Genomic DNA, 57,671 nt, shown 5'->3' with positions numbered 1-57,671 from the left:
CCTACAGCTCGTCGTCGAGGAGGTCTGGATCCAGATCTTCGTAGTCGTCGAAATCGGATCCAAAGTCGTAATCCTTATCTCCGTCGTCACTGCCCGGTACGACAAGCACATTCAGCTTGGTCTCGGCCACAAGCTCTACGGCGAACTCGCGCTCCACGCGAATCGCAACCCGGCCGTCCCCGGTCACATTCGCTTCAACCGTGCTCGGCTCCTGCGTTGCCTCCGCAGTCACTTCCACGGTTGAAGCACGATGTCTGCTGTCCAGATAGCTGAGCGGCACATGTTCAACGTACGATACGGTTTCTTTGGCAACCTCTGTCTGCGAGTTTCTGTCGTAGGAGTACCAAATGTTGATATCGTAAGTACCAATAACTTCAATTCCGTCACCCGCGGCAACCGCTTCATACTGGTGGTTAATAATCCAGGCCCCCAGAATGCTGGTCGGTTTGTGAGGCGGACTCACGGTATGTGTTACGGTAGAGAACTTACGACCTTTTCCGCAGATCGCTTTCGTGATAATCTCTCTACTTTGATATTTCAATGACATGGTTTTATTCCTCCTCCATACATCATTCATTACATATGTATGCAAGAGCTGGGCTAATGTTCCAAGTTATAAAAGAAAAATACAGATATAGAAGCTATATATGTTGAACTAGTAAGTTTTACGTTCTGAGGGCAACGTGTGAAGCGTGCTTACGATCGCTGTTGTCCATGGATTTCTCTGATTGAACTAAGTCATTATATAAAATTTTTCTCATGCATCACCTGCAGCACGTCATTGTACCGATGCAAAAGCGGTGCCTGAGCTCCGTGCCTTATCCTTCTTGGATATCTCAAGGTAGTGGGCCAACTCGCGGCAAAGCTGGAGAATGGCTGAACGAATCTCAAATTCTTCCCGGGTCGACGGGAGCTCCATCCGCTTGAATTGCTGCTCCAGCTCGGCCAGCATCCGTTCTGTCTCGCCGATGTATTCATAACTGCTCACGTCTCTGCTCAGCGTATCGAAGAGAATGGCCGTAATTTCCCCTTGCGGCATTCGTTGGTAGACGAGGGAGATCAATTCAAGCATGCTCTCAATCCGTACAAGCTGTTCCTTTCTCATGTAGAAATAGATGCTCCAGGATTCGCTTGGCGAAATCAGTTGATTTTCCAGCGCCCGGTTGGCAAGGCTGAGCCCATCCTGAACGGCTCTCTCTGCCTCAATCATTTCCTTGCCGTCCCACACATGGTAGGGATCACGCAGGGATAATGCAAAGTGACCGAAGATGACCGAGAACAATCCGTCTACCTTGCTGCGAATCTGCTGCAGCTTGTCCTCCGCTTTTGGCATATATGCCATATTGACCAGCATAGCCGCGCCAAGACCGATAACGAGCAGCTCAATTTGGGTAAGCAGCACATGCCAGCTTAGCTCTTCGCCCCCAAACACCCGAAAGACCACGACCGAGCTGGTTACGATCCCCTCTTTGAAGTTTGCTTTTGAAATCAGCGGGAAGGCAATCAGAATGTATATAATCAGGCTCCAGATATGGAAGCCCAGCAAATAAAAGATGGCAAAGGCGACAGCCAGTCCCAGCAGAGAGGCAAAGAAGCGCGAGGACACCGTCATAATGCTCCGTTTACGTGTCACATCCACGCCTAATATCGCCAGTAATCCGGCGGACAAATGCCCCTCCACCCCTGTCCAATCTGCAATAATAATGGCAATCAGTGTTGCGACTGCTGTTTTAATGATCCGGAATCCCATGAAACCACCCTTAGTCATAATTTGTTGGCTTTTGCTATAACATCGTACCTTTTTTTACCGAAAGCGACAATACGAAATCGGGGGCTCCACAGAGTTCCTTGCTTGCAGACGGCAAGGAGCGTTCACCGCTCCTTGAGCAGCTTGCGCTCCACGTAGACCACCATCTGATACATAGCCGTTGCCACTACAGCGATTATAACCAGACTCGACAGGACCAGCGTGAAATTAAACACCTGAAACCCATAAACGATCAAATAACCGAGACCGATCTTGGCGACCAAAAACTCGCCGACAATAACGCCGACCCAGGACATGCCGACATTCACTTTGAGTGTAGAGACGATAGCTGGGAACGAGGCGGGCAGAATCGCTTTGACAAATACATCTCTACGGTTCCCGCCAAAGGTCCGAATAACCTTGATCAGATTGGAGTCCACTTCGTTGAAGCTGTTGTAGACAACTAATGTGGTTACAATAACCGTAATCGATAGCGTCGTCACTACAATCGCGGTAAAGCCCGCGCCAAACAGCACGATGAAGATCGGCCCCAGCGCAACCTTGGGCATGCTGTTGAATACAACCATATAGGGGTCAAGCACTTTTGATAGAAAAGGCGACCACCAAATAAGGACTGCAATCAATGTACCAACCAGCGTACCCAGCAGGAAGCCGACAGCCGTCTCTCCCACCGTCATGAACAGATGCGGCCACAACTCCCCGGTCACGATATCCTTGACGATCTGGGCTCCTACTTTCGAGGGATAGCTGAAGATCAGGACATCAATCCATCGCAAGCGTCCTGCAAGCTCCCAAAGTCCAATCAGGGATAAGAGCAACAACAATTGAGTCGCAAGCACCTGCCGTGCCATCCGCTTCTTGCGCTTACGATGCTGCAGCCATTTCTCCTTGATCCACAGTTTCCGATCACTTTCTTCTCCGCTGACAGGCATGGAATTCAATTCCGGTTCCCCCTCTCTTCCTGTGACTCGAGATCCCGCCAGATTTCATGGAATAATTCATTAAATCCGGTCTCTTCCCGGGCGTAAAAGGGCTGAGCCTTCCGGATGTGTTCCGGGATCTGATACATGCTGCGAATTCTTCCGGGGCGCGCCTCAAGCACAATGACCCGGTCACTGACCGCGATCGCTTCCGATAAATCATGGGTAACGAGCACGCCGGTCTTGCCGCGCTGGCGTAATGTGTCCACGACCAGATCCTCCAATTGAAGCTTGATTTGATAATCAAGCGCCGAGAAGGGCTCATCCAGAAGAAGCAGATCCGGATTTGTCGCGAGGGTGCGAACCAGTGCCACACGTTGCCGCATCCCTCCGGATAGCTGATGGGGATACTTATCCGCCGTATTTTCCAGTCCGAGGCCATTCAAGAGCTCAAGGACCCCCTCCCTGCTCCGGTCATCCAATCTCCCCGTCAGCTCCAAACCAAGCAGTGCATTGTCAAGTATGCTCCTCCATGGAAACAAGTAGTCTTGTTGAAGCATATACCCCACCTCAGGCGAGGGGCCGCTAACCGGTTTGCCGTGCAGCAGAACCTGGCCCCGAGACGGGCGGATTAATCCGGCAATGACGGACAGAAGTGTGGTTTTGCCGCAGCCGCTTGGGCCGACCAGGCTGATCAGCTCTCCGGAGTACACTGACAAATCAAGTCCCTCCAAAGCCAATACCGCTTCACGGTCGGTCACATAGATCAGATCCAGATTCCTTAATTCAACGACAGGTACTGCATTCATTGCATACACCCTCCTTTCCGGCCGTTCTGAACTATTCAGCGGATTGCAATGCCTTCTCGCCAAAGGAGTTATCCGCTACCTGGTCAAGCTCTACTCTGCTCTTGAGTTCACCTGCACTGTCCATCACATCCAGGAGGTTATTCCAAGCTGATTCATGAAGCACCGGAGACTCCGCATAAGAGCCTTGCTCCAAATAACGCTTTACAGAGCTGACAAGAATGTCTTCATCCGTGTCCTTGAAATAAGGGGCAATCGTCTTGGCCGTTTCTTCCGGCGAATGATCGCGTACCCATATTTGCGCCTTATGAATAGCGTTCGTAAACTTTTGAACCGTGTCTCCATGTTTTGCAATGTAGCTCTGCTTTGTCATGAATACCGTGTAGGGAAGCCGCCCGCTTTCCGTCCCGAATGAGGCAATAACATGCCCCTTTCCTTCGCGTTCAAATATTGAGGCCTGCGGTTCGAATAGCTGCACATACTGCCCTGTGCCGGAAGCAAAGGCAGCAGCAATATTAGCAAATTCAATATTCTGAATCAGTTCCAGATCCCCTTGCGGATCAATACCATGCTTCTTCAGCGTGAACTCTCCTGCCATTTGCGGCATGCCGCCCTTTCGCTGTCCGAGGAAGGTGCTTCCCTTCAGCTCGTTCCAGTCAAAGTCTCCTGCTTGCTTTCTTGCTACCAGAAAGGTCCCGTCCGTTTGGGTTAACTGCGCAAAATTAATGACCGGGTCCTCCGCACCTTGCTGATACACATAAATCGATGTTTCTGCACCAACTAAGGCTACATCAATCGCCCCCGACAGGAGCGCTGTCATCGTCTTGTCTCCGCCTGCTGTGGTCTGCAGTTCTACTTCAAGCCCTTCTTCCTTGAAAAATCCCTTCTCCAACGCCACATATTCGGGCGCATAGAATACCGATCTCGTCACCTCGCCAATCCGGACCTTCTGTGCCGTGCTTCCGTTGCCGCAGCCGCTGAGCATACCGACAAGCAGAACGACCAGTGCGATGGCAAGCACATCATATCTTTTGAACGACATGCTATTCACCTCTTTCATGCAATATAGGTATTTACCATGGTTCAATGTATGCGGCACAGGAAGGAATGGTTAAGCCATACGAACGCAAAAAAGGCAGGGAGCTGAACTTAAGCTTCCTGCCAAAAACAATCTTATGCTATTGAACAGCCTCTATTAAATACCGTAGATCGCTTTGAATTTTTCCTCCAGATAAGCTGCAAGATAATCCGGATTCAGCGGCTCACCCGTAATATTCATAATAATCTCGGCAGGCTTGAGACTCTTGCCGTGTTTATAAATTTTCTCGGTCAGCCACTCCCTGATCGGTGCGAAGTTGCCATCTTCCACAAAGCCGTCAAATTGCGGAAGCTCCTTGCGTAATGTATTTGTAATCTGTGCCGCATACATATTTCCAAGCGCATAAGATGGGAAATACCCGAAGCTTCCTCCTGACCAATGCACATCCTGCAATACCCCGAGTCCGTCATTTGGCGGTGTGAGTCCCAGATAAGCCTTGTACTTCTCATTCCATACCTTAGGCAGCTCGCTGATAGGCAGGCCTTCGTTGAAGATCATCTTCTCAATCTCATAGCGGATAATAATGTGCAGATTGTATGTCAGCTCGTCCGCTTCGGTCCGGATTAAGGAGTTCTCTACCCGGTTGGCCGCACGGTAGAACTGGTCTGCAGTCACGTCCTTCAGCTGCTCCGGAAAGTGCTGTTGCAGATCTCCGTAATATCTTGTCCAGAATGCCTGGCTTCGGCCGATGATATTCTCCCAGAAACGGGACTGGGATTCATGAATGCCCATCGAGGTTCCCTGGCTCAGCGGTGTGCCTGCCAGCTCAGGAGAGACATTTTGTTCATACAAGGCATGACCGCCTTCATGAAGAGTACTGAACATCGAGCTGGTAGGATCATCCTGCAAATAATGCGTAGTGATCCGAACATCCCCCTGATTCAAAGTAATCTCGAAAGGATGCACCGTCTCATCCAGACGCCCTGCCTCAAAGTCATAACCAATTTGCTCGAGCAGGAAAAGCCCTATCTTTTCTTGCTGTCCTTTATCATACAGCTGATTCAAGAACGGAGCCTCCGGCTTGTTCGGTGAAGATGTGATTGCATCCACCAGTGGGACGACTCGGTCACGGAACTGTCCGAATACCTGATCCAGCTTTTCTACAGTCAAATCGGGCTCATACATATCCAAGAGCGTATCATAACGGGTATCCTTCGGTCCCCAGTAGTCAATAAACTCTTGCGTCAGCTCCACAATTCGGGTCAAGTAGGGCTCAAAACCTGCGAAATCATTGTTTTCCTTGAAATCAGCCCATAGGGTCTCCGCATGCGCAGTAAGCTCAACATACTCCTGGTACTTCTCCGGAGGAATTTTAACGCTGCGGTCGTATTCTTCTTGAACCAACTCCACCAGTCTGCGGCCTATCGCATCCAGCTCGCCGAGCACGGTGTCATGGTTAAGGTAGCTCAAATATTGTCCCATTTCAGGCGAGGTTTGAAGCTTGAATGCTTCAGTCGAGAGAAGTCCGATGGTCTCAGACCGCGCTTCGGCTCCCTTTCTCGGCGCACCTGTACGCAAATCCCAGTGCATCAGGCTAACAGCCTCTTGGTAGCTGCTGATTTTACGCAAGAGATCCAGAAATAATTTCCATTGTTCTGCCGTTTCCTGCTTCATGAATACTACCACCTCGGTTTCATGATTTTTCTATTCTTCTTGATGATACTTTTTACAAACCGTATAATCAAATTTTGAGAACACTTATTTGCTTACCCAATTGCCAAAGGTCGCTAACAATGGACAAAAAAAAAGGAGGAGATTCTTTTGAACCAGCTGCAATCAATACTTGAGCACAACCGGGAGTTTGTCGCCAATAAGGAATATGAGTCGTATATTACCGACAAGTTTCCGGAGAAGAAGATGGCGATCGTCACTTGCATGGATACACGGCTGGTGGAACTTCTTCCGAAAGCAATGAATTTGCGTAATGGAGATGCGAAGATTATCAAGAACGCTGGCGCAGTTATTTCCCAGCCCTTCGGTAGTGTCATGCGTAGTCTTCTCGTAGCGATCTATGAACTGAAAGCCGCGGAGGTATTTATCGTAGGTCATACGGGGTGCGGGATGGCAGCACTTAATGCTGACCGGGTCATTCACTCCATGCAGGATCAGGGAATCTCCGATGAGGTGCTTAGCACACTGGAGAACTCGGGCATTAAACTGCGCAAATGGCTGCGGGGCTTTGATAATGAAAAAGAAGGCATCATTCAGACGGTGAACATCGTCAAGAAACATCCATTGCTCCCTCCGCACATTCCTGTGCATGGCCTGCTGATTGATTCAACAACAGGGGCTCTGGAACTGATCATCGATGGAAACAACGCATAAGAAAGTGAAGGTGAACATTGGCTATGAACTTTAATGAATTGCCGGATCGTCGTGGAACCTTCTCATACAAATGGGATCAACGGGAGAAGTTGTTTGGCGGCGAAGATGTCTTGCCGCTTTGGGTAGCCGATATGGACTTCAAATGTTCTCCCGCGATTGTCGAGGCCGTCGTAGCAAGGGCGTCCCAGGGGATCTACGGATACACAATCAAGAGCCAGGAATATGTGAACGCGATCACAGGATGGTTCCAAGGCAGACACCAATGGATGATCGATCCTTCCTGGCTGACGGATTCTCCGGGCGTCGTTCCTTCCTTGAGCATCGCTGTCCGTACTCTTACCTCTCCCGGCGACCAGGTGATCGTAATGTCACCGGTTTATAATCCTTTTTATGATGTGATTGTAAAAAATGAACGAAGCATTGCGGATAGTCCCTTGATCCTTAAGGATGGGCGCTATGAAATGGATTTTGTCACGCTGGAAGAGCACATGCAAGCCGGTGCAAAGCTGCTTCTGCTCTGCAGTCCCCATAATCCCGGGGGACGCGTATGGACGAAGGAGGAATTGCTTCAGCTCGGAGAACTGTGCATCAAATACGATGTGCAAGTCGTTGCAGACGAAATTCACTGCGACCTCGTCTTTGATGGCAACAAGCATTATCCCTTTTCTTCCTTGTCATCCGCCTTGGCTGAACGGACCGTCACCTGCCTGGCCCCATCGAAGACGTTTAATATTCCCGGATTGCAGACTTCGTTCGTCGCTATCTCCAATCCTAGTCTGAAGCGTCTTTTTGATGGAGAGGTCTCCGCTCTGTCCATCGGCTCGGTCAATTTCTTCGGACCTACCGCAACCATCGCTGCTTATACCCAAGGAGAGCCATGGCTGGAATCGGTATTAACCTATGTCAAGGATAATCATGATTATGCCATTCAATATTTAGGCGAGCATTTACCCGGCCTGATTCCGATTCCTTCGGAGGGAACCTATCTCCTCTGGGTGGACTGCCGTTCTTTAGGACTTGCCCCCGCCGCATTGAAGCGGTTAATGTACCGGGATGCCAAAATAGCCTTCAACGAAGGCTCGATTTACGGCAAGACAGGCGAGGGCTTCCTTCGCATTAACCTGGCTTGTCCTAGAGATGTACTGGCCGAGGCGCTCACGCGCTTTACGCAAGCTGTCGAACGTATCGGATCTTAATGAAATATATAAGCTGAACTATAAAACTGCGTAAAAAGGGCAAAAGTGTGAAGTGTGCTGAAGTGAAAGCTTTCCGCAAGAAAGCTGCTTCGGGATGAACTGAATTCCCTATGCATCGAATGTCCTCCTTCCTCATACATCAATGGTATAGAGGAAGGAGGGATGTCGGTGAGTTACGGTTCTTCGCTGGAACAGCGAGCCCTATTCTTCGCCGCAATTTGCGGACAGACTTATGTCCAATTCAACAATCCGGACGGCGTCTTCGTCGTGCCGTTATCCTATCAATTCCACGATTCAATTCTCGCAAAATCTATATCCGGAACCACGGAACGGTTTGGCTTCATTTTGGAGTCGCCCGAGGAGATCATTATCGCCTTTCGCGGCACAAGCTCGGCCCAAGACTGGATTTCAGATTTCATCGCCTCTCAAAAGCGCTATCCCTACCTCAAGGGGCCAATATACTCACATAAAGGCTTCACTGACATTTACGCTTCGTCCAGAGACAAATTAATCGCCTCGATTCGTAAGCTGCCTGCTTCTAAGAAGCTGTATATTACAGGCCATAGTCTCGGCGGGGCCTTGGCGACCTTATGCGCCTTGGATCTAGCCGCCAATACCTCTTTCACTTCTATCCAACTATTTACCTTCGGTTCTCCCAGAGTTGGGGATCCAGCGTTCAGCAAAGCCTGTGCCAATTATGTCTCTGACAGCTATCGCATTGCTAATCTGTTTGATATTGTGCCGCTTGCTCCTCCCAACGTCTACAAACCGCCCAAGCAGGAAGCGGTCTACTATTTTAGCCATGTAAAATCTCGCTGGATGCTGGAATTCCAGAACGGCTCGGTCAGCCTGAATCATGTGATCAGCAGCTATTATGATGAGCTTGCCAGGCAGAATCCCGAGTATGCTGCTTATTTAAGCCGTCAAAATCCTGGATTTTGCCCCCAATAAGAAAAAGCATAAATACCCGCTGCTGTACCGCACCGGGTATTTATGCTTCATTATACTCGTTATTCAATTGTCTTCTGTCCTCCAACTGTCAACCAATCCATATCCAAGACATGGTGTTCATTGATTTGACTTCCGAATTTTCTCGCACTCCTGTCGGGCGGTAGTTCCATGTCCTGCATACAGGGGTGAGTTCCCGCGTACACGATGTTCACAAGCCGCGCTGTCACGGTCGCGTCTTATCAGGTGAATCCATCGTTATGATTGTACGCTTCGCTTTCCCTTTTCCATCGGAATCGCGCTCCTTCTTAGCAAGTATTCTTGCATGGAATGGAAAACTCTTGATACGCATCATCATCGGAACCCCTTGTGAGCAGGTACTTTTGATGATGTCTTTATTCTACCTCTAAACACTTAAAATTTAAAGGTTTGTAAGCGCTCTTATTTAAGCATTCTGCGCTCTGCATGGACATGAACGAAGCTCAGTGAGATCATCCATACTTTTCCTCATTATTTCTACCAATTTCGAGCATTTTCATATAGGCAAGCAAGGGCTTTTCCGTATGAAAAAGCCCTTTAATCCAATTAAATATTTGAGCTCTCAAGTGGTTTTCCTATCTCCACAAGCTGTTTGTTCCGGGACAATAGCAGAGATATAACGATCATCAACAGCCCGGTTCCTATGAGTAGCCATTCAATGGCAATGACATCCGCAATCGGTCCGAATATCAGCATGCCGATCGGCATCATCGAGGTTGAGATCATGCTGAAAATCCCAAAGATGCGGCCGAGATAGCTCTCATCTACCCTCTCCTGTATCAATACTGTTGTCGGCGTATTAAAGAGTGGCACGGCAATCCCAAAGGTGCCCATGAACAGCAGATACAGCCAAAAGAACGGCGCTAGACCGAGGGCAAATGTGCAGATAGCCATGATCAGGCTGGCGAAGGCCATCGTATGGACTTTATTGCGGAATCCGCCCCAGGAAGCGATAATTGCGCCGCCGGCCATCATGCCGATTGAGAAGGCGATCTCAATCGCTGTGAGCCGCCATACGTCGTCTCCGAAGGTTCTGGTAACCTGAAGCGGGGTCAGGAAAGAGGCTGGAGCCATCAGAACGAAGAAGACAGCAAAGAAAAGGAAAAAGGATTTTAGATAAGGATGCTGCTGAATATAAGTCAGGCCTTGTTTGAAATCTGCCAGATAGCTCGTCGTTTGCTCGGCAGACGCCTTTACATGCACAGGAATTTTAAAGAACAGGAGCAGCGTCAGGATAGCAATCGCTGCTGTAATCACATCAATAAAGAAGATCGCTTCCAGTGTAGCCATAGTAAGCAATGCTGCACTGGCCATAGGGGCAACGAACATCATGATCGCCTGTAAAGTTCCATTTACGCCATTGACTTGAGTCAGCTTGTCAGCAGGGACGATTTGCGGCAATATGGCTCCAACCGCAGGGGTTTGAATACCGGCTCCGACCGCACGAATCGCGGACATGACAAATAACAGCCAGATCTCCTTATATCCCGTCAGGAATACAATAGCAAGAACGAATGTAGAGATGGCAATCATGGCATCTGCTATAATAATCAGCTTTTTTCGGTTATAACGGTCAGCCCATACGCCAGCAACCGGTGACAGAAGGAACGTCGGGATGAACCCGCAAACAATGAACAAGGTCATCATCAGGCCCGACTCGGTTGTCAGTGTGATGTGCCACATGATCGCATACTGCACAAGTGAAGATCCAAACAGCGAAATCGTTTGGCTGCTTAAAAACAGAATGATATTCCTTTTCCAATTCTCCATAAAAAACCCCCGATATATTGTTTACGACGTATACTGTTTATAATGTACACTACTATAATTGTTATGACAATCATTATGATTTAGCCTTGTTCAATAGACTCCTTTATCCTTTTCAATCGGAGCTCGATGCCATCCAGAATCAACTCAAGCCCAAAGTCGAATTCTTGATCCAAATCCTGATAGCTGCTGTCGTCAGAGGTATCGCTGTCGGATAAAAGCAGCGGGTACAAATTAGGAAACTGTTCTGCGCTCACAAGCTCTTTGAGTACCTGGCTATAATCCTCAACGGTGTATTCGCCGAAGCTCTTGCCTGTTTGAAATGTGCGGGACATATCAACGAGCAATTGTCCACACGCTCTGGCATAATTGCTTAAAAGCAGAATCATGCCTGTCTTGAAGTTTGCGCCGAGCCCGAAGCCGCTCAATCCTTGAAGCGCCCAATCCACAATCCGCAGCGTGTTCGGCGTAACAGGAGCTCCGGATATCGGAATGTCGGAAATCCAGGGGTGATCTCTAAAGACTGATATCGTGCCCCAGACAAAATATTTCATGCTATCACGCCAGCCAGCCGAATCAGCGTGTTCAGGCAGCGTTAAATCATATACGGCATCCTGCATGAGCAGCAGGAGATCGTCCTTGCTGGGAATATAACGGTATAAGGACATAGCAGTGTGACCGAGCGAGGCTGCGACCCGGCTCATGGATACCGCCGCAATACCGTCTTCATCGGCGATAGCAATCGCGCTATCTACAATTTTTTTGATGCTGAGTTCCCGTTTCGGTCCGCGCTGCGGTTCCTTGACTAATCCCCAGGCAATAGCAACCCCATAAGGCATCGTTTTTGCCGGTGCGCCCAATTTTGGTTTTTCATCCTTTGACATACCGATTGTCCTACTTTCCATTCAATATACTGTTTATCGCATAAACAGTATATCACAGTATAAAGCCTGCAGATCAAGTATCCAATAGATACCGAGCTGCAGGCTGTTAATAGGGCTGCTTTATTATCAGGGGCCCTTTATTGTTTGACTTCGTTCGCTCCAGTCACTTTTCCGTCAATCTTCGCGGAGGTCTTCATATCTTCACTCGAGAAATAAAGGTTTCCGTCTATGGTTGCCGTGGCATCCAGGTTGAAGCCGGCAGCATCAACAAAGACGTCTCCCTTGACAGTTCCCCCCTGAATCCGAAGGTTTTCACTCTTAACAGTTAACTTAGGCACAGTCAGGGTATAGCTGTCCGTGATGTTATGATCTGCATCCTGAGCATACAGGGCAATCTTACGGTAAATATCTCCGTCTGCGGCCCCTTTGTCATGGAATGTTCCCGCAACCGTGACCTCTTCGTCAATATTTAAATCATTTAATGTAGCAATAATCCAGGTACCTTGCTCACTTACCGCCTTCACGAACGCATCAGGCTCATTCACAATGGAAGGAGTCGTTACGACGTCCGTTTCACCGTTACCTGCAGTATTATTACCTGTATTGGCAGTATCGTTGTTTCCTGTCCCCGTATTTCCGTTATTGGCATTGTTTCCGCAACCGGCCAACAAGGCAAGCGCCATTCCGGCAATCAACAAGCTCTTTGCAATCTTCACAGTTATATCCTCCTCGACATTATTGAATTTGATCTGCAGCCAAATATCTTTTCGGAACTTTGCATCTGCTGCTGCGTTAAGAAAGATATCGGCATTCCGAATGGACATAGTCTTTCCAACGCCCGGTTCGGATATTCTTATTCGGATAATCATTACCCATTTCAGGAAGGAAGAATCGACTCCATGAAAATTAACATACCAAAAGCCCGCAGAATCGGCGGAATTACGGTTATAATCTTGCTGTTCACTGCGGTTCTGGTTTTCCTCGGCTATGCTTACACTCACTACTACTCTGTGCGCGTATTCTATCTGGATCAGGCTAAGTATACCCTTGATCATACCGAGAGCGGCAAGTCTCTATATACATCCCCCTCGGGTCCTAAGGTTCTGGTTCAAGAAGCGGGAGATAACCTTGAACTTTCAATCAACGGAAAGACCTTCTCGATCATTTACGAGAAAGCCTTGAGTGGATTTGAGTATGAGGTACGTTATCCCGAGGGGACGACGTATCGGGTAACCCGTCAAGGAGATATGTTCTTGGCTCTCGATGAACAAGGAGATTTTATTCCCGAGCTCACAATGGAGGTGAACGGCACCAGAGTGCTTTCTCCCGGAGAAGAGCGATATTTCCCCTCTGCTCTGGTTATCGCGGCGCATCCCGAATTCCACGACTCGCAAGGAAGCTTCGGCATTTTGATACTGTCTGTTACTTTGTTTATGTTTGGCTGGTGTACTTTCCGATATGAAAAGTTCCAGCGGATCCTGTTCTGGGCTTCGCTCCGCTGGATTTGGTTCGAACAGCCCGAACCTAGCGACTTTTATTTCTTCACGTCCAAAATCAGCGGGATCGCCATTATGCTTGGCTCTGTCGTGGTCGCCTTTCAATCTTTGTAGCTGCTCAAATGTATAAAGTGTTCTTACAATCGCTGTTGTTCGCGGATTTCTTGGACTGAACTTAGCCATGAAAATGAAGAACTCCGCTCTCAAAGGCGAACCCTTCCGAGTTTATGCTTTCGATGCAGCTTTTTAAGTTCAACTCCCCTAGCCAATACTAACCTTGGGGGCAGATGAGGAAGCGGCAACATCCCCGTACCAGAGCAGCTGCATTTCTTCGTTCTGCTCAAGCAGATCATTCAGCGTCCCTTCCGCTTCAATCCGGCCATCCTTCATCACGATGATATGATCCGCTCTGGTAAGCGCCGCTCTCCGATGTGAAACTGCGATGCAGGTTACGTCTTGTTCACGGAACAAGCCTTCCCATACCAGCTGCTCGGTTTCCACGTCCAAAGCGCTGGACAGATCGTCAAAAATATAGAGATCGGCGCTCGCCATTAACATTCTGGCCGTTGCGGCTCGCTGAATCTGTCCGCCGGACAGCATAACGCCCCTTGGTCCGACATAAGTCTCCAGCCCTTTTTCCAAATCCGTAACATCCTTCTCCATAACGGCAAGCCGCAAGGAACGATTTAATCTCCCCTCGCCTCCCCGGCTTCTGCCTTGCACGATGTTCTCTCTTAACGTATCGCTGAACAGACGCGGGACCTGAGGAGTATATGCCGCCCTCGGCGGAATCATGAAGGAAGCAGGATCGATTTCCCGGCCGTTCCATAGGATCTTCCCCTCCTGCTTCGGCAAAAGTCCCAACAGAGTACGCACCAATGTCGACTTCCCTGATCCGATCCGTCCAGTAATAACCACAAATTGACCCTGCTTCAAGCTGAGGCTGATATCCTCAATCCCATGCCCGCTGTCAGGATAACGATAGGCCAACCGCTGAACCTCCAGGGAACGAAGCTGCTGCTTCGGGTCATCCTGAATCTCGGACAGCTCCGGAGGCTCGGTATTGAGGTAAGTCTCGCGGGAATCCATGATCCGGTCCTCTTCTCCCGGTTGAAACAAGGCTCGCATCCGGTCATATGGAACCTTAAGGCGTTTATGTTGATAGACCATATATCCGAATAAGGAAATACCGTAACCGATGTTAACCAAATACGTATTAAATAACGCAAAATCCCCCACGGTAAAGGCCCCTGCCTTCATCTCGGCCGCGCACATCAGCAAGATTAAGCCGGTGGATATGCTGATAATGTTCTGGCTGATCGACTGCATCCACTGCTTGAACAAATTGTCCTTCAGTGCGGCTTGCCTACGTTCTTCATTCAGCTTGGTAAATCTCTTATGCACGTAGTTCTCCGACTGGCCCAGCTTTAAGGCCTGCACCGCCCCAAAGCTCTCCGCAATGAAGCTCGTGATCCGTCCTGTCGCTTCCCGGTTCTTCTGCCCGTATTTACGAGCCCTATTCCCCGTCAAATTGTTCATCAAGGTTACCACAACAAGCGGAAGTACGGCGACCAGCGTAATTTTCCAATTGATCGAAGCCATGATGGTAATAGACACCAAGGAAAACACAAGTCTTCCCCAGAAATCCACCCAGGATTCCACGTAATCGACAACCTCATTGACATCATCCCGGAAGCGGCTCATGGCCTCGCCAGGCGATGCCGGCAAGTTTCGCCCCGGCCAGCGCATGATTCCTGCCAGCATATTGGTACGCAAAATCGCCTGTATATGATAGATATAAGTCACCCATTGATAAAAAGCAGTAAAGAAGGTGCCTACCCTGAACAATCGGGCAATTGCGATGCAAATCAGCGGCACAGCCAGCCACAGGTAACCGGATTGTTGATCCGCCGCGCGGTCAAAGAACCACTGCATGCCAATTCCGATAACCAGCGGAACCGTATGAAAGATACACCACAATAATCCATTGATAAAAAAGAGAAACGGCGTAAACCGAAACAATCGCCGTATAAAACCCGATACCGTCATGCCAGCTCCTCCTCCCGTCCGGTCATCAGCAGCCTGGCATAATGGGAGCCCGGATCCTCTGCTAGCGCTGTGCGCTCTCCAAATTCCAAAATGCGTCCGTTCCCGAGCACCATGATTTTATCGACCTGCTCCAATGTTGCCAGCCGATGGGCGATAATTATCCCTGTAGAGCGGCTCATCAACTGGTCTACTGCTCCTTGCAGGAGCGATTCTGTTGCCGCATCCAATCTTGAGGACGGTTCATCCAGAATGACAAGGCTGGGCTCTGTCAGAAATACCCGGGTTAAGGCAAACAACTGTGCTTCACCGGCTGACAAAGAAGACCCTCCGGAGCTTAAATGCGTATTGAGCCCGTCGGGCTGTGCGTCGATCCATTGACGCAGCCCAAGCCGCTTCGTCGTCTCCAGAATTTCCGCATCCGTAATTTCTCCATTAAAGAGGGTCAGATTATCGCGAAGCGAGCCATCAAACAGCTGGACATCCTGCGTCACCATGCCTACCCTGCGGTATAGAGCAGGCAGCTTCATGCTCGTAATGTCAATTCCGCCGACCCGAATAACACCGCTGTCGATATTATATAGACGGAGCAGCACCCGGCTGAGACTGGATTTGCCGCTGCCGGTCCGTCCAATGATTCCCAGACGTTCTCCGGGCTCCACCCGGAAAGTAATATTGTGCAGCACAGGCTTCTCTTGCGTGTAGCTGAAATTAACATGATCAAATTCCAGGTCCAGCGCTCCTTCTGGAAGCGCTTCTCCCTTCCCATCGGCAATATCGCTGTACAGCGACAGCAGCTCCCGGGAACGCAGCATGCCTGATTTAGCCTTTTGAAATTCCTGCACCTGATCCCCCAATTGCTCGATCGGATCGTTCAGCATCTGCGTGTACTGATAGATAAGAAACAAGGTGCCAAGGCTGATCTCCCCTGCGAAATAATAACGTACGCCGAACAGCAGCACTGCCGTCACTGCAAGCGCGAACAAGACCACGGTCGTGTTCCACGGAATGACCCGCATCATCCACGCTCTGCGGCCCTTCAGAAATACGGTGCGCATCAGCTTGAAATACCGGTTCATGACATAGCCGACATTACCGTTCCCTTGAACATCCTCGATGCCCGCGATTCGTTCTTCAATCAGCCCGAATAACGATGCGCTCGCCTCGCGTTCCTGCTTGGAGGAATTCACCCCCCAATTGCGGATTACGACCATGAAGAGAATCGACAGCAGCGTAAAGACTGTCATGACCAATGCGATCGGAACATTGACAGTGAACATAAAGCCAAGGATCCCCGTTAAGAGAACAAAGCTGCCGATTACCTGCACGATGAACATCGCAAAGAAATTCGAGACACTCGTCACATCGCCATCGATTCGTTCGATCATCTCTCCCGGCGTTTTTTCATTGTGAAATTTCATGTCCAGCCGCAGGCAATGCAGAAGCAGATCGCCGCGAAGCCGATTCGTTGCCCGCCATGAGACATCATTGCCAAGGTAGCTGACCACTACCGCAATCAACTGATTAGAAAAGGCCACGATCAGAAACAGGCAGGCAAGAAAGAGCAGGCGTTCAAGTGTCCCGCCTTCCGCCGCAGTGTCAATAAAGCGCTGAACCACTTGAGGATTGAATAGCTGCATTCCGGTGGATGCAAGAAGCAGAACAAGCAGCAGCAGCATTCGCCACTTGACCGGCCTTAAGTATTTCATCAGCCATGCCATCGATATTTTTTCTTTTTTGGGCACAGTGCCCACCCCCATCCGCAAGCCAAAGATGCATTTGTATTATTGAATGGCTATCATTACCATTACCATTCTACATGAATATGGGCCGCAGCCAAGTGAAAGAACGATTATAATCATTCCTTATGCTGCTTCAGTTCGCTTGCAATCGCTTCGACAGGCTTGTTCTCCAGCTGTCAGACAATTCTTCTACAGCAAGAATGGTGTGGATGGCTTCCTGATTCTCCTTGTCTATGTACTTGATTCGGTTCGCGAAAGAGACGGTAACCCCCAACGGATGGCGCTGTTCCAGGATCAAACTGTCTGTCCATGAAACCATACCTTCCCTCAGCACGCGAAAATAAAAACCGGTGAAACCGGTCTCCTGCACCTTCAGCGGCATGTCCTGAGCTCCATAACGTGCCGCCAGCTTGTAGCAAGGCTGCCGGGGCTGGCTTATCTGCACCAAGACTTCTCCAAGCATATAAATGTCTCCGATGCACGCATCCTTCTCCAGGAGGCCCTTGGTCGTCAAGTTTTCTCCGAACGCCCCCATTTCTAGCCTCGTTTTGAGCTCGCCTTCCCAATAAGGATAATGCTCGTATGGATATACGCACACCGCCTTGTCCCTGCCGCCGTGATTAACAAGATCCGCTTGCTCATCCCCGTCAAAATTGCAATGGGACAGGAAGATGACATCCGTGACCGGAAGCTTCTTGATTGCCGATGCAACCTCTTTATTCTTGTACATAAGCGGGGCAGGCTTGCCCGTGTTTAACGATAGTATCTCAGCAGATTTCATCACTGCCTTCAACCTCCTTGCCGACATTAAAGATTAAAAAAGCTCGAATAGCCTCCGTAAACCTGTCTTCATACTCCTTCGAAAGCCACTTCTTCGGAATCAGCACGTGCTTGGAAGCATTCCCTTGCAAATAACTGTAGATAATCTGTGCTTCATCAATTTCGTCACGAGTAAGGCTTTCAACGGAATAGGCCACCCGCTCATAAAGATGGGTCATGAGCAGGGATCGGATCTCAGCTTGGGACGTTTGCGTCTCAAGCTCCTGAATAGGATAAATGCCGCTCCATAGCATCTTGTTTCTATGGATCAAGAACAGCTTGTACGCTTCAGCATCCAGAGGCTCCAGACAAAGAATACAATGATCCTCCTTCATGAATTCAATCACTTGATTCTTTCGCTTTAATGGAATAAGCATGTTCAAGCGGTCTCTGACCTTCAAAGCACCTTCGAAATCATATCTTTCTGCAGCTTCTTGCATCATTTGTTCCATATCTAGTATTAATTGCTGATCTTCATCACTAAAAAAAGCATGGATCTTGTCGATAATCCTTTCATACTCCTCCCGGGCTGCGTCATCCGCGCACAACCCGATACATTTTCCAAGGGAATAATTCAGACAGGGCTTGCCGGAGTGCGAGGTCTGATTACAATCAATCCGGAAGCTGTCCAGAATCCCTTGGACCGCTTCCTCTATTCGATGAATGCTTGAGGTATAAGGTCCGAAGCTTACCCCTCCATGCCATTTCTCCGGATGATGCGTCACTCTGATACGTCGCAGCACTTCCTCCGGATGAATAACGATATACGCATAAGCAAGCGTATTTTTCATCTTTTTATTGTAGACCGGTTTATATTTATGAATATAACTGCACTCTAGCAAAAGCGCTTCAAATTCGGTATCTGTCGGGTGGATGTCCAGATCCTTAATCTGGGAGACCATCCGTCTTACTTTGTTGGAATGGGCTTCCGAGAGATGAAAATAGGATTGGACCCGCTGCTTCAAGTTTTTTGATTTCCCGACATAGATAATTCCTCCCGCTGCATCCTTCATAAAATAGACCCCCGGTACAGCAGGAAGCAGAGCCAGCTTGTCCTTTAACATTACGGTTTCCTCCTCTTCATCTCTTTGCAGACCGCAGATATAACAAGACCATACTTCAGTCTAACTAATCTCTGTTGATAAGGATAGAGGCTTTTTACAGGATCAATGCAAAAAAATCCCGGCAGAGCATGAAGGCTCTGCACAGGACCTGAAAATCAAGAATAGAAGCATTATCATCGGGCAAAATGCATCGAATTCGCCATATGAGGCTGGTTGGCCATATGCTGTTGATTGGCCGAGGCCATATGTGCATTTGCAGGGAAGCAATCCAGCGGCGGTCCTAGAATCACTGATTCCTTCAGTGGAGCGACCGCTCTCTCGTACTCCTCCTCATTGATACAATAGGCCTGTTTAAAGACTTCTTTAGGCGTACAGCGCAGAAAGTCCGATGCGTATACAATGTCCGGTGTAGGCTCATCAAAAATCGTCAGGATATGGGCATGCTCGGATTGAGTGATGATCCAGTGGAACCACCCTTTTGGAAAAAGAGCTACCTGTCCCGGCTTAAGGCAATAAGTCATCAAGCGCTGCTGAAAGGGATTAAAGACGGAGGTAATCACTTCTCCGTGGATGACATAGACCATTTCATTCACATTTGTGTGCCAATGCGGATTCACCATTATGCCCTTTGTTAAATGGACATTGAAGAAGCCGGTCCGGATGGCTGGCAGCTGCTCGCCGAACAATTGCGTAATGTAGTTATGCGGATCCCGTTTATAATTTAAGACGACATTGGAATCTCCGGCCAGTTGGAGATTATTCGATTGCATGAGGTAACCTGTCAAAGCTGTATTCCCCCTCCATAGGTATGTGTCTATCCAATGTATGTCAGATAGAGCCCATTTGTTACAGAGAAGGATTCGCCCTACATCATGATCTCTTCCACTACAATGTCACGTTCGGCAGATAAATCCACAAATCGTTCATCTACTTGCACCAGCGGACGGAAATAGTCGGTCGGATTGTTCCATACGATTCGCGCCGTCTCTCCATTGCTGAGCCTTGCCTGCTTCCCTACGAAATGAGGGAGCAATTGTCGGGTCAGTGCCTGAACCGCCCGCTCACTCAATTCTCCGAAGCCCAGATCGTATACTTTCTTAAGCACCGTGAGCAGGCCGGGTTTTCCGTTCACCCGATCCGTAGCCGTCAGGTCAACATATCTGTTTGCAACTGCCACGATTTTGGAATAAGGATGGATATCATCAGCATTCAGCCCTTGCGGGTAGCCGGTTCCGTCCTCCCTTTCATGGTGTTGAAGCGCGACTAGTGCAGGAGCAATATCCGGCATAGAGTCCCTAATAATCTCATAGCCATATCGGGTATGCCGCTGCATCTCGTCTTTCTGGGCGGGGTTCAATTCCTCCGCTTGATTGCGAAGCTCCTGGCCTACTTTGCTCTTGCCGATATCATGAAGACATCCGGCTTTGCCAATCTGGAAGCATTCCTCCCTGCTATAACCGAGCCACGATGCCAGGTAGTAGGACAAAAGACCCACTTGCAAAGAGTGGTTATATATATTTACATCTTCCTCGCTGAACATGATCATCAGAGAGACCACATCCTTACTGCGGTCAAACATTTCGACCATCGGCTTAAGGCGCTCATCCACCATATTCTGGTTAATCTTGCCCGTTGTTAGCGCCTCCAGAAAGATAGCCTGAAATCCCTTTACTGTACGGTCGTAATCTTTCTTGAGTCTCTGTAAGAACTGCTCGCGGTTCAATCCTGTCAAGGAATCCAGTTCCTCTCGCTCAAGAATATCTGCGTACTCTATGCTATGGCGGATTAGAAGCGCAATTTCTTCCTTATGTATGCTTGTGCCGGCCGGGAGGACATGCAATCCCGCACGATTAAAAATATCCGATCTGAGCCTGTCTCCTTCACGAAGGTCCATCACATGTGTCTTCATCATATTCCCTCCTTAATTCAACTAACTTAAATATCGTTCATTTGTCCTCTTTATTGAATAGTTCAAAAGTAGGCTCTTCGACACCAGAATAATTTTTCCATCTAAAGCCATTCTATATAATACTCTGCTCATCTAACCATCAGAAAGGAGTCAAAGCGATGCCATTCCGACGGAAAACACCACTGCCTAAACAAAGAAAAACCGGCAATTCTTCATCTTCTCAGCAGAACCAAGACTATGGTACGGATTTGGAATCCCGTCTGCATTGGCTCGAGAATGAATTTGAGAATTGCGCGGATATTATTATCCGCAGGTTTACAATAAGCACCGGCAATAATTGCGCCATTATTTATATCCGCAATATGATCAATCAACTGACCGTGCAAAATTCGATCATTCGAAGTCTGCAACGGGAAGCCGCAGAACTGAAAGAGTACAATATTTTCGAATTTCTGTTCGACGCAAGAGGCTTGTCCGCCTCCCAGGATGATGTAATTAGTGACTTAAAGCAGGGCATGGAAGCCGTGCTTCAATCCGGGGTATTGCTGTTAATCGACGGTGATGAGCGCATGCTCACATTCAATCTCTCGGATTATCCCACGCGGTCCATTGAGGACGCTCCTAATGAATCGGTAATTCGGGGTCCCAGGGAATCATTTATCGAGGATTTAGAGAAAAATTTAACCTTTCTGCGTAGACGGATTAAGAGTAAGCAATTGAAGATTGAATTCAAAACTCTTGGTAGAATAACGAATACTTCGATTGCAATTGTCTATGTAGAAGGCGTCTGCAAGCCAGAACTAGTGAAAGAAGTCAAGAGACGGATGGCTCATATGGATACAGCCAGTATCGAAGGATCAACCAGCATCGAAGAGATCATCGAGGATAACCCCTATTCGCCTTTTCCTCAAATGCAATATACGGAACGGCCGGATGTGGTGTGCGGCTCCATACTTGAAGGCAGGATTGCGATCATGGTGGACGGGACACCTATGGCACTGCTTGCTCCTGCAACGCTCCCTATGCTGCTGCAATCTGCTGAAGACTATTATCAACGATATATCGCAGCGAACTGGATCCGCTGGATTCGTTTCATGTTTGTTGTCGTGTCCCTGCTTCTGCCGTCCCTTTATATCGCAGTCACCACGTTTCATCCCGAGATGATCCCATCCAAGCTTTTAATCACCATCGCGGCGGCTCGGGAAAATGTGCCCTTTCCGGCTCTAATGGAAGCCTTCATGATGGAGATCGCTTTCGAAGCGCTCCGCGAAGCCTCCGTCCGCATTCCGAAGTCGATCGGACAGGCGGTGTCGATCATCGGTGCATTGATTATCGGGACAGCTGCTGTTGAAGCAGGAATCGTGTCTGCCGCGATGGTCATTATCGTTTCCTTGACAGGCATCGCGTCCTTTATCATTCCGCACTTTGACCTGGGATTATCCTTCAGACTCCTGCGCTTTCCGATCATGTTGCTTGCCTCTGTATTGGGCATGTACGGCATTGCCTGCGGATTGATACTGGTCTTCGTTCATCTCGTCCATCTGAAGTCGTTCGGAGTACCTTACATGTCGCCTGTAGCTCCACTCGTTACCAAGGATCTCAACGACACTCTGGTTCGAGCTCCTTGGTGGAAGATGGATAAACGGCCACTGCAATTAACTCGCAATATTACTAGACAAGGGAGCCATGCACGGGCATGGGCAAAGCAGAAAGGAGAATTAGAATGAGCTTTCTTAACAAACAACGAAGGTTCTTGGCTATAGCCCTGCTTATTCTGCTTCTGTTTACAGGTGTCGGTGGATGCTGGTCCTCCATGGAATTGAATACTCGCGCTTTTATTCAATCCGTATTGATTGACCGGACCGAAGATGGTCAAATTCAGCTCTATGTCGGTGTTCCCTTACCCAATCGTATGGTGCCCGGACAAGCAGGCGGAAGCAGCCCCCAAGCAACCGATCCGTTCACTTTTGTTGGAAAAAAAGCGGAAAACATATCCCAGGCGCTGCGCTTAATTCAGGTCGATATCTCCAGAAGTATCTCATTTGGACAGACTAGAGTCATCGTTGTTGGCAGAAGAATGGCGGAGCATGGCATTGATGAAGTTATTGAATTCGTCAACCGGCAGCCTGCCTTCCGTTTGAGCGCCAACTTGTATGTCACGACGAATGAAGTTGAAGAAATCATGAAAATCCCATTGGTGTTCGAACGATTTCTGTCCGATATCCTCAAGCGCTATGTGAGTACGCATGTTACCCTGGATACCACGGTCAAGGATTTTAAGCTTGCCAAATATAAAGGCGGCGATATCCTGACCCCGCTGCTTGTCTTCGGCAAGGCCTCGGAGATCAGTACGGAAGACCCAAAGAAGAGTATGTGGATGGGCTCCGGCGGTGCCGCGATCTTCAGCGGCGGAAAGATGTCTAAAATTACCATGAACCGGAAGGAGTTGCAGGGAGCTCTCTGGATCAGCTCACAGATGAAATCATCTATTATAACAATCAACTCTCCGAGCGATGGCAGAGAGATCAGTTGTACGACGGAAGGGATAAGCACCAGCATTAAGCCCATCGTCAAGAATGGACAAATCTCATTCAAGATCAAGAGCAAAGCCAAGGCCCATGTCTTGTCCTCAATGTCAGAGATTGATTTGAAAGATCCTGAGATCATTCTTAAGATCGAAAAAATCCTCGATAAATCCACGGAAGAAAGATTGAGACTTGTTATTGATAAAACACGTCAAGCCCAATCCGATTCCTTTCTTATGAGTCAGTATCTGGATTGGAGATATCCCAAAGCATGGCATTCCATCAAGGATCGGTGGAAATCCTATTATGCGACCGAATTGCCGATCGAGATCGATGTCAGCATCCGGTTAAATCGAACAGGCGGCGTTTATCGCTCAGTTAAACAGGAAACCGAAAAGATATTGTGAAAAAGGAGAGATATCATGGTCGGAGTTTTGATTATATTCTTGATTGTAATGTGGACCAATTGGCGGTTACAGCATAAGGATGATTTTAAGCGCAAGGACAAAATGATCATTATTGTCGTATCCGTCGGATTGTTTCTGTTAGCAGAACTGCTCTTCTTCTTTCAGGATCAATGGACCCTTCCCATGTTGCTTAGAAAAGCTTCGAAAATGCTGTAATCTGAATTTTTGTATACGCTACAAGATTGGAGGTTTGGATCATGAATACGAAGGTCACAAATATGTCCGTCTTCTCCCTGTTCAATTTATATAGCTTCACGACGATTATTGCGTTCATGCTTGGTCTTCTGGTCGAAGGCAGTGCCTTCTCAACTCCGGCTGCCACAATAGCAGGAGCGATTGTAGGCTGCATGATGGTTTATCCGGCTTATAAAGTAGGCATGTCCAGACCTGGTGAGTTCCTGGGGAATTATGGTCATGAGTTGGTGGGGAGAATTCCTCACTACAGCTTTATGATTTATTATCTGCTTATCAATTTGATTATTACGACCATTGATTTAAGACAGCTTTCTGATTTTCTATTGTCTGAATACTTGATCGGGACGCCCGGTTGGGCGATTGTAACTATCTTTATGATCTGCGTTGCATATGTGGTGTATTGCGGGATCGAGACGATTTTCCTCGTCGCTCAAGGCATATTCCTGGTCAATGCGTTGATCTTTCTGATCATTCCCTTCTTTGCCTTCCAAGAGATTGAGATGGATATGTTCGTTGCCCTTGCAACGCATCTTCAACCAAAGGCATTCGGCTATGGAATGCTCAAGATTATCTTGACGTTTGGTCAATTAGGCTTTCTGTTCCTGCTGTTTCCTTACTTGAAAAAACCGAAAAAGACGTTCCGCACCTTTATATTTACCACATGTACTGCTACTGTAATCTTATTGGCCCACGTTATTTCCGTGCTCTTAACCTTTGGGCCCGAGCTCACCGCAAATTTAATGTATCCTGCAATGGACCTGGTTCGGTTTGTCCGGGTAGGCTCGTTCATCGAGACCTTTGATCCCATTCTAATCATTCTGTTTCTAACAAGCGTATTTGTGAAAATATCCTTCAACCTGTTCTTATGCGTATTGTGTTTGAGTCATATTACGGGTGTAAAGGAATACAGATCCTACGCCCTGCCTGTATCTGCCTTCATCGGGGTCTACTCGCTCGTGGTTATCCAAACCCAGCCTGAGTTGGTTGGTTTCCTTGAATATGAATTCATATTCATCTTGCTGATTGCCGAATTTCTGATCCCTTGGCTCTACTGGATTATGCTGCTGATCCGAACCCATATGCGCAAAGCAAAGCCCGCCGGCTAAACGCCGGCGGGCTTACTTAATAGTTTAAGGTGTAGATTGAGTGGATATGCTGCCTGTAACCGATTGGAGATCAATAAATGGAGTAGCCCCTCCGGTAACGGACGGGAGACGTCCATCCCATTTCTCCAAGGCCTTTTCCTGAACTTCGATTTGCTTCAGCTGTACCAGCTCGGGGGTAACCTCTTGCTTCTTCAACTTGAGCGCAGCCGCTTCCGCTTCTGCTTGAGCAATCGTCTGTTGGGCTTCGATCTCGATCCGCTTCAGATCGTTGCTGGCCTTCAATGCCTGTTGCTGAGCAACCTGCTTGGCCTCGATCGACTGATTAAAGGCATCAGAGAATTTGAAATTCACGATATTCACTTCGTTCACGATCAAGTCGTATTTGGCCAGACGATTGGTCAAATGCTCACTGATCTCACCGGCTACAAGATCACGTTTGGCGATCAAATCCTCCGCCTGATAGCGGGCCGTCACTTCCTTCACGATCTCTTGAATCGCAGGATTAATAATGATCGCGTCATAATTGCTGCCCACATTGTTCATCAATTCGAAAGCCGATTCCTTGTTCACGGAGAAGTTTACCGCAACGTGGGTGGATACGGGCTGCAGATCCTTGGAGGACGCCGTTGCATCCGTTTCCGATTTCGTCACCTGGGTATTAACTTGAATAACATTTTGAACAAATGGAATCTTTAAATGAAGGCCCGGTGCCAACACACTGCTGTGCAGCTTACCGAATGTTTTATACAATCCTACATGCCCGTATTCCACTTGGGCCACACTGCTCGCACCTACAATCAACAACAACACTACCAGCACTGCCGTAGTCGTTAATCCCCTCATATTCCGCACTTTCTTCGGCGTTTGGTTTACTGTCTCCATCTGCTCTCCCCCATATCGTTCTGTTAGTTAGGCCATGTCTGGCGGTCATATCATTAATACGGAGAAAGCAAGTATTGGTCGCAAAAAATTCTGATTACATTTGCCGGGACAGCCAAGCGCGGTCTTGATTCCATTCTACATGAACCGGAAGCTCAAAGAACGAGGATAACACCTCGCTATTTAACATATCTCTCGTATTTCCCTGCTTGAAGATCTGGCCCCGACGGAGCAGTAATGTCTTGGAGAAAAGAGGCAGGATCTCTTCCGTATGGTGCGTTACATACATCATATGAGGCGAATCCGGCAGGGCGCCAAGCTCGGCAATGCTGTCCAGCAGCCCTTCTCTGGAGATAAAATCAAGCCCGTTAGCGGCTTCATCCAGAATTAACAGCTTCGGGTTAGCCATTAAGGCCCGGGCAATCAGCAGCTTTTGTTGTTCTCCTTGGGAACAGGTCTGATACGTTCTGTCCCATAAATGCCCGCATCGTAATTGATCCATTAATTGTCTGGCTCGGTCGAAATCCTCTGGCTCAGGCTGCTCATAAATGCCAATCGACGCAAACTTGCCGCTGACGACCAGCCGCTGAGCCGTCTCTCCCCCATGAATTCTTGCTTGAAGGGAGGAGCTAACCCAGCCAATGGATTTGCGCAACTCGCGAAGATCGATCTCTCCGTATTTTTCACCCAACACTCGAATTTGTCCGGTTGACGGCCAGATATACCCGCAGATCAGATTCAGCAACGTGGTCTTTCCGGACCCGTTCAATCCAAAGATCGCCCAATGCTCCCCATTCTTCGCCTTCCAGTTCATATCGCTTAAGACTTCTTTGCCTTCCCGTCTCCAGCTCACCTGCTCCAGCTCCACATAATTGCTCATCTCCATCTGCCTCCTTAGGAATTCAATACGCCGAATTGAGCCTGATGCAGTCGGCTGTAATGGCCGCCAGCTCCTACCAGGTCTTCATGTCTTCCCTGCTCCGAAATTCCTTCCTCAGATACGACCACAATTCGGTCTGCATTCTTGATCGTTGCAAGACGGTGAGCGATCACAAGCGTTGTGCGGCCTTCGGACAGCTCAGCCAGCGACTTCTGAATCGCCAGTTCTGTCTCGGTATCCAATGCTGAGGTCGCTTCGTCCAGAATCAGGATCGGCGGATTCTTGAGGAACATTCGTGCAATAGCCAGGCGCTGCTTTTGCCCGCCGGACAGCTTGACACCCCGCTCCCCGATAACCGTATCCATTCCTTCCGGCTGAGCCAGAATGAATTCCTCCAGCTTCGCCCGGCGTGCGGCCTCCCAAATTTCCTGTTCGTTAGCATCAAGCTTGCCGTAAGAAATATTTTCCCGGATGGAACCCGAGAATAAATACACATCCTGCTGCACGATTCCGATATTACGGCGAAGTGAGGACAACGTCATCTTCCGGATATCGGTTCCGTCAATGGAGATCGATCCGTCATTAGGTTCATAAAATCTCGGAAGCAAGCTGCACAGCGTCGTCTTCCCGGCTCCGGAAGGTCCGACAAAGGCAACGGTCTCACCGGCCTGAATCTTTAGCGAAATATCATTTAGCACCTTCGCCTCGCCGTCATATCCGAAACTCACGCGATCGAATACGATATCCCCCTTCAGCCAGCCCGCATCGACTGCATCCGCTTGGTCCGTTACATCAGGAGCCGTATCCATAATCTCAAGATAACGCTTAAAGCCGGCTATGCCCTTCGGATAGCTCTCGATAATAGCATTAATCTTCTCTATCGGACGCGTGAATACGTTAGCAAGCAGCAAGAATCCGATGAACTCGCCGTAGGACAGCTCACCGCGAATGACGAACCAGGTCCCGCATACCATAACAAACAGGGATACCAGACGCATCATCATATAGTTAATCGACATACTGCCCGCCATAATCTTATAGGCTTGAAGCTTGGTAGTACGGTATTTTCCGTTATTCTCAGCGAATTGCTTCTTCTCGTGCTCTTCGTTCGCGAAGGCCTGAACGACGCGGATTCCGCCGATGTTCTCCTCAACTCTTGCATTGAAATCAGCCAGGGCCCCAAATAATCCCCGGTAGGTCTTCGTCATCTTTCCATTATAATGAAGCGCCACCCATACAAGTACAGGAACAACAAGGAAGGTCAACACAGCCAGCTTCCAGTGAATGGACAGCATCAACAGGAAAGAGCCGATCAGCGTCATGAACGCAATAAAGACGTCCTCCGGTCCATGGTGGGCAACCTCGCCGATATTATCCAGATCATTCGAGATTCTGGACATCAAGTGGCCTGTTTTATTATTGTCATAAAAGCGAAAGGACAGCTTCTGAAGATGACCGAACATCTTTCTGCGCATCCGGGTCTCGATATTGACACCCAGCATATGCCCCCAGTAAGTAACGATGTAATTCAATACTGTATTCAAGACGTAAACACCCAGCAATGCGGCGCTTGCAAGAATGATCAGATTCCAATCCTTCCCCGGGAGAAGCTTGTCTACGAATTGATTAACCGCGATCGGAAATCCCAGCTCCAGGAGACCGGCAATGACCGCACAGCCGAAATCCAGAATAAACAGATTTTTGTAAGGCTTATAATATGAAAAAAAACGGCGTAACATCCTCTTCTCTCCTATCTATCTATTTATCTAATGCTGAACACAGTAACACAATTATAACATTTTTCAAAGACCAAAATTGAATTAATCAATATTGTTGGCATGGTCATAGCGAAATAAGGTACAATAACAAGCGAATCGGTTTCTTTTCCCGGAAGCCGCTTGAGACACGGAAACCCGTTTACGCATGGAAGGATGGAAGACACGAATGTATGTAGCAAACGACTGGAAAGATTACGAGGTTATCGATACCGGCAATGGAGAAAAGCTGGAGCGCTGGGGGGATGTAGTGCTTCGCAGGCCAGATCCGCAGATTATCTGGCCCATCCAGGATGAGAATGCCAAGTGGCGTGACGTGCATGGCCATTATCACCGCAGCTCTTCAGGCGGCGGACAATGGGAAATGAAAAAATCCCTTCCGGATCGCTGGAGCATCTCTTACGACCGGCTTAAATTCCACATTAAACCGACCAATTTCAAACATACCGGATTGTTCCCGGAGCAGGCAGCGAACTGGCGCTGGATGATGGACAAGATAGCATCCGCAGGCCGTCCGATTCAAGTTCTTAACCTGTTCGCTTACACAGGAGGCGCGACCGTAGCAGCCGCATCCGCCGGTGCATCCGTTGTACACGTCGATGCTGCGAAGGGCATGGTGCAATGGGCCAAGGAAAATCTCGCCCTCTCAGGTCTTGCAGATCGCCCTGTCCGCTTCATTACCGATGATGTATTCAAATTCGTGCAGCGGGAGCAGCGCCGCGGCAATAAATACGATGCCATCATTATGGACCCGCCATCCTATGGAAGAGGACCCGGAGGTGAAATGTGGAAGCTGGAGACGAGCTTGTATCCCTTCGTCGAATCCTGCATGTCCATACTCTCTGACAATCCGCTTTTCTTCCTGATTAATTCCTATACCACAGGCATCTCACCTACGGTGCTTCATAATATATTGTCCATGACCGTCAAGCAGCGCTGCGGCGGTACGATCTCTGCAGGTGAACTAGGCCTTCCTATTACCCGCTCCGGTCTTTATCTGCCTTGCGGCATTCTTGGACGGTGGGAGGAATCCTGATGCAAGACATCGCCATCCTGTTCGAAGATAACCACTTACTTGGGATTGTGAAGCCGGTTAATATCCCGACCCAGGCCGATGCAAGCGGCGATGAGGATCTGCTTAATCTGCTCAAGAAGGATCTCCGCCAGAGATATGCCAAGCCGGGCAATGTTTATCTCGGGCTTGTGCACCGGCTTGACCGCCCGGTTGGAGGAGCCATGATCTTTGCCAAAACCTCCAAGGCCGCCTCAAGATTATCGGATGCCGTTAGAATCCGCAAGCTGGAGAAAACCTATTTGGCCGTCGTGCGCGGCAAGCCGGCTCACATCGAGGGAAGACTGAAGGATACGCTGCTGAAGGATGAACGGACCAATACCGTGAGCATCGTTCCGACTGGAACAATGGGGGGCAAGGAAGCCATTCTTGATTTTAAGGTTGTCGGATACGCTGCGGAACAGAACCTTAGCCTGGTTCGTGTCAAATTGCTTACAGGCCGATCTCATCAAATCCGCGTTCAGTTAAGCGGAATAGGCTGCCCTTTGTATGGAGATCAGAAGTATGGAGCAGAGTTGAATACTCCCGGGGAACAGTTAGCGCTCTGGTCCGTATATGTCGGCTTCCCCCATCCGGTCAGCAAAACGCCGGTTGACCTGATCTCTCTCCCGCCCAGAGTCTTCCCATGGTCGCTTTGGGATGAAAGGATCTGCAAGCAAGCGGCTGAGGATAGCGTAGCCGGAGACAACGAATAAAGATTACTTAACAAATTGATATCAGAGGACTAGTAAGGCGGGGCAACGGGGCTGTCCCAAAAGTCCCTGAACACAAAAGCCAGAAGGAAAAGGTGATATTTTCCATCCGGCTTTTTTGTGTTTGTAGGAAGTGGCCGCGAGCAGATGTTTTTTGTACGACTTTTCGTATATAAGTGTGAGTGGATTTCTCTTCCAGAACTTAGTCCAATAAAAGAAAGCCGCAAACAGCGACCGCAAGCATCCTTCACACGTTTGCCCCCGCACGCATAATCATTAGTCGGCATCGAACAGCCCCGTGCTCTGTTAAAATTTCGACAGCTTGTGTACCGGCCACAATGCCCATCTCAGGAAGGGACGAGACCAATATGCAAGTACCGTTGTTGCCGTCCAAGAGCTGCGTTTATTCTGAATATATTGATCATTGATAATATAAGTCCGGGTTGAGGTCGGGCTCTTTAAGCCAAGCTTCTCCCATTCCGCAGGATCATTCGAACCTCCGAGTCTTCTAAGCATATTCATCGTCTCAACATCAATTTGAGCTGGAATTTGCTCATAGGCTTGTGTGATCTGCATGTGAAACTCGTCGATAGGACTGCGGCTGGTCAGACTCTCCAGGTGAATACCCTCGCGAAGATATGAAACATAAGCCAAATGGTCAGCCCAATACTTGTCGATATAAAAAAGCCGCACCCGCTGCTCCGAAGGAGTCATCGGCTTTTCGCCTTTCAAAATGCGGAGCCGCTCCTTATATAGTATTCGCCGCTGATCCTCTACCATATCGGAATAGCTGTTCAGCTCCTGGTGGATATCGAAGTTTTGACCCATGACGACACGCTGAATATGGGCGATCTTCCTCACAAGCACCGGATCTTCGATAGCCTCTTCTTGTTTAGGAATATACAGCATGGTATCCATACCGAATCGCAGCAACAGCTCGTCTTCCAGGCTGACAAAAAATATGGAGGAGCCCGGGTCACCCTGACGGCCTGAACGCCCGCGGAGCTGATTGTCAATTCGCACGCTTTCGTTCACATAGGTGCCAATCACATACAAACCGCCTAGCTGGGCAACAACCTCAGCCTGCTCATCGTTACCTCCTCCAAGCGTGATGTCAACGCCGCGGCCCGCCATATTTGTAGATACCGTTACCGCGCCGATCTCCCCTGCTTTTGCGATGATTTCAGCTTCTTCAGCATCATTCTTAGCATTCAGAACATGACAAGGTACATGGGCAACCGCCAGCGCTGCCGCCAGTTTATCCGACTCCTCGACGCTTGACGTACCAATGAGAATAGGACGCCCCGTCGCATGGACAGAAGAGATTTCCTGCACAAGCGCCTTGAGCTTAGCTTCTTTGTGCGTATATATCCGGTGCGGGTAATCAATCCGTCTATTGGGCAGATTTGAAGGGACTGGCAGCACCTGCAGCGCATAAATGTGCTTGAAATCCATTGCAGAAGCGAGTGCGGTAGCCGTCATTCCGCAGATTTTCGGATACAGGCTGATGAAATGTTGAATGGTGATTGTTCCTAGAATTTTCCCGCCAGACTCCCAATGCACTCCTTCCTTGGCCGCAAGTGCGGCCTGGAGCCCATCCGGTAAATATCTGTTCTCCGCCACACGTCCGGTATATTCTTCAACCAACTCGATTTTGTCGTCCCGAACAATGTAGTCAATGTCTTTCTTCATTAATGTTTCTACATGCAATGCGCAATTTAATGACGTTAACAAATGAGCGTTATGGGGATCATACAAATTGTCACATCCCAGTAATGACTCCGCTTTTGCAGCTCCTGCTTCAATCAAATAAACATTTCGCTGAAATTCGTCGAACTCATAATGCTCATCTTGCTGTAGCTGTCGAGCCACCTCTGCATAAGAAAAATCATCATTGTTGGAAAATTCCGAATCACCGGCAATGACCAACGGCACCCTTGCTTCATCGAGGAGCAGGGAATCCGCTTCATCGACGATGACGTAGTGAAAAGGACGATGCACCATATCGGATGAGTCTAGAGCAATCGTGTCGCGCAAATAATCGAATCCCGCTTCTTTAGCTGTCACATAGGTTACATCAGCAGCATAGACCTCCCGTTTTTCGGACAAGTTCATACCCGCTTGAATCGCTTGAACCGTTAATCCTAGGAAGCGATAGATCGGCCCCATCCACTCTGCATCCCGCTTCGCCAAATAATCGTTAAAAGTCAGCACATGTACGCCTTCTCCAGTCAACGCATTTAGATAAGCTGGCATAACCGCAGAGAGCGTCTTTCCTTCTCCGGTATGCTGCTCGATCAAAAAGCGTTCGTGCAAAGCAATGGCAGCCATGATCTGGACATCATAGGGTTGTAATCCGATCGTTCTCTTCGCGGCCTCGCAGACCAGCGCATAGGCATCGATAAGCAGCTCGTCCAAAGGCCTGCCCGTCTGTGCCTCCTTTTTCAGCCGGAGCGATTCCGCTTGCAGCTGCTTTTCGTTCCATGCTCCCAAGTTCCGTTTCCTGATGAGCTCCACTTTCTCCCGGCAGCTCTTCAGCTTTTGCAGATTATCGCGATCTTTGAATTCCCGGATCATCTTGACGGCTAGATTCATCGCATTTATTCCCCCTGCTCCTTGTTTCTCTAGGCATATTCCATGACATATCAGTGTAAGAAGTTTTTATCATTATATTCCATCTTCGTCCATCTGTCAGGCTATCGTGAAGAAACTTGATTTCAGAGTAAATAAAAACAACGCGCACCGGCGGAATACCGGTACGCGTTGGCGCAGCTTAGTCTTTTTAACTTCTCTGATTAGAGGTATAAGACCTCGATCTATTGATCAACCCTTATTCCTATGCTTTCGCCCCTGAAATCTTGCCCAGCAGATAAACTAGAAGCTGCTGGTTATGGGTCGAAAGCCGATCGAGCACACCCTCCAGATAGCTGTCTCTTAGCTGAACGCCTCGCAGGACTTCTTGCTTACCTTTATCCGTAATCGAGACCCACACGATACGCCGGTCTTCCTCATCCCGTTCTCGATGGATGAGTCCGCCGCGCTCCATGCGGTCAAGCAGCATTGTCACCGCGGCTGGGGTGATTGACAGGAACGGAATTAATTCAGAAGGCTTCAGGCTCCCTTCCCGTTCCAGATGTTCCAATACCGCAAGCTGGCTCATCGTCAAAGTTGGAGCCAGTTGCCCCTCCATATGCGTCTGATAATCCTTGGTAATTATCCCAAGAAGCTTGCCGAATTCAGCCGTATGCACATTCTGTCACCCCTCAAGAACGAATCCGAATGATCCTCTTTATTTGTACTGTCATGCATTCTTCGACGTTTGAGAGGTAAACTCCTGCTTGACCCCAATGGATTCAAGGTGCTTATAAATTGACTTTTGGAACTCATGCTTAAAGGATCACTTTTCTCCAGCCGAATGGATCCTCCAGAACCCCTTTCTGGATTCCTGTAATCGTATCATACAACTTCTTGGAGATTTCGCCGGTATGTCCGCCGCTAATTGTAATTTCTTCGGTGTCCCATTTCATCTTGCCGATCGGCGAGATAACAGCAGCCGTTCCTGTGCCGAAGGCTTCCTCAAGCGTTCCCGCCCTGGAGGCTTCAAACAGTTCCTCAACCGAAATCTTGCGTTCAGTAACCTGGTGCCCCCAGGACTGCAGCAAGCGAATTACTGAATCTCTGGTGATTCCGGCAAGAATACTCCCAGAGAGCTCAGGTGTCACGATTTCGCCGGAAATTTTAAAGAATACATTCATGCTTCCGACTTCTTCGATATATTTCTTTTCTACGCCATCGAGCCAAAGCACCTGAGAATAACCTTGCTTCTGAGCAATCTCCTGGGCCTTGATTCCGGAGGCATAGTTCCCGGCCGTCTTGGCCGTGCCCGTCCCCCCGCGTACTGCCCGCACATATTGATTTTCTACAAAGATCGAAACCGGATGAATCCCCTCCGGATAGTAAGAGCCGGATGGAGACATGATCACCATGAGCTTGTATTGTCTAGCAGCCCTTACGCCAAGCCCTGGCTCGGTTGCGATAATAAACGGACGGATGTACAAGGATGACTCCGCTCCATCCGGGATCCAGTCCTGATCCTCACGCACCAGCGCGATGATTCCTTCGAGCAGCAGCTCCTCATCCACTTCAGGGATGCTGATCCGCTCGCTGGATTGATTCAGACGATGCATATTGGCATCGGGCCGAAACAGACAGACATGACCATCCGCTGTTTTGTAGGCCTTCATCCCTTCGAATACCTCCTGGCCATAATGAAACACCATTGCAGAAGGATCCAGAGTAATCGGACCGTAAGGAACGATCATTGGCTCATGCCAGCCCTGTTCAGCAGAATAATCCATAACCAGCATGTGGTCTGTAAAATATTTACCGAAACCGAGGCTATCTCCGTCCGGCTTGGTCTTTAGCTGTTCATTGCGAACTACTTTGATCTCTTTCACTGAAATACGCTCCTTTTGAAAATGCCGTATCATTTGAATTAACTATACGCTTAGCGCTTGCATTGATCAATACCATAGTATCGATTATAATCATAGAAATTATCTATACTATCTCAGTTAAACTGATGATTCCACGCTGGGGGCAACGTTGCTTCTTTAGTTCAACTGAAATAGTAAGAAGGGGAGAAAAAAATGGAGCACCGTCTGCTTGACTACTTTCTGGTTCTGGCCGAAGAACTGCATTTCACAAAGGCGGCCGACCGTCTGGGAATTACCCAGCCGACCCTCAGCCATCAGATCAAGCTTCTCGAGCAAGAACTGGGAACACCGTTGTTCCAGCGCTCCGGCAAGAAAACCTATCTCACCTCCGCCGGAAGCATACTGATGGAGCATGCGCAGCAGGTGCATCACGAACTCACTCAGGCCCGTTTGAAGATCGGCGAACTATCGGGCTTGAAGCGCGGCAGGCTGCGAATCGGCTGCTCCGGCAATCATTTGCTGACCGAATCGTTGATTTCGTTCCACCAGCTGCACCCGGATATCGAGCTGACCGTTATGGAGCTGGCCACCGATGAGACCCATGAGGGATTGTTGACGAACCGGCTCGACCTTGGAGTCGTCTTCCTGCCGTTAGAAGATGAGCAATTAATGAGCCGACCGCTATTCAATGAGGAACTGGTATTCATTATCTCCAAGCATCACAAGCTGGCCAGCATTCCGCAGATCACCCTGCCCGAGTTAAGAGATGTACCGCTGATTTTGTTCCAGCAGAAATTTCTTGCCAGGCAATTGCTTGATCAGGCTTGCCGTCAAGCTGGGATTGCCTTAAGGCCTGTAATCGAGCTGTCCACCATGGATTCGCAGATCCGGATGGCAGAGCAAGGGATTGGCGCAACGATCCTCCCCGCCTCCTATGCGGCAATTACCCGCTCTACCGGCCTGGCAATCATCCCTTTGGCTCCCTCTGCTCCCCGGAAGGAGGTCGGGCTTGTCTATAAAAAATCAACCTTCTTGGACCCGGCGTTAAATCAATTTATTCTCCATCTGGAGGCGCGTTACCTGCAAGGAAAATAAGCTTCGCGAGCCGCGCCTATGCGCTGCCAGCGAAGCTCAACCCTAACTGAGGACGTAAATATCCGCAATATGATCATTTTTAGCGACGGGAACGAGAATCTTGCCCGTCGATTTGCGGTCGGCCAGCGGCGCAGCCTCAGAGCTGAAGCTGTGAACTTCGCCTTCCTTCGTCACCGCAGACAACTGCAACGGATCCTTGCAATGGAAACCGCCTGCCAATACGCTGCCATTCGGCTTCACCCGCTTGCCTTCCTTGAATTCGAAGGTTTGCAGGCCTTTACCGCCCCGGCTTTGCAGCGGGTAATCCAGAAGCAGACTGCGCTTGCCATATCCGAGATCGGATAAGACCAGCACTTCCCCTTCATCGCCCTCTACCCACAGGCCCGTGATCACTTCATCATCCGCCTTGAGCGTAATGCCTTTCACGCCCGCAGATACGCGTCCCATCGGATTTACTTCGGATTCGGCAAACCGGATAGCCATTCCAAGCTTGGTCAAGAGTAAAATCTCTTGCCGATTATAGCTGAGCGTAACCGAAATCACTTCATCGCCTGAAGCTACCTTGCAGGCAGCAACCGACCCGGTGCGCTTCGTCTCGTACTCCTTCAGCTCTGTCCGCTTCACCTGGCCGCGCTTCGTAATGAACACCAGGCTGGCTGCAGCCTCATCGAATCCGGCAAGCGGAATGACGCTGACAATGCGGTCATCCTTGGCGAGCGGAATCACATTGACGATCGCGGTGCCGTTATCCTTCCATTTGAACTCCGGAATCTGGTGTACAGGAAGCACGAAATATTGACCATGCTGCGTGAAAATCAATAGATTTTGCAGCGTATTCACGTCAATGATCTGTCGGATGTAGTCGCCATCCTTGACTCCAGACCCGCTGCGCTCCGCTCCAGAACGAGTAAAGGACAACATGCTAGTGCGCTTGATGTACCCGTCGTTCGAAAGGGTGACCAGCACATCCTCCTGTGCCACAAGCACTTCCAGATTCACCTTGAGTTCTTCAACCTCGCCCTGAATTTGCGAACGGCGGTCGATGCCGTATTTTTCCCGGATTTCAAGAAGCTCTTTCTTGATCAGTGCGATCAGCTTACGGTCGCTCTCCAAAATTCCGCGAAGTGTGGCGATCTTCTTCTGGATATCTTCCAGTTCCTTTTGCAAAGAGGTAATCTCCAGATTTGTCAGCCGATAGAGCTGCAGGGACAGAATGGAATCCGCTTGACGCTCTGTGAAGCCGAACATCCACTGCAGATTGTTCTGGGCATCCTGCCGGTTCTTCGAAGCCTTGATCGCGGCGATGACCTCATCCAGAATATTCAGCGCCTTAACCAGACCCTCCAACACATGAGCGCGATCCTCCAGCTTCTCCAGCTCAAACCGAGTACGGAAGGTAACGACCTCGCGCTGATGCGCAATATAGGCGTCGAGCATCGCTTTAAGCCCCAATTGGCGCGGAGCCTTATTCACAATGGCAACCATATTGAAATTGTAAGTCACTTGAAGGTCCGTCTTTTTGAGGAGATAAGCTAAAATTCCCTGGGCATCCGCGTCCTTCTTCAATTCCACGACGATTCTCAGACCAGCACGCCCGCTTTCATCGCGCACCTCGGCAATACCGTCTACTTTTTTCTCCAGACGAATATTCTCCATGGCGGTTACAAGGCGAGACTTCACAACCTGATAAGGAATTTCGGTAATTACAATTTGTTGTTTACCGCCGCGCAGGGACTCGATCTCTGTTTTCGAGCGTAAATAAATCCGGCCTTTCCCTGACTCGTATGCCTCGCGGATTCCCTCTTCGCCCATAATAATTCCGCCGGTTGGAAAATCCGGCCCCTTAATGTACGCCCGAATATCGCCCAGCTCCAGCTGCGGATTTTCCATCAATGCTACACAAGCATCAATCACCTCGCGCAGGTTGTGGGGAGGGATCTCCGTGGCGAATCCGGCAGAAATACCGCTGGCCCCGTTCACTAGCAAATTAGGGAATCTGGCTGGGAGAACAACCGGTTCCATCGCCGTGTTATCGAAGTTATCCTTAAATGGAACCGTTCGTTTCTCGATATCTCTTAGCAGCTCAAGCGCAATCGGCGAGAGGCGGGCTTCCGTGTACCGCATTGCTGCAGCAGGATCGTCGTCCTGTGAGCCCCAGTTCCCGTGTCCGTCCACCAGCACATGTCCCATCTTCCACGGCTGTGCCATCCGCACCATGCCTTCATAAATGGAAGAGTCGCCATGCGGGTGATAATTCCCCATGACATCCCCGACCGTCTTGGCCGACTTGCGGTACGGCTTGTCCGGCGTGTTGCCCGAATCGTACATCGCATACAGGATCCGGCGTTGGACAGGCTTCAGTCCGTCTCGCACATCGGGAATCGCCCGGTCCTGAATAATATATTTGGAATACCGGCCAAAGCGGTCACCCACCACTTCCTCGAGAAAAGCCGGTAAAAAGTTCTCCAATGAGCTCAATTCATTCACCTTCTATTCCTCATACTCCGTAAAGTCCACGTTTTCGACGATCCAGCGCTTCCGCGGATCGACCTTGTCCCCCATAAGGGTGGACACCCTGCGCTCCGCCTTGGCGGCATCTTCAATCTGCACCTGAAGCATCGTCCGGGTCTCCGGATCCATGGTCGTCTCCCACAGCTGCTCCGGATTCATTTCTCCAAGTCCCTTATAGCGTTGAAGCTCAAAGTTCTTGCCGAACTCCTTCAAATAGTTTTGCAGCTGCTCATCGCTCCAGGCATAACGAATCGTCTCCAGCTTTCCGGAACGGCGGGTAATCTTATAGAGCGGCGGTTGAGCAATATACACCCTTCCCGCATCAATCAACGGCTTCATATAACGGTAAAAGAACGTCAGCAGCAGCACCTGGATGTGCGCGCCATCTGTATCCGCATCCGTCATAATGATAATCTTCGAATAGTTGCTGTCCTCGACGGCAAATTCATTGCCGATTCCCGCGCCTATGGCAGCTATGATCGCCCGATACTCATCGTTCTTCATAATATCAGCCAGCTTGGCCTTCTCAGGATTCATCGGCTTGCCCTTCAGCGGCAAGATCGCCTGAATTTTGGAGTCTCTGCCTTGCTTCGCCGATCCGCCGGCCGAGTCCCCTTCCACGATAAACAGCTCGGTCCGTGAAAAATCCTTCGACTGCGCCGGGGTCAGCTTGCCGCCCAGATTCGAGCTCTCGCTCCGCTTCTTCCCGGTACGCATCTCGTCTCTGGCCTTTCGGGCCGCCTCTCTTGCACGGGACGCCTGAATCGCCTTTTTGATCAGCGTCTGGGCAACCTGAGGATTTTCCTCCAGGAACAACGCCATTTTCTCGGATACTACAGCATCCACCGCACTTCTGGCTGATGCGCTGCCAAGCTGATCCTTGGTCTGTCCCACAAATTCAACCTCGGACATTTTGACGCTGATTACCGCCATCATGCCCTCCCGCAGGTCATTGCCCTCCAGATTTTTGTCCTTCTCCTTGAGAATCGCATATTTCCGGGCATAATCATTCATCACTCGCGTATAGGCCGTCTTAAAGCCTGTCTCATGAGTTCCTCCGCCCCGTGTAGGGATCGAGTTCACGAAAGAGACCAGTGTCTCGGTGTAGCCCGCATTGTATTGCAGCGCCACCTCCACCTCGATATCATCCCGTTCCGCATAGAAATGCACCACTTCATGGAGCACATCTTTGCCATCATTCAGGAATTCCACGAACTGGCTCGCTCCGCCCTCGTAAAAAAACTCGTCGGAACGGTCGGATCGCTCATCCTTCAGGCTGACCTTCAAACCTGAATTCAGAAAAGCGATCTCCTGCAAACGTTCCGCGAGTGTATCGTAGTTAAGTCCGATTCCATTCACAAACACACGTTTGTCCGGTTTAAACGTTACCTTGGTGCCGCTCTTGTTGGTGTTGCCCAGCACCTCAAGGCCAGTCACTGGCTCACCGACATGCTCGACGCCATGGTTATCCACCCAATATTCGAAGCGCATACGGTGAACCTTACCTTCCCGGTAAATCTCAACCTCCAGCCATTCTGACAACGCATTCGTTACGGAGGCGCCTACACCGTGCAGGCCGCCGGATTTCTTGTAGCCGGAGCCGCCGAATTTCCCGCCGGCATGGAGAATTGTATATACAACCTGCGGCGTTGGGACACCGGTCTTATGCATCCCGGTTGGAATTCCCCGCCCATTATCGGTTACCGTAACGGAGCCGTCCTTGTTCAGCGAAATGTCGATCTTGGTACAAAATTTGGCCAGATGCTCGTCGACCGCATTGTCTACAATCTCCCATACCAGATGATGAAGTCCCGACGAGCTCGTACTGCCGATATACATACCAGGTCGTTTGCGAACTGCGACAAGCCCTTCGAGCACCTGAATGTCGTCCGCGTCGTATCCCGAAGATCCGGTTCCGGACGCAGGTCCGTTCGTCCCTTCGAACAAATCGATTTGTTCGGCCATTCATGCTCCCCCTTTTACTTCAATATGTAATCTATACCTGCAAAAATGCAAACAGATGTTTTGTTATTCCTTGTCCATTTTAATTCAAGATATCCTGTTTAGTAAAGACAAGGAATGAAACAATCAGCGAACAAGCTGCCCATATCCCTAGTACTATCAAGGAAAACCCGAGACTCATGCCCTCAATCGGGACTGGAGTCCCAGCTAAATAATCCGTTAGACCCAAATTCACCATGAACAGATATTTTGCACTCGTCCAGGCTGAGGCCATATTGGTCAAAATATTGCCCGCGATCAGCGAGGACATCATGATGATGATGCTTGCCGCCGTGCTTCTTACCAGAACCGAAACCATCAACGCGAGGATAGCCACGACTACTCCTACGTACCAGACCAGACCGGCCTGCATGAACAGGTATTTCCATTGCGGAACTGCATGGACTGAGGATAGATCAACACTTGCTCCATCCAACCGGAAGCCAGTGAAGACGGGAAGCTGAAATCCCTTATAGCCAAAAAACATACCCGAGATTAGATAGCATATCACAAAAACAGCCAGCACTGTCAATGACACGAACATCAGCAGTGTGATCAGCTTGCTTAGCAGGATCTTCCATCTGCGCACCGGGCGCGTCAGGAGCATCTTTATCGTTCCCGTCGTGCGTTCCGCGGACACGATATCGGATCCCAAACCCATAATCAACAATGGAATAAACAGGGTTGCAGCGTTATCCAAGAACTCGCGCGTGAAGGTAACTCCTCCCGGCGCCGCAGGATTCACATTATGCTCCAGGTAATACTTCATCTGCTGAATATAGACTTGGCGGTACTTCTTCCATTCTTCGGGGACACGGTCACTGCCTAGGGAGTTCTGATTGTCCGTGATCGCCTGCTGGACCTCTCTGCGCCAATCGGTGCCATACTTCTCCCGCTTGCTCTCCGCCTGCTTCATTTGCGCATAAGAGAACACCGGCACCAACACGAGCAGCACCAGGAGTACAACATAGAAACGCTTCTTCTTAATCATCTTTTCAGTTTCATTCTGAACAAGCCCCATGATTTGATTATTCAATGCTCTCACGCTCCGTCATCTCCAAGAACAGCTGCTCAAGAGTGGGATTAATCTTGTGGGCCCCCTGAATTTGAATTCCAGCCTTCACAAGCTGGGGAATGAGCTCCCGGATCTCTTCTTCCCTCATTTCTGTCAGAATGGATCCTTCCATGCTTCCGGTTAACAGCGCATCATCCAGCACCTCCCCCGGATGCTCGATCAGTTGGCAGCCGAGAGCACGCAGCGCCTCTTCCCCCCGTACCCGGGGAACTAACTGCCAGGCGACATAGCTGCTGCTATTGCGGATCAGCTCGGCAACCGGCCCGGAGGCCAGCACCTTCCCCCTGCTGATGATCGCAACTCTGTCGCACATTAACTGAATCTCGCTCAGCAGATGGCTGGATACTACGACAGCCATTCCCTGATCCGCCAGGCTTCGGATAAACTGTCTGAGCTCTTTGATCCCTTTCGGGTCCAGACCATTCGTTGGCTCATCAAGGATCAACAGTTTGGGAGCCCCAAGCAAAGCCTGGGCAATGCCAAGCCGCTGTCGCATTCCGAGCGAATAAGTCTTAACCTTGTCATGAATCCGCGCATCCAACCCGACCAAGGCAGCTACTTCTTTCAGCCGTTCCTTGGAGATCCCCGGCTGCATCCGTGCAAATTGCTCCAGATTCTCATAACCGGTCAGATAGCTGTATACCTCGGGATTCTCCACAATGGAGCCGACATAGGACAGCGCAAGCTCGGGATTGCGATTAACCTGATGCCCGCAAATGCTCACGCTTCCTTCTGTTGGACGAATCAAGTCCACCAGCATCCGGATCGTTGTCGTCTTCCCTGCACCATTCGGGCCTAGAAATCCGAATATCTCGCCTTCTCGTACAGTGAAGGATACATTCTCCACAATCGTCTTTTTGCCGATCACCTTCTTCAGCCTATCTACCTGAAGAACCACCTCAGGCAGATTTGCCGCTCGATCCGCATGGCTTTCAAGCTTCATTTGCGCTCCTCCCCCGACACTGTAGTAACAGCAAGAGCCTGAACAATCCGTTCGGCAATCGCCTGGTATCCATCGCGGTTCGGATGAAAATGATCCTCGGCCAAGTAGCGTCCAGCATTGAAAGTAAATAAATCGGAGGTGGGAATCGCCAATCCTTGTCCCGTGGAGGCCATCACTGCCGCGGCAAACTGATTCCACTCCTGAACAATTCGGTTCCCCTGCTCCCTTACCTCTTCCAAGTCAGAGAAAGGGTTGTATAGCATGACATACACGAGCTGCGCTTCCGAATTAATCTTTCGGATTTCTTCAACAATCTTCACAAACCGTTCTTCAGCCTGCTTCATCTTATTTAAAAGCTGGTCCTCATCCGGCAACCCGGTCATTTGATCCGCTCCAGCGAACAGATCATTTGCTCCGATGGATAGGATGATTACACCCGCTTGACGGAGAGCATATTGCACGCCGTCCTCGTCCAGCATAGGCAACACCCCGGAGGTCGTCAGCCCGTTAATTCCAAGGTTGTTAACAAGCTTGGAATCCACCCCTTGCTTTTGAAGCAGCTCAGAGACGGCCCTAGCAAAGCCGCTTCCCGTATCATCTCCGGTTCCCTTTGCCAGAGAATCCCCTACAGCCGTCACATCCATATTCCCGGGAGCAACTTGCCGCTCATCGGATGCTGCATTTTCAAGCCCGGCAGAACCGGTATCCGGCGGCACTGGAAAGATGACGTCGGATACAGCATATGCAAACCCGCAGACCAGCATCAGCGTTGCCGCCACCGACACTACCCCCGTTATTTTCCAAACTCTGCTTCCTTTCCCCATTCCCTGCCCTCCTAACGTTGCACTTCTATCTAATCTCTCCCATTCATGCAATAAACATAAAACATCTGGTCCATCAAATGCAAACGGAGCGGCAAAAGAAAGGGCAGTGCCGAAAGGCACTGCCAGTATGAAACCATTAGCTTGCACGTATCACCTTGACATCGGCGGGAATGATCTTCTCGCCTTCATAGAGCATAAACCGGCCGTTCTGCCATTCCACCCGGAGCAATGCATAATCATCGGACTGGAACTGCCACACATGCTGTTCTCCGCCCTGCATAAAAGGAGTTCGTCCGGCAACCGTCACCGCGCCGATATATTGCTCCTCCAGATGAAACTGACGACCGTCCAGTTCAATCTCCGCAGGAACCGCATCAGGTGTATCCAGCCTTCCGTCAATCGGCCGATATAACTGATACTGCAAGGTCTCCCGTTCCTCAATATGCAGATAGCTGATCTTCACTCCGTCCTGCAGTGTCAACACAACCGCATTGCGGCTTGCGTTGTGTACGCGGCCTTGTACTGCATAGGTAACCAGTGATACCTCGCACATATCTCCCGGGGCAAGCGACAGCATGCTCTTCTCCGCCACCGGCGGCTCTGTCTTCGCGAACAGATTCCCGATCCTTCTCCAGACATTCATATCAGACAAGACCTCACTATAAGCTTACTTCTTTTCCTCGTATTGCTTGAGCAATGCAGCCAGTTCATCTTCCACTTGCTGATCCTTGCCAAGCTTGTCAAACTCGTCATCCAGACTCGATGGCTTGTTGAGCATGTCGTTGCTGGCTTCCGCATGAGCTTCCATTTGCAGCATTTTCTCCTCCATCCGCTTCATTCCGCTGCTAGCAGAATCGGCGTTGAAGCCCCCCATAGCCTTGTTGATCTCGGTTTGAGCCTTTGCCGCATTGTAGCGGGCAACCAAGGTTTCACGCTTGTTTTTCATATCAGCCAATTGCTTGCGCATTTCATCCAGCTTGCTGCGAAGATTGTCTGCGGAAGCTTTATTTTGCTCATACGCTGTCTTGTATTCAGCCATCTTGCCCTCGGCCGTTTTCTTCTCTTCCAGTGCGCGGCGGGCAAGCTCCACGTTCTGAGCCTGTGCGGCCGTATGGGCCTGTTGGGTCCGCTTCGCTACCAGAGCTTCCTGCTCCTCAAAAAGCGCTTTGAACTTCTTCTCGATCGCAATTTGTGCAGCGACAGCCTTTTCAGCGTCTTCCAGATCCTCTTGCATATCCCGGATATACTGGTCAGTCAGCTTGATCGGATCCTCCGCTTTATCAATCATGGCATGAATATTAGACATGGTCAGGTCACGCAATCTTTTAAAAATCGACATTGAATTAGCCTCCCTAATAAAAATATAGATCTTGATAAATGTTTACGTGCCTTTCAATTAGAGGTTTCAACTCTTTTTAGAGATTATTCAAAAAATCATCTTTTGATCACGAAGTATTTCGAGATGTTGATTCGACATCAAATCTTGCGTTCACCCTAGAAGTCCAAGCGGATGCTAATAAATCCATTCTATTTGCCTGTTCCGATAAATTCTTGCACCCAATAACCGTTGTAGTACCCTACACCGATCAGATTATAGTTCTTGTTCAGAATATTTGCCTTGTGCCCCGGACTGTCCATCCAGTCCTGCACAACCTCCTTGGCAGACCATTGACCCTTGGCAATATTCTCGCCGGCATAACGGTACGTAATATTGAACGCATCCATCATTTCGAAAGGAGAGCCATATACAGGAGATGTGTGATTGAAATAGTTCCTGTTGTACATTTCCACGGCCTTGGTCTTGGCCATTTTCGTCAAGTTTGTGTGCACCGTAAGCGGCTTCAATCCGGCTTCAACCCGAATCTGATTGACCAGTGCAACCACCTCGGCAGCCCGTTCCTTCTGTATCTGGGCATACAAGGCAGCTACAGCAGTGTTCGTTGCCGCATATGTAACTTGGTAGCCGGCTTGACCTGCTCCAATCCCTGTCCCCAAGATGCAAGCGATCATGCCTGCAGAGATCCATTTAATGAATGGCTTCTTCATGATGTGATCCTCCCACGAGCTAATCCGCGTTAAGTCGGCAGATGTTTTCTGGATAAAAAATGTGCTTCTTGTCATATTTTAGCATAGCCAGGTGCTCAATTCATGGGAAAATAGTGGCAAAAAACCTCTCCGCAAATCAACGAAGGGTAATCATGATCCCCTTTCGGGATGCGAAGAGGCCTATTTGGATTTTTCCAACGGAGTGATCCTTTATTTTTTTGAGGCGTATTTCCGCATATCGAATGCTACGGCTGCTACAATGATGGCCCCCTTGATAATAAGCTGCCAGTAAGGGCCGACACCAATGAACGTCAAGCCGTAGTTAATGACTGTGAAAATCAGCACCCCTGCCATCACGCCAGGGACTGTACCGATCCCGCCTGTGGTCGATACTCCGCCTACGACGCAAGCCGCGATCGCATCCAGCTCGTACATATTTCCGTAGTTGTTGGTTGCGCCGCCGGTTCTGGCCGCTTCCAATACCCCTGCAAGGCCATAGAGCGCACCGGCAATTGAATAAATGATGATCAGATATTTAGTTACATTGATCCCGGATACCCTTGCCGCTTGCTCATTTCCGCCGATGGCGTACATGTTCTTGCCGAGACGCGTCTTATTGAACAGCACCCATACGATAATACTTACGGCTATAGCGATTAAAACGATAAATGGGATCTTGAAATCGCCGCTCCCGAAGCTTCCCGAACCGATCCTCGTAAAGTCTTCGCGAAGCCCGCCGATCGGTTGAGATTGATTCGGATCGGTATCGAAATACAGGGAGTTAATCCCGTATATGGCTACCATCGTACCGAGCGTTGCGATAAATGGCGGAACCTTAAGCTTGGAGACGATAATTCCATTGATCATGCCAAAGATCAGACCGACAACGATGGCAATCAAAATCGGCCAAACCAACCAAAGCTGCGGGAGATCCGGGAAGAAACGCCGCGGATAGTCCTCTACCTGAAGCATGGAAGCCGAAATGACGGCTGTGAGTCCCACCATCCGGCCTGCAGACAGGTCGGTGCCCCCGGTAATGAGAATGAAAGCTACACCAAGCGCAATAATGACACGGGTTGAAGATTGAACCAAAATATCGCGGAACGTGTTGATGCCGATAAAGTTAGGATTATAAATGGCAATTCCAATGACCAGCACCGCAAGCACGATATAAATGGCGTTTTGAGACACAAAGCCTTGTATTTTTTTAATATTTACATTCATGATTTTATCCTCCTTCTCATTCCGTTAATGCTGGGCAGCCAGACGCATAACTTCTTCTTCCGTAGCCTGGGCTCTGTCAAGGATTCCCGTGAGCCGGCCTTCGGACATGACCATCACTCGATCAGACATGCCTAGCAGTTCCGGCATTTCGGATGAAATCATGATAATGCTCTTGCCTTGCTTTGCCAGATCCGCAATGAGTGTATAAATCTCGTATTTTGCGCCGACGTCGATCCCTCTTGTCGGTTCATCCAATAGCAGAATGTCAGGATCGGTAAGCAGCCAGCGGGCGAGCAGCACTTTCTGCTGATTGCCCCCGGACAGATTCATAATGAGCGTCTTCGGTGTCGGCGTCTTTGTGCGCAGCTTTTCCACCATCTTGTTGACTTCTTCTTTCTTTCGCTTTTCATTAAGCAAAAAATAAGGGGTCACATAACGTTTCATATTAGCGATCGCCCCATTCTCGTGCACGGACAGCACTGGGAATATCCCTGTCGTACGCCGCTCCTCGGTAAGCAAGGCCAAGCCATGCTTCTTGGCATCCTCAGGGCTTGTAATCTTGACCTCCTTGCCGTTAATCAAGACACTTCCCAACGAGATTGCCCGCAATCCGAACAGTGCTTCGACCAGCTCGGTCCGCTGTGCGCCTACCAGGCCGCCGATCCCGAGAATTTCGCCTTTGCGGAGCTCGAAGCTAATATCCTTGAACGATTTCGGCTCCGGCGAGGTCAAGCCCTCAACCTTCAGGATGACGCCGTTCGGAACGTTGAACCGGTCAGGGAAGCGCTGCGTCAAATCGCGGCCGACCATTTTCGAGATAATCAGATCGGTCGTCAACTCGCTTGCCGGCCAGGTACCGATTTTTTTTCCGTCCCGCATAATCGTGACGTCATCGGAGATTCTGAGAATCTCCTCCATTTTGTGAGAAATATAAATGATAGACACGCCGCGCTTCTTCAAATCATTGATGATTCGGAACAAGTGCTCTACTTCGACTCCTGTCAGGGAGGAAGTAGGTTCGTCCATCACGATAATTTGCGAATTAAAGGAAACCGCCTTGGCAATTTCGATAGACTGTATTTTTGAGACCGACAGTTTTCCGACGAGTGTATCCGGGCTCAAATCAATATCTAGTTGCTTGAACAGATCTTCCGTGTCCTTGTACATCTTCTTATGGTTGACGAATTTGACCGGTCCCCAGCCCATCATCGGAAACCGTCCGAGCCAGATGTTCTCCATCACATTCCGGAAAGGTACCGGGTGGAGCTCCTGGTGAATCATCGATACCCGATGCCTTAATGCATCGCTGGAATTGTTAATCTCAACTTTCTCGCCGTTAATTTTTATTTCGCCGTCATCCTGCTTATAAATCCCGAACAAGCATTTCATCAAAGTCGATTTCCCGGCTCCATTTTCCCCCATCAGGGCATGAACGGTCCCCGGTCTGACTTGTAAAGTAACGCCGTCAAGCGCTTTGACACCGGGAAACTCCTTTGAGATTCCGATCATTTCCAATGCATATTCCTGTTCTGACACTTGTTTCGCCCCCTAGCAAGGTTAATCGTACAGAGGCACAGTCCTGCTTCTCCTCCAGACTCCATTCCAATAAATAAAGGAGGTCCGAACCGTCCGGTACGAACCTCCCATTGCTCAGCTGATTATGAGAAGTCCTGCTGCAAGTGCAGCGGCTTATTTGAAATCGGCTGCATTTTCTTTCGTCACTTTTTGATAAGGAATCCATACGTACTGGTTATCCGTAATTTCAAAGCCTACACTATCCTTATTCACTTCACTGCCCTTAGCCAGCAGGGAGGCCAGCACTACAGCTGCCTTGCCTTGGTTCTCGGCATCGTTCAGCACCGTACCCAGCATGGTTCCTTGCTCTAGGGCCTGAAGTGCCGGCGCAGTTGCATCTACACCGACAACCGGCATGAATTTGTCGCCTGCGAAATACCCCGCTGCTTTCAATGCTTCAATGGCACCAAGCGCCATATCGTCGTTATTGGCAAATACAGCTTCAATCTTGTCGCCGTTGGCGGCGAGGAAAGCAGCCATTTTTTCTTGTCCCTTAACGCGGTCCCACATCGCCGTGTCTTCCGCTACCTTCTCCACCTTGATCCCGGCATCCTCAACCGCCTGGATCGAGTATTGAGTGCGAAGCTCAGCATCCTGATGCCCTGGCTCGCCCTTCAGCATGACATATTGCAGCACACCGTCTCCGTTCTTGTCCGCCGAAGGATTGGCATTCCAGTAATCCACAATGATTTGGCCGGACAGGGTGCCTGACTCTTCAGCTCTGGCGCCCACATAATACACCTTATCCCATTTCTTCATATCCTCCGGCAACGGCTCGCGGTTCAGGAAGACCACCGGCGTATCCTTCGCTTTGGCTTTATCGATAATGACGCCGGCGGCTGTACGGTCAACCGGGTTAACAATCAAGGCATTCGTCTTCTTCGTAAGGAACAGGTCAATCTTATCGTTCTGCGTCGGCTGCGAGTTCTGGCTGTCTACGATATCCACCTTGGCAATGCCGCTTGCATTTTTCTCAATCGCGTTGCGGACACCGGTCATAAAGGTATCATCAAATTTGTAAATCGCTACACCGATGTTGGTCTCGCCGTTTCCTCCGCTGGACTTGTCTCCGCTCCCGGAGCATCCTGTCAGGGTGGCGCCCAGCAATGCCGCCGCCATGAGTGCAGTTCCGATTTTTTTCATGTTTTGACCTCCTGATTATTTTCTCTTTCAATTTGGATACGCTTTCATTATGCAGGCTTTTCCGGCTGCTGCGAATCAAATATTCTGAGATGTTTTATGAAAATTCTACTGTGATCAATTATTTGACAAAGGGAAATAACAGCTTCTGATGCTCCGGCCACAGCATATTATCCAGATCGATCAGTTTGGTATCCGTAGGAATCTTATCGTCAAGCCGTTCGCCCCGGGCTGCCTTGACAGCCGCTGCTACCGCCATGTAGCCGTTATTGAACGGATTCTGAACCACCATGGCTTGAACCGTCTCCTCCTGGAGCAGTTCCAGCATTTCTGGAGGATTGTCAAAAGCAATCATTTTAAAACGCGGGCCAAGTCCCGCTTCCTCCACGGCTCTTCCCGCCCCGATCGACGATTCAGCACTGAGCGACACAAGCCCGGTCAATCCAGGATGCTGCCTAATCATTTCGCGGGTTAGCCTGTACGCCAGTTCCTCATCTGATCCGCAATACAGCACATCCACAATCCGAATGCCCGGAAATCGGGCGGCATAGTCCATAAAGCCTTCCTCCCGCTGATCCGCATTTCTCGCGCCTTGCACAAAGTTCACGATGCCGATGTCTCCTTGACCGCCAGTCAGCTCCATAAGACGCTCGGCTGCCTTTTGACCGGCTTCGTAATTGTTGGTACCGACATAGGTCTTTACCTTCGTGGAGGCCACCTCGGAGTCCATGGAAATGACCGGGATATCGTAATAGGAGGTTCGATCCGTCACTTGGCCCAGAGCCTCATAATCGCTTGCGGCCAAAATAATCGCATCCGGCCGTCGGGCAATGGAGTCCTCCATCAGCTGAATTTGTCCTTGAATATCATTTTCATTCTCCGGAGCAAGCACATTCAGGCTGACATTATATTCCTTGGCGGCAACTTCAGCCCCCATCTGGATCGTGCTCCAATAATCGCCCCGGTTCATCTTGACGATCATATCAATTACAATAGTATCTTCATCATTGGGCAGATCTCCGGCACCCGTACAGGCCGCAGTTATGATTAACAGTGAGATCGCGAATCCAGTCCTGAATAAGTGTGATAACTGCTTCATTCTTACATGCCCCCTTCGCGGGAATTAGAGTCTTGTACGGTCAGCGGCAAGGTAATCGTCACCGTCGTGCCCTCCTCCGGCTCGCTCTCATAATGCAATCCATAAGGCTTTCCGTAATAGAGCCCAATTCGCTCCTGCACATTGTTGACTCCCACCCCGGAGCCGCTTTCACTGCGAAGCTTGCCTGCCTTCAGTCCGGCAAGTCTCTCCTTGTCCATCCCTACTCCATTATCGGAAATCACGATGTTCAGAAGATCTCCTTCTCTGAGCGTACGGATACGGATCAAGCCCGGCTCTGGCGACGGCTCGATTCCGTGTTGAATCGCATTTTCCACAATCGGCTGGAGGATCAGCTTCAAGGTCAATGCATCCAGAATGTCCTCTTCCGCCTCTATCTCATAGCGGAATTTATTTTTGAAGCGGATATTTTGAATAATCAAATAATGCCGGACATGCTCCAGCTCATCCCGAAGCGGGATAATATGATCCCCCTTACTCAGGCTGATCCGGAAGAAGCGTGACAAGGAGGTAATCGTCGTTACTACCTCTTCGTTCCGTCCGAGCTCCGCCATTCGGGTAACCGAATTGAGCGTGTTATAAAGAAAATGCGGATTAATCTGCGATTGCAGCACATCAAGCTCGCTTTTGCGCTTTGCTTCCTGCTCGTTAATAATCTGATCCATCAGTTCCCGGATCCGCCGAAGCATCAGATTAAAGCGCTTGGACAGCTGCTCTACCTCATAAGCCCCGCTGACATACACATTGGTTCCGAAATCACCCCGCTCCACCATCTGCACCGAACGTTCCAGGCGCTGAATCGGCTGGGATATTTTCGCGGACACATAAATATTGACAGCCATAATGATAACAATCGCAACCAAAAGAAACCCGTATAGAAATTGGCTCAATTCCTGACGGGTCGTCAAGAACTCATCCGCATAGGCAACCCCGACAATTTTCCATCCTGCCGGCCTCACCGTCTGTATCGTAATCAGGCGCTTCTCGCCATCCAGATTGTCCATATAACTGCCATAGGAATAGTTAAGAACCGGCTCCAGATTTTCATATTTCAACCCGGCATAGATCAGTTGCTGCTGCGGATGGTAGACGATATTCCCCACATTATCGATGATATAGACGTAACCCTTCTTGCCCAGACTTACCCGCTGGCTCAGTTCGTCAATGGTCCGGAAATTGAAGTCCATGACCAGAACCCCTTGCTTCTCTTGCGCCCCGTCATTATATTGAACAAGCTTGCTCATCGATACGACCCACCGGTAATCCGATTTGAACAGGTTCTGAATGTGCGGAGGCGAAAATTGCAGGCTGTTCGGGTATTGGAGAGCCGATTCGAACCAGTTCTGCTCGGTCAGCTTTGTATTTTTGCGCATCCCATTAGTAGGCAGATTTCGCACAAGCTCCCCTTCCTGCGTGAAGAGAGCCATCGTCACTAGATCCTCCCGGGTGCTCAGAATAGTCTCCATCTGATCTCCCAGCCTGACATCGCCATGGAGATTCGGAGATTGCTGAATCCGCTTCTCGGCCACCGTGAACACATCCTGCATCCCGCCGACATACAGCTCCAGATTGGCATTCACCTGCTCGATGATCTGCCCCAGATTCATGTAAGCATTCTCTTCCGCCGTTCGGGCAGACCGCTCAACAAGCAGCACGCTAACCAGAACCACGGCGACAATAGTCACGGTCACAGAAGACATCGAAATCAGCACCTGAATCTTGCGGAAATGGAAATTCCGAATTGCTTTGCCGATATAACGCAGCCAGCTCATAACGGCTGGACTCCATTCCGGAATTCTTTAGGCGAGATTCCGAATTTCTTGCGGAAGCAAAAGCTGAAATAATTCGGGTCTGCAAACCCGACATGCTCTGCAATTTCAAAGGACTTCATGTCCGTGGTCAGAAGCAGATGCTTCGCCGCCTCCATTCTTAAGCCCATCAAATAATTCACGAAGGTTGTCTTCGTTTCCTTTTTAAAAATATTGCTGAAATATCCGGTGCTGATGTGGAGCTGCTTGCATACTTTGCCGATGGAAAGCTCGCTGTCCTGATAATGCTCATTCATGAACTGCTTGGCTTCCTCTACCAGCTTCTGATAGCCCGTCTGCCGCTCGCTCGCAATGGATCGCTTCAAGGTGAAGCAAATTCCCGTAAACCATCCCTTGGCTTCGGCCGAATGATTCAGCCGGGAGAACTGCCCCAGGAAAGCGCCCGCTTCTCCGAACAACGCCTCCAGATTTTCATGCATCTCCTGTGCGGCCTTAACCACAGCAGTCAGCATCAGAAGCAGGTATGCTTGCAAATCCTGATCTGTAGTCCGGCTATCCAGCAATCCGTTAAACAATCCGTCCAGCAATTGTTCAAGCTCCTCATCGCTTCCAAGCTTCAGACAGCGGATTAGTTCTCTTTCCTTTTCTTTATCAAAGGTGAAGGGGACAACCTGCCTCATCTCTACATCATCAATCCAGATGACCTTGTTGTTGCCTAGTATAAGCTGGTAATCCAGTGCCCGCATCGCATCCTGATACGAGGAATTGAGGTTGCTAAGCTCCTTTACTGCCGAACCCGCTCCGATGGTCAGGGTCAGCTTCAAGTAGCGTTCAGCCGTATAACGGATCTCTTCAAGCAGCTTCAGCGTCTTGCTTGTCATCTCTTCATGATCCTGGCTTTCGAATACAGCCAGAACAATGACCGCATTGAGATGAATGAATACAAGAGACTTGGAGCAACGGCGCACCAGCTCTTCAGCGACATTCAACACGGCAAACAGCTGGAGCTCGGGATCCTTCTCCTGAATCTCATCTCTATGAATGACAGCAACCATATACCCTTCGCCCTGCAGATCCAGATCATACTGGCTGCATTTCTCAAGGATTTCTTCCCTGCCCAGCGAATGGCTAACAAGACTGCTCAGGAACAAACTGCGCAGGACCGGGAGATTTCGGTAATAATGCTCTTTGAGCTGCTGGATATCCTCCCTCGCCTGGCGCTGTTGATCCAGCCTGTCCTTCACTTTATCGAGCACGGCACACAATTCCCCGGCAGAGAAGGGCTTGAGCAGATAGTCGTCAATGCCAAGCGAAACCGCTCGCTGAGCATATTCGAATTCCTCAAATCCGGTTAAAATAACTATTTTCGTGTCCGGGTATACCGATCGGATCCATTCCGACAGCTGAAGACCGTTCATGAATGGCATCTGAATGTCTGTCACCACGATGTCAGGCAAATATTTCTCGACCAGCTCCATGGCTTCTCTTCCATTTTCAGCCGTATCTACCACCTCGCAGCCGATACTCTGCCAATCTATCAAACTCAGCAATCCTTCTCTTACATCGACTTCGTCATCCACCAGCAACAGCTTGTACATCCGAATCAACCTTCTTCATCTAGGATTCTCACTCATTTCCAACAACCGATTCTACCCGATACTTGCATTTTTGTAAACGGTTTCTAAACGCTGCTGCTGCTTCTGATCCACGACCTTGGTCCAGTTTCATTTTCCGTCCCTGGTCTATTTAAGTATTCCAAGTATTTCGATACCATGTTAATATCAAATGGAACAGACCATTTGGGAATTGTTAACCAATTATAATGTGGGTGTGGAATAAATATGAACAATGAACAAACCAAACAAATTTATGTCTTACTCAGCAATCCCAATACCGTCGTCGCTAAAATGATTGGCTTTTACACCAGAGCCCCTTATAATCATGCATCCATTGCGTTCGATTCGGAGCTTAGAGAAATGTACAGCTTCGGCCGCAAGCATCCGATGCTTCCGATCCTGGGCGGCTTTGTTAAGGAAAACATTAATTCCCGCGTCTTCGATAAGGCTTCCTGCGCAATATACAGCTGTACGGTCAGTGAATCTATATACCATCAAATGAGAGACTACGTCCGTCAATTCGAAGAAAACAAGGACTTATACAGCTATAATTTCCTTGGCATCCTCGGCGTCGTGCTTAACATGGAGCTTGGAGGAAAAAATTCCTTCTTTTGCTCCCAGTTTGTAAGCAGCGTGTTTCAGAATGCAGGCATGCAGCTGTTGGACAAATCCGCTTGTTTGACTACGCCTGACGATTTGTCTACTTGCTCCTGCCTGAAGCTTCATTTCCGCGGCTCGCTGAACCACTACCGGGATAGATATTGCCATTCCAAGGCCGGATACGCGTTGCAGGAAATAACCCTGCTCCCGGCTAAAGCCAATTAATCTCCGCAGAAATGATAAAAGGATCATCCGTCGGAAGCGAACTTCCACAGATGATCCTTTTTAAACGAAATTTGAAATTACCCTTGTACTCTTTTACTCAAATGATAGCCTGCACTCACAAAACCGCAGCGTTCATAAAAAGGCTTGCTGGAAAAGCTGCTCTCCCGGGCAACCGAAACATGCAGCTGTGAGCTTCTGCGCACAGCGCCCCAGCGTTCGGCCTCGTCCAGCAGACGTCGCCCTATCCCCTGTCCCCGATGTTCATCATCGACGATCAGAGCTGTAATCAAAGTTACAGGTTTACTCATATCATGTGTCTGATGCTGCTTAAGAAATACCGTACCTACCACCTTGCCATCCAATTCGGCAACCAGACAGGACATCTGCTCATGATTTTCCAGCATGGCAAGCCGCTCCTTCAATACATTGACCGTTGTCGGATAACGCAACTGCCGCATCAATGGAATCATGTACTGCACATCTGCGCAGGAACTTCTTCGAATCACCAGGACAGGACTGCAAACCTGACTACTCAATGGGACCACTCCACCTTTTGATATACTTGCCGCAGTTCTCCAAAAACTGCGGACTAGGGTAACAATCATGGGTCGTTACGAACCAAAAATAGCTTTACTCCTATTCTCCTGCTAGAGGAGCCTAAATGCAAGTACATAATTACGAAATTCGCTAGAATTCGACAAGTTATTACAAATTATTTAAAACTTTGTCTAAATGTGAGTTCAAAAAGTCAGCTTTTCAGCACCGAGAAGGTTGCGGGAACCCGAAGAAGAAGGAACGGAGTGTAGGCAGAACCTACATAGTACCGGACTTCTAGGGTGAACGCAAGATTCGATGTCGAATCAACCCCTTGGAATACTTCGTGATCAAAAGATGACTTTTTGAACAACCTCTAAATGTGAGTTCAAAACGTCAGCTTTTCAGCACCGAGAAGGTTGCGAGAACCCGAAGAAGGAGGAACGGAGTGTAGGCAGAACCTACATGAGTACCGGACTTCTAGGGTGAACGCAAGATTCGATGTCGAATCAACCCCTTGGAATACTTCGTGATCAAAAGATGACTTTTTGAACAACCTCTTCGAAGGATTCGACCTGTTTCAGCCTCTGCAAAAAGTCTCTCGTCTCTGTCTCATCCCCGCTCAGTGTTTGAATTCCGGTCATCCATTCGTTCCATTGGACCTCGATGAATGCCGTCACCTCGCGCAGTCTCCGGGAATAGCCTTGGGCATAATATTCAATAAGCCCTTGGCCAGCTTCCTCCACGGCATCCTGAAGCACAACAGCAAGCGGCTGTTCTAAAGCCTGTCTTAACTCGCGTCTTCCACCCCCTTCAAAGAATAATTTCGAGCTCTTGAAGTAGCTATCATAATCTGCCGCTGCCAAGCTGTGTTCAAGTCTTCTCTTCATGAGAGAAGGGGTGTCCCAGGGACTCCTGTGCTCGGTTATAAATACAGGGGCATCTTCAAGCTCGAGGATGAGCTCGTCTAGCCCGCCTTGGATGTGGCTCGACATCAAGCTCTCGCATTTCTTTTCCAACCGCAACGAGGTGGCTTGGAGTTCCCTTTCCAGTTCTATAGAGAGCTGGCTCAACCAGCCGTGAAAAGAAGCGCCGAATCTGGCCCGCTTCGATCCCGCTTCCTCGGACAGCAAAGAGGGATGAAAAAATTCCTGGAATAAATCCCCTGCGTACAGCTTCAGGCGGTTCCTCGCATGGAAAAGCAATTCTTCCGCCTCCTGCCTGAGCTCGGGAAGACGAATCCCGCGCGCAAGCTTGGCTGTAAAAGCCGACACCGCCTTCGAGTCTTCCTGCAATCTTGCAAGCTTCTCTTCGCGCTGCTCCCGGCTGTGTTGCAGTGCCAGCTGCCATTCTTTCGCCTGCGCAAGAACAGTTTGCAGCTCTCGGGAGGCCGATTCCAGTGCCAGATGGGTAAGCTGACGGTTGATGAAAGTATAGAAGGTCTGCTCGAATACCGTTAATCCCGAAGCATCCAACAGGGAGGAATCCCCTCTCTCCTTGGCCTGGCGGGCAAGCTTGCTGGAGAGGGCGAAAACCTGCGGTTCAGTTATGCCTGCCCGGATCAAGCCTTCTTTAACATAGCCGGTTACTTCATCAAGCTCCTGGCTGGATGAAGCAAGATCTGCCGCGTTGACGATAAAGAACATTTTGTCTAAAGCGAAGCTGCCCTTCACTCTGCCAAGATGAGTTAAAAACTGCCGGTCCACTCTGGAAAAGGCATGATTATAATACGTTACGTAGAGCAAAGCATCGCATTGCTTCATATATTCAAAGGTGACTCCGGTATGCCGCGCATGAATGGAGTCGGCCCCCGGCGTATCGACGATGGTCAGTCCTTGTTCAGTCAATGGACAGCTATAGTAGAGATCCATCCACTCTACAAAGCAGGCTTTGCCCTCCTGAGCTGCGTAAGCGGCAAACTCCTCGATATCCGTTAACTGCTGTGTCCCTAATTTCCCCTCATGTGCTTCCCACTGAGATGCCGCGGCTTTCAGGAAGGTGTAATGGGTTCTTCCCGGTGCAGGAATCTCTTCTGGCTTAAGCCGAGCCACTTCCTCTCTCCACCGATTCGCTTTCCACTTGCCGAGCTGAAGCGCCTCATAAGAGTGGGCGAGATCGGCCTGCATCGCTTCCGCCGACTTGAAGGCGATGCAGGCCTCCTTGTGCGCCCGACCGGATGGGGGCGCAACAATGCGCGTAATCGCCGCCGTTGTCGGATGCGGCGATACAGGCAGGACGAGTTCGCCGAGCAGGGCGTTGGCGAACGAGGATTTGCCTGCGCTGAAGGCACCGAACAGCGCAATCGTGTAGCGGCCCTCGCGCAGCTGGGCCGCCCGGGCGCGAAGCTCCCTCACACCCGAGCCGAAGGCCGGGTAGGGAGCGAGCGCCTCCGCCGCCGCAGCCAGCTGTGCTGCTGCGGCGTGCAGCCGTTGCCGGCCCGTCGCGTCGGTGGCCGGCAGGGCCGTGCCTGCGCCCGCCGCGCGAGGCTGCGGCACGGGCGTCGGCGCCTGCGGCTGCCGCT

49 protein-coding genes are annotated in these 57,671 nt (G+C 49.6%); 12 read left to right on the top strand and 37 right to left on the bottom strand.

The genetic code is table 11. The features are described 5' to 3' along the window. Position 1 precedes the first annotated feature (1 nt). The 6 genes from cotE to KQJ23_RS11585 form a co-directional block, all read right to left on the bottom strand. Positions 2–547: an outer spore coat protein CotE gene (gene cotE, locus KQJ23_RS11610; RefSeq protein WP_044478799.1), complete on the bottom strand. Its 546-nt coding sequence runs from the start codon at positions 545–547 to the stop codon at positions 2–4. Between the two features lie 231 nt (positions 548–778). Beyond that, positions 779–1,750 (bottom strand): aromatic acid exporter family protein, encoded by a 972-nt coding sequence (locus KQJ23_RS11605; RefSeq protein ID WP_216479171.1) that lies wholly within the window; start codon positions 1,748–1,750, stop codon positions 779–781. Positions 1,751–1,872: 122 nt separating this feature from the next. After that, entirely contained in the window at positions 1,873–2,700 is an 828-nt protein-coding gene (locus KQJ23_RS11600; RefSeq protein WP_216479170.1) for an ABC transporter permease, read from the bottom strand. 5 nt (positions 2,701–2,705) lie between these two features. Next, positions 2,706–3,497: an ABC transporter ATP-binding protein gene (locus KQJ23_RS11595; RefSeq protein WP_216479051.1), complete on the bottom strand. Its 792-nt coding sequence runs from the start codon at positions 3,495–3,497 to the stop codon at positions 2,706–2,708. A gap of 31 nt (positions 3,498–3,528) precedes the next feature. Then, positions 3,529–4,536, bottom strand: coding sequence for an ABC transporter substrate-binding protein (locus KQJ23_RS11590; RefSeq protein WP_216479050.1), 1,008 nt, complete (start codon positions 4,534–4,536; stop codon positions 3,529–3,531). A gap of 153 nt (positions 4,537–4,689) precedes the next feature. Further along, positions 4,690–6,207 carry a carboxypeptidase M32 gene (locus KQJ23_RS11585; RefSeq protein WP_216479049.1) on the bottom strand — a complete coding sequence of 506 codons (1,518 nt, stop codon included), beginning with the start codon at positions 6,205–6,207 and terminating at the stop codon, positions 4,690–4,692. Positions 6,208–6,354: 147 nt separating this feature from the next. Here KQJ23_RS11585 and KQJ23_RS11580 point away from each other — a divergent pair, with 147 nt between their 5' ends. The 3 genes from KQJ23_RS11580 (at position 6,355) to KQJ23_RS11570 (ending at position 9,065) form a co-directional block, all read left to right on the top strand. After that, positions 6,355–6,918, top strand: a complete 564-nt coding sequence (locus tag KQJ23_RS11580; protein ID WP_216479048.1) for a beta-class carbonic anhydrase — start codon at positions 6,355–6,357, stop codon at positions 6,916–6,918. Between the two features lie 17 nt (positions 6,919–6,935). Further along, positions 6,936–8,114, top strand: a complete 1,179-nt coding sequence (locus tag KQJ23_RS11575; protein WP_430522296.1) for a MalY/PatB family protein — start codon at positions 6,936–6,938, stop codon at positions 8,112–8,114. A 162-nt stretch (positions 8,115–8,276) separates the two neighbouring features. Next, complete coding sequence (locus KQJ23_RS11570) at positions 8,277–9,065, top strand: lipase family protein (RefSeq protein ID WP_216479046.1); 789 nt, start codon at positions 8,277–8,279, stop codon at positions 9,063–9,065. Between the two features lie 582 nt (positions 9,066–9,647). On the opposite strand, the gene KQJ23_RS11565 is transcribed toward KQJ23_RS11570, so the two are convergent. The 3 genes from KQJ23_RS11565 to KQJ23_RS11555 all read right to left on the bottom strand — a co-directional run bounded on the left by KQJ23_RS11565 (position 9,648) and on the right by KQJ23_RS11555 (position 12,468). After that, complete coding sequence (locus KQJ23_RS11565) at positions 9,648–10,871, bottom strand: MFS transporter (protein WP_216479045.1); 1,224 nt, start codon at positions 10,869–10,871, stop codon at positions 9,648–9,650. 80 nt (positions 10,872–10,951) lie between these two features. Further along, complete coding sequence (locus tag KQJ23_RS11560) at positions 10,952–11,752, bottom strand: TetR/AcrR family transcriptional regulator (protein ID WP_216479044.1); 801 nt, start codon at positions 11,750–11,752, stop codon at positions 10,952–10,954. A 137-nt stretch (positions 11,753–11,889) separates the two neighbouring features. After that, positions 11,890–12,468: a polymer-forming cytoskeletal protein gene (locus tag KQJ23_RS11555; protein WP_216479043.1), complete on the bottom strand. Its 579-nt coding sequence runs from the start codon at positions 12,466–12,468 to the stop codon at positions 11,890–11,892. Positions 12,469–12,651: 183 nt separating this feature from the next. Here KQJ23_RS11555 and KQJ23_RS11550 point away from each other — a divergent pair, with 183 nt between their 5' ends. Continuing rightward, a complete protein-coding gene (locus tag KQJ23_RS11550; protein WP_216479042.1) occupies positions 12,652–13,362 on the top strand; it encodes a hypothetical protein in 711 nt (236 codons plus the stop codon). A gap of 147 nt (positions 13,363–13,509) precedes the next feature. On the opposite strand, the gene KQJ23_RS11545 is transcribed toward KQJ23_RS11550, so the two are convergent. The 6 genes from KQJ23_RS11545 to KQJ23_RS11520 form a co-directional block, all read right to left on the bottom strand. Continuing rightward, positions 13,510–15,297 (bottom strand): ABC transporter ATP-binding protein, encoded by a 1,788-nt coding sequence (locus KQJ23_RS11545; RefSeq protein WP_216479041.1) that lies wholly within the window; start codon positions 15,295–15,297, stop codon positions 13,510–13,512. Next, entirely contained in the window at positions 15,294–17,039 is a 1,746-nt protein-coding gene (locus tag KQJ23_RS11540; protein WP_216479040.1) for an ABC transporter ATP-binding protein, read from the bottom strand. The genes KQJ23_RS11545 and KQJ23_RS11540 overlap by 4 nt, the downstream gene beginning before the upstream one ends. Before the next feature lie 130 nt (positions 17,040–17,169). Continuing rightward, positions 17,170–17,817 carry an MOSC domain-containing protein gene (locus KQJ23_RS11535; RefSeq protein WP_216479169.1) on the bottom strand — a complete coding sequence of 216 codons (648 nt, stop codon included), beginning with the start codon at positions 17,815–17,817 and terminating at the stop codon, positions 17,170–17,172. Beyond that, the gene (locus tag KQJ23_RS11530; protein ID WP_216479039.1) at positions 17,804–18,919 is read right to left on the bottom strand and encodes a GIY-YIG nuclease family protein; all 1,116 of its coding nucleotides are present in this window, start codon (positions 18,917–18,919) and stop codon (positions 17,804–17,806) included. Before KQJ23_RS11530 ends, KQJ23_RS11535 begins: the two co-directional genes overlap by 14 nt. A 173-nt stretch (positions 18,920–19,092) precedes the next feature. After that, positions 19,093–19,689 (bottom strand): cupin domain-containing protein, encoded by a 597-nt coding sequence (locus KQJ23_RS11525; RefSeq protein WP_249529700.1) that lies wholly within the window; start codon positions 19,687–19,689, stop codon positions 19,093–19,095. 95 nt (positions 19,690–19,784) lie between these two features. Continuing rightward, positions 19,785–20,828 carry an HD-GYP domain-containing protein gene (locus tag KQJ23_RS11520; protein WP_216479037.1) on the bottom strand — a complete coding sequence of 348 codons (1,044 nt, stop codon included), beginning with the start codon at positions 20,826–20,828 and terminating at the stop codon, positions 19,785–19,787. Between the two features lie 158 nt (positions 20,829–20,986). Here KQJ23_RS11520 and KQJ23_RS11515 point away from each other — a divergent pair, with 158 nt between their 5' ends. The 4 genes from KQJ23_RS11515 to KQJ23_RS11500 are packed head-to-tail and all read left to right on the top strand — an operon-like array spanning position 20,987 to position 25,121. Further along, on the top strand, positions 20,987–22,555 hold the full coding sequence (locus KQJ23_RS11515; protein WP_216479036.1) for a spore germination protein: 1,569 nt from the start codon (positions 20,987–20,989) through the stop codon (positions 22,553–22,555). Continuing rightward, on the top strand, positions 22,552–23,760 hold the full coding sequence (locus KQJ23_RS11510) for a Ger(x)C family spore germination protein (RefSeq protein WP_216479035.1): 1,209 nt from the start codon (positions 22,552–22,554) through the stop codon (positions 23,758–23,760). The genes KQJ23_RS11515 and KQJ23_RS11510 overlap by 4 nt, the downstream gene beginning before the upstream one ends. Before the next feature lie 15 nt (positions 23,761–23,775). Beyond that, complete coding sequence (locus KQJ23_RS11505; protein WP_216479034.1) at positions 23,776–23,976, top strand: hypothetical protein; 201 nt, start codon at positions 23,776–23,778, stop codon at positions 23,974–23,976. 41 nt (positions 23,977–24,017) lie between these two features. Further along, positions 24,018–25,121: a GerAB/ArcD/ProY family transporter gene (locus KQJ23_RS11500; protein WP_216479033.1), complete on the top strand. Its 1,104-nt coding sequence runs from the start codon at positions 24,018–24,020 to the stop codon at positions 25,119–25,121. Between the two features lie 24 nt (positions 25,122–25,145). Here the strand turns inward: KQJ23_RS11500 and KQJ23_RS11495 are convergent, their stop codons facing one another. The 3 genes from KQJ23_RS11495 to KQJ23_RS11485 all read right to left on the bottom strand — a co-directional run bounded on the left by KQJ23_RS11495 (position 25,146) and on the right by KQJ23_RS11485 (position 28,619). Continuing rightward, positions 25,146–26,003, bottom strand: coding sequence for a prohibitin family protein (locus KQJ23_RS11495; protein ID WP_216479032.1), 858 nt, complete (start codon positions 26,001–26,003; stop codon positions 25,146–25,148). A 94-nt stretch (positions 26,004–26,097) separates the two neighbouring features. Further along, positions 26,098–26,880: an ABC transporter ATP-binding protein gene (locus KQJ23_RS11490; RefSeq protein ID WP_216479031.1), complete on the bottom strand. Its 783-nt coding sequence runs from the start codon at positions 26,878–26,880 to the stop codon at positions 26,098–26,100. A 14-nt stretch (positions 26,881–26,894) separates the two neighbouring features. Continuing rightward, a complete protein-coding gene (locus KQJ23_RS11485) occupies positions 26,895–28,619 on the bottom strand; it encodes an ABC transporter ATP-binding protein (protein WP_216479030.1) in 1,725 nt (574 codons plus the stop codon). A 205-nt stretch (positions 28,620–28,824) separates the two neighbouring features. Between KQJ23_RS11485 and KQJ23_RS11480 the strand changes: the two genes are divergently transcribed. Beyond that, positions 28,825–29,691 (top strand): class I SAM-dependent methyltransferase, encoded by an 867-nt coding sequence (locus KQJ23_RS11480; protein ID WP_216479168.1) that lies wholly within the window; start codon positions 28,825–28,827, stop codon positions 29,689–29,691. Next, positions 29,691–30,422, top strand: coding sequence for an RluA family pseudouridine synthase (locus tag KQJ23_RS11475; protein WP_216479029.1), 732 nt, complete (start codon positions 29,691–29,693; stop codon positions 30,420–30,422). Before KQJ23_RS11480 ends, KQJ23_RS11475 begins: the two co-directional genes overlap by 1 nt. Positions 30,423–30,725: 303 nt before the next feature. Here KQJ23_RS11475 and KQJ23_RS11470 read toward each other — a convergent pair whose 3' ends face one another. The 3 genes from KQJ23_RS11470 to KQJ23_RS11460 form a co-directional block, all read right to left on the bottom strand. Continuing rightward, positions 30,726–33,014: a preprotein translocase subunit SecA gene (locus tag KQJ23_RS11470; protein ID WP_216479028.1), complete on the bottom strand. Its 2,289-nt coding sequence runs from the start codon at positions 33,012–33,014 to the stop codon at positions 30,726–30,728. A gap of 241 nt (positions 33,015–33,255) precedes the next feature. Next, positions 33,256–33,669: a MarR family winged helix-turn-helix transcriptional regulator gene (locus KQJ23_RS11465; RefSeq protein WP_216479027.1), complete on the bottom strand. Its 414-nt coding sequence runs from the start codon at positions 33,667–33,669 to the stop codon at positions 33,256–33,258. 139 nt (positions 33,670–33,808) lie between these two features. Then, positions 33,809–34,876 carry a branched-chain amino acid aminotransferase gene (locus KQJ23_RS11460; RefSeq protein WP_346779387.1) on the bottom strand — a complete coding sequence of 356 codons (1,068 nt, stop codon included), beginning with the start codon at positions 34,874–34,876 and terminating at the stop codon, positions 33,809–33,811. Positions 34,877–35,068: 192 nt separating this feature from the next. Here KQJ23_RS11460 and KQJ23_RS11455 point away from each other — a divergent pair, with 192 nt between their 5' ends. Beyond that, positions 35,069–35,950: a LysR family transcriptional regulator gene (locus tag KQJ23_RS11455; protein ID WP_216479025.1), complete on the top strand. Its 882-nt coding sequence runs from the start codon at positions 35,069–35,071 to the stop codon at positions 35,948–35,950. 42 nt (positions 35,951–35,992) lie between these two features. Here KQJ23_RS11455 and gyrA read toward each other — a convergent pair whose 3' ends face one another. The 14 genes from gyrA to KQJ23_RS11385 all read right to left on the bottom strand — a co-directional run bounded on the left by gyrA (position 35,993) and on the right by KQJ23_RS11385 (position 53,773). Beyond that, positions 35,993–38,428, bottom strand: coding sequence for a DNA gyrase subunit A (gene gyrA, locus KQJ23_RS11450; protein WP_216479167.1), 2,436 nt, complete (start codon positions 38,426–38,428; stop codon positions 35,993–35,995). A gap of 12 nt (positions 38,429–38,440) precedes the next feature. Beyond that, positions 38,441–40,426, bottom strand: a complete 1,986-nt coding sequence (parE, locus tag KQJ23_RS11445) for a DNA topoisomerase IV subunit B (RefSeq protein WP_216479024.1) — start codon at positions 40,424–40,426, stop codon at positions 38,441–38,443. 79 nt (positions 40,427–40,505) lie between these two features. Continuing rightward, a complete protein-coding gene (locus KQJ23_RS11440) occupies positions 40,506–41,483 on the bottom strand; it encodes an ABC transporter permease (RefSeq protein ID WP_216479166.1) in 978 nt (325 codons plus the stop codon). Positions 41,484–41,490: 7 nt separating this feature from the next. Continuing rightward, positions 41,491–42,480 (bottom strand): ABC transporter ATP-binding protein, encoded by a 990-nt coding sequence (locus tag KQJ23_RS11435; protein ID WP_216479023.1) that lies wholly within the window; start codon positions 42,478–42,480, stop codon positions 41,491–41,493. Then, entirely contained in the window at positions 42,477–43,304 is an 828-nt protein-coding gene (locus tag KQJ23_RS11430) for a GDSL-type esterase/lipase family protein (protein WP_216479022.1), read from the bottom strand. Before KQJ23_RS11430 ends, KQJ23_RS11435 begins: the two co-directional genes overlap by 4 nt. 136 nt (positions 43,305–43,440) lie before the next feature. Next, a complete protein-coding gene (locus tag KQJ23_RS11425) occupies positions 43,441–43,947 on the bottom strand; it encodes a DUF4178 domain-containing protein (RefSeq protein ID WP_216479021.1) in 507 nt (168 codons plus the stop codon). A 24-nt stretch (positions 43,948–43,971) separates the two neighbouring features. Further along, the gene (locus KQJ23_RS11420; protein WP_216479020.1) at positions 43,972–44,643 is read right to left on the bottom strand and encodes a PspA/IM30 family protein; all 672 of its coding nucleotides are present in this window, start codon (positions 44,641–44,643) and stop codon (positions 43,972–43,974) included. Between the two features lie 188 nt (positions 44,644–44,831). After that, positions 44,832–45,350 carry a CAP domain-containing protein gene (locus tag KQJ23_RS23745; protein ID WP_346779386.1) on the bottom strand — a complete coding sequence of 173 codons (519 nt, stop codon included), beginning with the start codon at positions 45,348–45,350 and terminating at the stop codon, positions 44,832–44,834. 210 nt (positions 45,351–45,560) lie between these two features. Continuing rightward, the gene (mglC, locus tag KQJ23_RS11410) at positions 45,561–46,574 is read right to left on the bottom strand and encodes a galactose/methyl galactoside ABC transporter permease MglC (RefSeq protein WP_216479018.1); all 1,014 of its coding nucleotides are present in this window, start codon (positions 46,572–46,574) and stop codon (positions 45,561–45,563) included. Between the two features lie 24 nt (positions 46,575–46,598). Next, positions 46,599–48,083 carry a sugar ABC transporter ATP-binding protein gene (locus KQJ23_RS11405; RefSeq protein WP_249529711.1) on the bottom strand — a complete coding sequence of 495 codons (1,485 nt, stop codon included), beginning with the start codon at positions 48,081–48,083 and terminating at the stop codon, positions 46,599–46,601. Between the two features lie 180 nt (positions 48,084–48,263). Continuing rightward, positions 48,264–49,292, bottom strand: a complete 1,029-nt coding sequence (locus KQJ23_RS11400; RefSeq protein ID WP_216479016.1) for a galactose ABC transporter substrate-binding protein — start codon at positions 49,290–49,292, stop codon at positions 48,264–48,266. Positions 49,293–49,410: 118 nt separating this feature from the next. Then, entirely contained in the window at positions 49,411–50,388 is a 978-nt protein-coding gene (locus tag KQJ23_RS11395) for a substrate-binding domain-containing protein (RefSeq protein WP_216479015.1), read from the bottom strand. 2 nt (positions 50,389–50,390) lie between these two features. Continuing rightward, a complete protein-coding gene (locus KQJ23_RS11390; RefSeq protein WP_216479014.1) occupies positions 50,391–52,178 on the bottom strand; it encodes a sensor histidine kinase in 1,788 nt (595 codons plus the stop codon). Next, a complete protein-coding gene (locus tag KQJ23_RS11385; protein WP_216479013.1) occupies positions 52,175–53,773 on the bottom strand; it encodes a response regulator in 1,599 nt (532 codons plus the stop codon). Before KQJ23_RS11385 ends, KQJ23_RS11390 begins: the two co-directional genes overlap by 4 nt. Before the next feature lie 243 nt (positions 53,774–54,016). Here KQJ23_RS11385 and KQJ23_RS11380 point away from each other — a divergent pair, with 243 nt between their 5' ends. Further along, positions 54,017–54,616 carry a C40 family peptidase gene (locus KQJ23_RS11380; protein WP_216479012.1) on the top strand — a complete coding sequence of 200 codons (600 nt, stop codon included), beginning with the start codon at positions 54,017–54,019 and terminating at the stop codon, positions 54,614–54,616. Between the two features lie 77 nt (positions 54,617–54,693). Here KQJ23_RS11380 and KQJ23_RS11375 read toward each other — a convergent pair whose 3' ends face one another. Further along, positions 54,694–55,161, bottom strand: a complete 468-nt coding sequence (locus tag KQJ23_RS11375; protein ID WP_346779385.1) for a GNAT family N-acetyltransferase — start codon at positions 55,159–55,161, stop codon at positions 54,694–54,696. A gap of 522 nt (positions 55,162–55,683) precedes the next feature. Further along, a partial coding sequence (locus KQJ23_RS11370; RefSeq protein ID WP_216479011.1) for a dynamin family protein occupies positions 55,684–57,671 on the bottom strand: 1,988 nt, incomplete at its 5' end.

The organism is Paenibacillus brevis (genome assembly GCF_018919145.1).
Taxonomy (GTDB): domain Bacteria; phylum Bacillota; class Bacilli; order Paenibacillales; family Paenibacillaceae; genus Fontibacillus; species Fontibacillus brevis.
This window is presented reverse-complemented; position numbering and strand designations above follow the sequence as displayed.

Coding starts and splice junctions, on each gene's coding strand:
- cotE (WP_044478799.1), bottom strand. CDS start 547: ATGTCATTGAAATATCAAAGTAGAGAGATTATCACGAAAGCGATCTGC.
- KQJ23_RS11605 (WP_216479171.1), bottom strand. CDS start 1,750: ATGGGATTCCGGATCATTAAAACAGCAGTCGCAACACTGATTGCCATT.
- KQJ23_RS11600 (WP_216479170.1), bottom strand. CDS start 2,700: ATGCCTGTCAGCGGAGAAGAAAGTGATCGGAAACTGTGGATCAAGGAG.
- KQJ23_RS11595 (WP_216479051.1), bottom strand. CDS start 3,497: ATGAATGCAGTACCTGTCGTTGAATTAAGGAATCTGGATCTGATCTAT.
- KQJ23_RS11590 (WP_216479050.1), bottom strand. CDS start 4,536: ATGTCGTTCAAAAGATATGATGTGCTTGCCATCGCACTGGTCGTTCTG.
- KQJ23_RS11585 (WP_216479049.1), bottom strand. CDS start 6,207: ATGAAGCAGGAAACGGCAGAACAATGGAAATTATTTCTGGATCTCTTG.
- KQJ23_RS11570 (WP_216479046.1), top strand. CDS start 8,277: ATGTCGGTGAGTTACGGTTCTTCGCTGGAACAGCGAGCCCTATTCTTC.
- KQJ23_RS11565 (WP_216479045.1), bottom strand. CDS start 10,871: ATGGAGAATTGGAAAAGGAATATCATTCTGTTTTTAAGCAGCCAAACG.
- KQJ23_RS11560 (WP_216479044.1), bottom strand. CDS start 11,752: ATGTCAAAGGATGAAAAACCAAAATTGGGCGCACCGGCAAAAACGATG.
- KQJ23_RS11550 (WP_216479042.1), top strand. CDS start 12,652: ATGAAAATTAACATACCAAAAGCCCGCAGAATCGGCGGAATTACGGTT.
- KQJ23_RS11545 (WP_216479041.1), bottom strand. CDS start 15,297: ATGACGGTATCGGGTTTTATACGGCGATTGTTTCGGTTTACGCCGTTT.
- KQJ23_RS11535 (WP_216479169.1), bottom strand. CDS start 17,817: ATGAAATCTGCTGAGATACTATCGTTAAACACGGGCAAGCCTGCCCCG.
- KQJ23_RS11530 (WP_216479039.1), bottom strand. CDS start 18,919: ATGTTAAAGGACAAGCTGGCTCTGCTTCCTGCTGTACCGGGGGTCTAT.
- KQJ23_RS11525 (WP_249529700.1), bottom strand. CDS start 19,689: ATGCAATCGAATAATCTCCAACTGGCCGGAGATTCCAATGTCGTCTTA.
- KQJ23_RS11520 (WP_216479037.1), bottom strand. CDS start 20,828: ATGAAGACACATGTGATGGACCTTCGTGAAGGAGACAGGCTCAGATCG.
- KQJ23_RS11515 (WP_216479036.1), top strand. CDS start 20,987: ATGCCATTCCGACGGAAAACACCACTGCCTAAACAAAGAAAAACCGGC.
- KQJ23_RS11510 (WP_216479035.1), top strand. CDS start 22,552: ATGAGCTTTCTTAACAAACAACGAAGGTTCTTGGCTATAGCCCTGCTT.
- KQJ23_RS11505 (WP_216479034.1), top strand. CDS start 23,776: ATGGTCGGAGTTTTGATTATATTCTTGATTGTAATGTGGACCAATTGG.
- KQJ23_RS11500 (WP_216479033.1), top strand. CDS start 24,018: ATGAATACGAAGGTCACAAATATGTCCGTCTTCTCCCTGTTCAATTTA.
- KQJ23_RS11495 (WP_216479032.1), bottom strand. CDS start 26,003: ATGGAGACAGTAAACCAAACGCCGAAGAAAGTGCGGAATATGAGGGGA.
- KQJ23_RS11490 (WP_216479031.1), bottom strand. CDS start 26,880: ATGAGCAATTATGTGGAGCTGGAGCAGGTGAGCTGGAGACGGGAAGGC.
- KQJ23_RS11485 (WP_216479030.1), bottom strand. CDS start 28,619: ATGTTACGCCGTTTTTTTTCATATTATAAGCCTTACAAAAATCTGTTT.
- KQJ23_RS11480 (WP_216479168.1), top strand. CDS start 28,825: ATGTATGTAGCAAACGACTGGAAAGATTACGAGGTTATCGATACCGGC.
- KQJ23_RS11475 (WP_216479029.1), top strand. CDS start 29,691: ATGCAAGACATCGCCATCCTGTTCGAAGATAACCACTTACTTGGGATT.
- KQJ23_RS11470 (WP_216479028.1), bottom strand. CDS start 33,014: ATGAATCTAGCCGTCAAGATGATCCGGGAATTCAAAGATCGCGATAAT.
- KQJ23_RS11455 (WP_216479025.1), top strand. CDS start 35,069: ATGGAGCACCGTCTGCTTGACTACTTTCTGGTTCTGGCCGAAGAACTG.
- parE (WP_216479024.1), bottom strand. CDS start 40,426: ATGGCCGAACAAATCGATTTGTTCGAAGGGACGAACGGACCTGCGTCC.
- KQJ23_RS11440 (WP_216479166.1), bottom strand. CDS start 41,483: ATGGGGCTTGTTCAGAATGAAACTGAAAAGATGATTAAGAAGAAGCGT.
- KQJ23_RS11435 (WP_216479023.1), bottom strand. CDS start 42,480: ATGAAGCTTGAAAGCCATGCGGATCGAGCGGCAAATCTGCCTGAGGTG.
- KQJ23_RS11430 (WP_216479022.1), bottom strand. CDS start 43,304: ATGGGGAAAGGAAGCAGAGTTTGGAAAATAACGGGGGTAGTGTCGGTG.
- KQJ23_RS11425 (WP_216479021.1), bottom strand. CDS start 43,947: ATGAATGTCTGGAGAAGGATCGGGAATCTGTTCGCGAAGACAGAGCCG.
- KQJ23_RS11420 (WP_216479020.1), bottom strand. CDS start 44,643: ATGTCGATTTTTAAAAGATTGCGTGACCTGACCATGTCTAATATTCAT.
- KQJ23_RS23745 (WP_346779386.1), bottom strand. CDS start 45,350: ATGAAGAAGCCATTCATTAAATGGATCTCTGCAGGCATGATCGCTTGC.
- mglC (WP_216479018.1), bottom strand. CDS start 46,574: ATGAATGTAAATATTAAAAAAATACAAGGCTTTGTGTCTCAAAACGCC.
- KQJ23_RS11405 (WP_249529711.1), bottom strand. CDS start 48,083: ATGATCGGAATCTCAAAGGAGTTTCCCGGTGTCAAAGCGCTTGACGGC.
- KQJ23_RS11400 (WP_216479016.1), bottom strand. CDS start 49,292: ATGAAAAAAATCGGAACTGCACTCATGGCGGCGGCATTGCTGGGCGCC.
- KQJ23_RS11395 (WP_216479015.1), bottom strand. CDS start 50,388: ATGAAGCAGTTATCACACTTATTCAGGACTGGATTCGCGATCTCACTG.
- KQJ23_RS11390 (WP_216479014.1), bottom strand. CDS start 52,178: ATGAGCTGGCTGCGTTATATCGGCAAAGCAATTCGGAATTTCCATTTC.
- KQJ23_RS11385 (WP_216479013.1), bottom strand. CDS start 53,773: ATGTACAAGCTGTTGCTGGTGGATGACGAAGTCGATGTAAGAGAAGGA.
- KQJ23_RS11380 (WP_216479012.1), top strand. CDS start 54,017: ATGAACAATGAACAAACCAAACAAATTTATGTCTTACTCAGCAATCCC.